This window comes from Pseudomonas koreensis (genome assembly GCF_012986595.1).
Classification (GTDB): Bacteria; Pseudomonadota; Gammaproteobacteria; order Pseudomonadales; family Pseudomonadaceae; genus Aquipseudomonas; species Aquipseudomonas koreensis.
Map to the genome: position 1 here is coordinate 221,685 of NZ_JAAQYM010000007.1, position 55,181 is coordinate 276,865.

54 protein-coding genes and 1 riboswitch (2 of these 55 cut by a window edge) are annotated in these 55,181 nt (G+C 61.1%); of the genes, 23 read left to right on the forward strand and 31 right to left on the reverse strand.

The window, feature by feature from the left end; translation table 11 throughout:
* Both HBN98_RS22165 and HBN98_RS22170 read left to right on the forward strand, forming a co-directional pair.
* Positions 1-216 carry the 3' end of an HhH-GDP family DNA glycosylase gene (locus tag HBN98_RS22165; RefSeq protein WP_083368835.1) on the forward strand. The gene continues 216 nt to the left of window position 1, outside the view, so 216 of the gene's 432 nt are visible here — the last part of the coding sequence; its start codon lies beyond the left edge, outside the window; it ends in the stop codon at positions 214-216.
* A complete protein-coding gene (locus HBN98_RS22170; RefSeq protein WP_169844074.1) occupies positions 216-929 on the forward strand; it encodes a DUF72 domain-containing protein in 714 nt (237 codons plus the stop codon). Before HBN98_RS22165 ends, HBN98_RS22170 begins: the two co-directional genes overlap by 1 nt.
* 1 nt (position 930) lies before the next feature.
* Here the strand turns inward: HBN98_RS22170 and mntP are convergent, their stop codons facing one another.
* The 3 genes from mntP to HBN98_RS22185 form a co-directional block, all read right to left on the reverse strand.
* A complete protein-coding gene (mntP, locus tag HBN98_RS22175) occupies positions 931-1,494 on the reverse strand; it encodes a manganese efflux pump MntP (RefSeq protein WP_083368837.1) in 564 nt (187 codons plus the stop codon).
* Positions 1,495-1,502: 8 nt separating this feature from the next.
* A riboswitch (yybP-ykoY riboswitch) is annotated at positions 1,503-1,674 on the reverse strand.
* A gap of 215 nt (positions 1,675-1,889) precedes the next feature.
* On the reverse strand, positions 1,890-3,266 hold the full coding sequence (locus HBN98_RS22180) for an ATP-binding protein (RefSeq protein WP_083368838.1): 1,377 nt from the start codon (positions 3,264-3,266) through the stop codon (positions 1,890-1,892).
* Positions 3,263-3,925 carry a response regulator gene (locus HBN98_RS22185; protein WP_064587910.1) on the reverse strand — a complete coding sequence of 221 codons (663 nt, stop codon included), beginning with the start codon at positions 3,923-3,925 and terminating at the stop codon, positions 3,263-3,265. The genes HBN98_RS22180 and HBN98_RS22185 overlap by 4 nt, the downstream gene beginning before the upstream one ends.
* Positions 3,926-4,096: 171 nt before the next feature.
* Between HBN98_RS22185 and HBN98_RS22190 the strand changes: the two genes are divergently transcribed.
* Genes HBN98_RS22190 through HBN98_RS22210 form a run of 5 tightly spaced genes read left to right on the forward strand, consistent with a single transcriptional unit; the run spans position 4,097 to position 8,916 of the window.
* The gene (locus tag HBN98_RS22190) at positions 4,097-4,363 is read left to right on the forward strand and encodes a PepSY domain-containing protein (RefSeq protein WP_007960465.1); all 267 of its coding nucleotides are present in this window, start codon (positions 4,097-4,099) and stop codon (positions 4,361-4,363) included.
* Positions 4,363-4,908: a cytochrome b/b6 domain-containing protein gene (locus tag HBN98_RS22195; RefSeq protein ID WP_083368839.1), complete on the forward strand. Its 546-nt coding sequence runs from the start codon at positions 4,363-4,365 to the stop codon at positions 4,906-4,908. Before HBN98_RS22190 ends, HBN98_RS22195 begins: the two co-directional genes overlap by 1 nt.
* A gap of 51 nt (positions 4,909-4,959) precedes the next feature.
* The gene (locus HBN98_RS22200; RefSeq protein ID WP_083368840.1) at positions 4,960-6,255 is read left to right on the forward strand and encodes a sialidase family protein; all 1,296 of its coding nucleotides are present in this window, start codon (positions 4,960-4,962) and stop codon (positions 6,253-6,255) included.
* Complete coding sequence (locus HBN98_RS22205; protein WP_083368841.1) at positions 6,255-6,866, forward strand: hypothetical protein; 612 nt, start codon at positions 6,255-6,257, stop codon at positions 6,864-6,866. Before HBN98_RS22200 ends, HBN98_RS22205 begins: the two co-directional genes overlap by 1 nt.
* Before the next feature lie 22 nt (positions 6,867-6,888).
* Entirely contained in the window at positions 6,889-8,916 is a 2,028-nt protein-coding gene (locus tag HBN98_RS22210; RefSeq protein ID WP_083368842.1) for an LTA synthase family protein, read from the forward strand.
* A gap of 30 nt (positions 8,917-8,946) precedes the next feature.
* Here HBN98_RS22210 and HBN98_RS22215 read toward each other — a convergent pair whose 3' ends face one another.
* Complete coding sequence (locus tag HBN98_RS22215) at positions 8,947-9,765, reverse strand: alpha/beta fold hydrolase (protein WP_083368843.1); 819 nt, start codon at positions 9,763-9,765, stop codon at positions 8,947-8,949.
* Between the two features lie 228 nt (positions 9,766-9,993).
* On the opposite strand from HBN98_RS22215, the gene HBN98_RS22220 reads away from it, so the two are divergent.
* The 4 genes from HBN98_RS22220 (at position 9,994) to HBN98_RS22235 (ending at position 12,330) form a co-directional block, all read left to right on the forward strand.
* The gene (locus tag HBN98_RS22220) at positions 9,994-10,476 is read left to right on the forward strand and encodes a hypothetical protein (protein WP_083368844.1); all 483 of its coding nucleotides are present in this window, start codon (positions 9,994-9,996) and stop codon (positions 10,474-10,476) included.
* An 85-nt stretch (positions 10,477-10,561) separates the two neighbouring features.
* Complete coding sequence (locus tag HBN98_RS22225) at positions 10,562-10,957, forward strand: hypothetical protein (protein ID WP_151101588.1); 396 nt, start codon at positions 10,562-10,564, stop codon at positions 10,955-10,957.
* 474 nt (positions 10,958-11,431) lie between these two features.
* Complete coding sequence (locus HBN98_RS22230; RefSeq protein ID WP_151101586.1) at positions 11,432-11,800, forward strand: hypothetical protein; 369 nt, start codon at positions 11,432-11,434, stop codon at positions 11,798-11,800.
* Between the two features lie 38 nt (positions 11,801-11,838).
* The gene (locus HBN98_RS22235) at positions 11,839-12,330 is read left to right on the forward strand and encodes a hypothetical protein (protein WP_064587903.1); all 492 of its coding nucleotides are present in this window, start codon (positions 11,839-11,841) and stop codon (positions 12,328-12,330) included.
* Between the two features lie 113 nt (positions 12,331-12,443).
* Here the strand turns inward: HBN98_RS22235 and HBN98_RS22240 are convergent, their stop codons facing one another.
* Both HBN98_RS22240 and HBN98_RS22245 read right to left on the reverse strand, forming a co-directional pair.
* On the reverse strand, positions 12,444-13,487 hold the full coding sequence (locus HBN98_RS22240; protein WP_083368846.1) for an LLM class flavin-dependent oxidoreductase: 1,044 nt from the start codon (positions 13,485-13,487) through the stop codon (positions 12,444-12,446).
* Between the two features lie 139 nt (positions 13,488-13,626).
* Positions 13,627-14,112: a flavin reductase family protein gene (locus HBN98_RS22245; RefSeq protein WP_083368847.1), complete on the reverse strand. Its 486-nt coding sequence runs from the start codon at positions 14,110-14,112 to the stop codon at positions 13,627-13,629.
* 324 nt (positions 14,113-14,436) lie between these two features.
* On the opposite strand from HBN98_RS22245, the gene HBN98_RS22250 reads away from it, so the two are divergent.
* Together HBN98_RS22250 and HBN98_RS22255 are read left to right on the forward strand one after the other, a co-directional pair.
* Positions 14,437-15,843 (forward strand): purine-cytosine permease family protein, encoded by a 1,407-nt coding sequence (locus HBN98_RS22250; RefSeq protein ID WP_083368848.1) that lies wholly within the window; start codon positions 14,437-14,439, stop codon positions 15,841-15,843.
* Positions 15,844-16,190: 347 nt separating this feature from the next.
* Positions 16,191-17,291, forward strand: coding sequence for a polyamine ABC transporter substrate-binding protein (locus HBN98_RS22255; protein WP_083368849.1), 1,101 nt, complete (start codon positions 16,191-16,193; stop codon positions 17,289-17,291).
* A 97-nt stretch (positions 17,292-17,388) separates the two neighbouring features.
* Here HBN98_RS22255 and HBN98_RS22260 read toward each other — a convergent pair whose 3' ends face one another.
* The 3 genes from HBN98_RS22260 to HBN98_RS22270 form a co-directional block, all read right to left on the reverse strand.
* Positions 17,389-18,366 (reverse strand): TerC family protein, encoded by a 978-nt coding sequence (locus tag HBN98_RS22260; protein WP_083368850.1) that lies wholly within the window; start codon positions 18,364-18,366, stop codon positions 17,389-17,391.
* Between the two features lie 194 nt (positions 18,367-18,560).
* Positions 18,561-20,273 carry an amidase gene (locus tag HBN98_RS22265; protein ID WP_162276312.1) on the reverse strand — a complete coding sequence of 571 codons (1,713 nt, stop codon included), beginning with the start codon at positions 20,271-20,273 and terminating at the stop codon, positions 18,561-18,563.
* Between the two features lie 139 nt (positions 20,274-20,412).
* Positions 20,413-21,201: an AraC family transcriptional regulator gene (locus tag HBN98_RS22270; RefSeq protein WP_064587898.1), complete on the reverse strand. Its 789-nt coding sequence runs from the start codon at positions 21,199-21,201 to the stop codon at positions 20,413-20,415.
* Between the two features lie 85 nt (positions 21,202-21,286).
* Between HBN98_RS22270 and HBN98_RS22275 the strand changes: the two genes are divergently transcribed.
* Positions 21,287-22,285, forward strand: a complete 999-nt coding sequence (locus HBN98_RS22275; RefSeq protein ID WP_064587897.1) for a bile acid:sodium symporter family protein — start codon at positions 21,287-21,289, stop codon at positions 22,283-22,285.
* 88 nt (positions 22,286-22,373) lie between these two features.
* Here the strand turns inward: HBN98_RS22275 and HBN98_RS22280 are convergent, their stop codons facing one another.
* Together HBN98_RS22280 and HBN98_RS22285 are read right to left on the reverse strand one after the other, a co-directional pair.
* Positions 22,374-22,568 (reverse strand): PLDc N-terminal domain-containing protein, encoded by a 195-nt coding sequence (locus tag HBN98_RS22280; protein WP_041062599.1) that lies wholly within the window; start codon positions 22,566-22,568, stop codon positions 22,374-22,376.
* Between the two features lie 54 nt (positions 22,569-22,622).
* Positions 22,623-23,237, reverse strand: a complete 615-nt coding sequence (locus HBN98_RS22285; RefSeq protein ID WP_083368852.1) for a LuxR C-terminal-related transcriptional regulator — start codon at positions 23,235-23,237, stop codon at positions 22,623-22,625.
* A 113-nt stretch (positions 23,238-23,350) separates the two neighbouring features.
* On the opposite strand from HBN98_RS22285, the gene HBN98_RS22290 reads away from it, so the two are divergent.
* Positions 23,351-24,976 carry an ATP-binding response regulator gene (locus HBN98_RS22290; protein WP_083368853.1) on the forward strand — a complete coding sequence of 542 codons (1,626 nt, stop codon included), beginning with the start codon at positions 23,351-23,353 and terminating at the stop codon, positions 24,974-24,976.
* A 1-nt stretch (position 24,977) separates the two neighbouring features.
* On the opposite strand, the gene yecR is transcribed toward HBN98_RS22290, so the two are convergent.
* From yecR to HBN98_RS22315, 5 genes are all read right to left on the reverse strand, one after another.
* Positions 24,978-25,286, reverse strand: coding sequence for a YecR family lipoprotein (gene yecR, locus HBN98_RS22295; protein WP_083368854.1), 309 nt, complete (start codon positions 25,284-25,286; stop codon positions 24,978-24,980).
* Between the two features lie 33 nt (positions 25,287-25,319).
* On the reverse strand, positions 25,320-25,634 hold the full coding sequence (locus HBN98_RS22300; protein ID WP_083368855.1) for a hypothetical protein: 315 nt from the start codon (positions 25,632-25,634) through the stop codon (positions 25,320-25,322).
* Between the two features lie 185 nt (positions 25,635-25,819).
* Positions 25,820-26,545, reverse strand: a complete 726-nt coding sequence (locus HBN98_RS27965; protein ID WP_229755014.1) for a hypothetical protein — start codon at positions 26,543-26,545, stop codon at positions 25,820-25,822.
* A 531-nt stretch (positions 26,546-27,076) separates the two neighbouring features.
* A complete protein-coding gene (locus HBN98_RS22310) occupies positions 27,077-28,249 on the reverse strand; it encodes a cystathionine gamma-synthase (RefSeq protein ID WP_083368856.1) in 1,173 nt (390 codons plus the stop codon).
* Positions 28,246-29,622 (reverse strand): pyridoxal-phosphate dependent enzyme, encoded by a 1,377-nt coding sequence (locus tag HBN98_RS22315; RefSeq protein ID WP_083368857.1) that lies wholly within the window; start codon positions 29,620-29,622, stop codon positions 28,246-28,248. The genes HBN98_RS22310 and HBN98_RS22315 overlap by 4 nt, the downstream gene beginning before the upstream one ends.
* A 391-nt stretch (positions 29,623-30,013) precedes the next feature.
* Here HBN98_RS22315 and metE point away from each other — a divergent pair, with 391 nt between their 5' ends.
* A complete protein-coding gene (gene metE / locus HBN98_RS22320; protein ID WP_083369431.1) occupies positions 30,014-32,302 on the forward strand; it encodes a 5-methyltetrahydropteroyltriglutamate--homocysteine S-methyltransferase in 2,289 nt (762 codons plus the stop codon).
* Between the two features lie 122 nt (positions 32,303-32,424).
* Here metE and HBN98_RS22325 read toward each other — a convergent pair whose 3' ends face one another.
* On the reverse strand, positions 32,425-33,360 hold the full coding sequence (locus HBN98_RS22325) for a Ppx/GppA family phosphatase (protein ID WP_083368858.1): 936 nt from the start codon (positions 33,358-33,360) through the stop codon (positions 32,425-32,427).
* A 295-nt stretch (positions 33,361-33,655) separates the two neighbouring features.
* Between HBN98_RS22325 and HBN98_RS22330 the strand changes: the two genes are divergently transcribed.
* A complete protein-coding gene (locus HBN98_RS22330; RefSeq protein WP_003225727.1) occupies positions 33,656-33,883 on the forward strand; it encodes a ParD-like family protein in 228 nt (75 codons plus the stop codon).
* Positions 33,880-34,671 carry a type I methionyl aminopeptidase gene (gene map, locus HBN98_RS22335; RefSeq protein WP_083368859.1) on the forward strand — a complete coding sequence of 264 codons (792 nt, stop codon included), beginning with the start codon at positions 33,880-33,882 and terminating at the stop codon, positions 34,669-34,671. The genes HBN98_RS22330 and map overlap by 4 nt, the downstream gene beginning before the upstream one ends.
* Positions 34,672-34,835: 164 nt before the next feature.
* Here the strand turns inward: map and HBN98_RS22340 are convergent, their stop codons facing one another.
* The 5 genes from HBN98_RS22340 to ribBA form a co-directional block, all read right to left on the reverse strand.
* Positions 34,836-35,990, reverse strand: coding sequence for an ABC transporter ATP-binding protein (locus HBN98_RS22340; protein WP_064587884.1), 1,155 nt, complete (start codon positions 35,988-35,990; stop codon positions 34,836-34,838).
* 17 nt (positions 35,991-36,007) lie between these two features.
* The gene (locus HBN98_RS22345; RefSeq protein WP_007918021.1) at positions 36,008-36,817 is read right to left on the reverse strand and encodes an ABC transporter permease; all 810 of its coding nucleotides are present in this window, start codon (positions 36,815-36,817) and stop codon (positions 36,008-36,010) included.
* Positions 36,818-36,823: 6 nt separating this feature from the next.
* Complete coding sequence (locus HBN98_RS22350) at positions 36,824-37,768, reverse strand: ABC transporter permease (protein WP_064587883.1); 945 nt, start codon at positions 37,766-37,768, stop codon at positions 36,824-36,826.
* Complete coding sequence (locus tag HBN98_RS22355; protein WP_083368860.1) at positions 37,765-38,790, reverse strand: ABC transporter substrate-binding protein; 1,026 nt, start codon at positions 38,788-38,790, stop codon at positions 37,765-37,767. Before HBN98_RS22355 ends, HBN98_RS22350 begins: the two co-directional genes overlap by 4 nt.
* 330 nt (positions 38,791-39,120) lie before the next feature.
* On the reverse strand, positions 39,121-40,230 hold the full coding sequence (gene ribBA, locus HBN98_RS22360) for a bifunctional 3,4-dihydroxy-2-butanone-4-phosphate synthase/GTP cyclohydrolase II (protein ID WP_083368861.1): 1,110 nt from the start codon (positions 40,228-40,230) through the stop codon (positions 39,121-39,123).
* Positions 40,231-40,299: 69 nt separating this feature from the next.
* Here ribBA and HBN98_RS22365 point away from each other — a divergent pair, with 69 nt between their 5' ends.
* Entirely contained in the window at positions 40,300-40,596 is a 297-nt protein-coding gene (locus tag HBN98_RS22365) for a DUF1330 domain-containing protein (RefSeq protein ID WP_083368862.1), read from the forward strand.
* Positions 40,597-40,728: 132 nt separating this feature from the next.
* On the opposite strand, the gene HBN98_RS22370 is transcribed toward HBN98_RS22365, so the two are convergent.
* The 7 genes from HBN98_RS22370 to HBN98_RS22400 form a co-directional block, all read right to left on the reverse strand.
* Positions 40,729-41,292: an NUDIX hydrolase gene (locus HBN98_RS22370; RefSeq protein ID WP_041062549.1), complete on the reverse strand. Its 564-nt coding sequence runs from the start codon at positions 41,290-41,292 to the stop codon at positions 40,729-40,731.
* A 1-nt stretch (position 41,293) separates the two neighbouring features.
* Positions 41,294-42,046, reverse strand: a complete 753-nt coding sequence (locus tag HBN98_RS22375; protein ID WP_007968636.1) for a GntR family transcriptional regulator — start codon at positions 42,044-42,046, stop codon at positions 41,294-41,296.
* Between the two features lie 58 nt (positions 42,047-42,104).
* Positions 42,105-42,494, reverse strand: a complete 390-nt coding sequence (locus HBN98_RS22380) for a carboxymuconolactone decarboxylase family protein (protein WP_083368863.1) — start codon at positions 42,492-42,494, stop codon at positions 42,105-42,107.
* A gap of 132 nt (positions 42,495-42,626) precedes the next feature.
* On the reverse strand, positions 42,627-43,112 hold the full coding sequence (locus HBN98_RS22385; RefSeq protein WP_064587879.1) for a flavin reductase family protein: 486 nt from the start codon (positions 43,110-43,112) through the stop codon (positions 42,627-42,629).
* A 12-nt stretch (positions 43,113-43,124) separates the two neighbouring features.
* Positions 43,125-44,606, reverse strand: coding sequence for an aldehyde dehydrogenase (locus HBN98_RS22390; RefSeq protein ID WP_083368864.1), 1,482 nt, complete (start codon positions 44,604-44,606; stop codon positions 43,125-43,127).
* Positions 44,603-45,436, reverse strand: coding sequence for an alpha/beta fold hydrolase (locus HBN98_RS22395; protein WP_064587877.1), 834 nt, complete (start codon positions 45,434-45,436; stop codon positions 44,603-44,605). The genes HBN98_RS22390 and HBN98_RS22395 overlap by 4 nt, the downstream gene beginning before the upstream one ends.
* Positions 45,437-45,467: 31 nt before the next feature.
* Positions 45,468-46,058 carry an amino acid synthesis family protein gene (locus HBN98_RS22400; RefSeq protein ID WP_083368865.1) on the reverse strand — a complete coding sequence of 197 codons (591 nt, stop codon included), beginning with the start codon at positions 46,056-46,058 and terminating at the stop codon, positions 45,468-45,470.
* Positions 46,059-46,506: 448 nt separating this feature from the next.
* Here HBN98_RS22400 and HBN98_RS22405 point away from each other — a divergent pair, with 448 nt between their 5' ends.
* Entirely contained in the window at positions 46,507-47,550 is a 1,044-nt protein-coding gene (locus HBN98_RS22405; RefSeq protein WP_083368866.1) for a WD40/YVTN/BNR-like repeat-containing protein, read from the forward strand.
* On the forward strand, positions 47,547-49,931 hold the full coding sequence (locus HBN98_RS22410) for an efflux RND transporter permease subunit (RefSeq protein ID WP_083368867.1): 2,385 nt from the start codon (positions 47,547-47,549) through the stop codon (positions 49,929-49,931). Before HBN98_RS22405 ends, HBN98_RS22410 begins: the two co-directional genes overlap by 4 nt.
* Before the next feature lie 174 nt (positions 49,932-50,105).
* Here HBN98_RS22410 and HBN98_RS22415 read toward each other — a convergent pair whose 3' ends face one another.
* Positions 50,106-50,825, reverse strand: coding sequence for a FadR/GntR family transcriptional regulator (locus HBN98_RS22415; RefSeq protein ID WP_083368868.1), 720 nt, complete (start codon positions 50,823-50,825; stop codon positions 50,106-50,108).
* Between the two features lie 252 nt (positions 50,826-51,077).
* Entirely contained in the window at positions 51,078-52,814 is a 1,737-nt protein-coding gene (locus tag HBN98_RS22420; protein ID WP_083368869.1) for an IlvD/Edd family dehydratase, read from the reverse strand.
* A 194-nt stretch (positions 52,815-53,008) separates the two neighbouring features.
* On the opposite strand from HBN98_RS22420, the gene HBN98_RS22425 reads away from it, so the two are divergent.
* Positions 53,009-54,331, forward strand: a complete 1,323-nt coding sequence (locus tag HBN98_RS22425) for an MFS transporter (RefSeq protein WP_083368870.1) — start codon at positions 53,009-53,011, stop codon at positions 54,329-54,331.
* Positions 54,332-54,477: 146 nt separating this feature from the next.
* A protein-coding gene (araD1, locus tag HBN98_RS22430; protein WP_083368871.1) for an AraD1 family protein crosses the window boundary here: on the forward strand, positions 54,478-55,181 show its 5' portion. Its footprint extends 289 nt past the window's final position; only the first 704 of its 993 coding nucleotides appear in the window; it begins with the start codon at positions 54,478-54,480; its stop codon lies beyond the right edge, outside the window.

The window sequence follows — 55,181 nt, forward strand, 5'->3', positions numbered from 1 at the left end:
GGCGAGGCGCATTACGTGCGTTACGACGAAACCACGGCCACGCGTCTGTTGGCGCTGGCGGCGCGGCTCAATGACGAATACGCCAGCAAGGTCGGCAACATCGTCAAGGCCAGCGCCGATCGTGGCGAGTTCGAACAGCGCCTGAAGGCTTTCGACGGGATTGGTCCGAAGACCGTGGAGATTTTCATGCGTGAAGCGGCGAAGGTGCTTTTTTGATGTTCATTGGTTGCGCAGGCTGGAGTCTGGGGCGTGAGTATTGGCCGCAGTTTCCGGCCGAGGGCACGCATCTGCAGCGTTATGCGGCGCAATTCAATGGTGTGGAAATCAACAGCTCGTTCTATCGCCCGCATCGTCGTCAGACTTATGCGCGCTGGGCGGAATCGGTGCCGCCAGGCTTTCGTTTTTCGGTGAAGGTGCCGAAGCGGATCACCCATGAATTGCGTCTGCAAAACTGTGATCAGGTGCTTGATGAGTTTCTGGAGCAGTGCGGCGGCCTGGGTGATCGACTGGGGTGTTTGCTGGTGCAACTTGCGCCGTCGCTGGCATTTGAGCCGATAAGCGCTGAAGCGTTTTTCGTCGCGTTGCGCCAGCGATTCGACGGTGACGTGGTGGTTGAGCCACGGCATGCATCGTGGGTTATCGCGCAGCCCCTGTTGCAGGCGTATCGGGTTGCCCAGGCGGTGGTCGATCCATCGCGGATCAGCACCGATGGCTCGGCGCAGGGCTGGGCGGGGCTGGGTTATTGGCGACTGCACGGCTCGCCGCGCATCTACCACAGCGCCTACGATGAGCGTTATCTGCAAGCGCTGGCACAGCAGCTGAAAGTCGCGGCAGCAGACGGTGCCGCCACCTGGTGCATCTTCGACAACACTGCCAGTGGTGCCGCGCTGGGGAACGCGTTGGCACTGACAGCGTTGATTGCAGGTTGAATCAGACCGACAAGTGCTCGTAGAGGATGGTCGCGCCGACGATCATCAACACCACGCCACCGACAATTTCCGCGCGCTTGCCGACGACCGCGCCGAGCACCCGGCCAAGCATCACGCCGAGGGTCACCATGGTCATGGTCGCCAGGCCGATGGCCGCTGCCGCCACCCAGATATTGACGTCGACAAACGCCAGGCCAACGCCGACCGCGAGTGCGTCGATGCTGGTGGCAAACGCGGTGACCGCGAGAATCAGGAACGAATGTTGACCGGGTTTTTCCTCTTCCTCGTCTTCGTGTTTGAGGCCGTTGTAGATCATGTGCAGGCCGAGGATGACCAGCAGGGTGAAGGCGATCCAGTGGTCCCATTCGGCGACCCAGCGGGTGGCGGCCTGGCCGATCAGCCAGCCGATGATCGGGGTGATGGCTTCGATCACGCCGAAAATCAGACCGGTGCGCAGGGCTTCGGTCAGACGCGGTTTGTGCAGGCTGGAGCCTTTGCCGATGGCCGCGGCGAACGCGTCCGTGGACATGGCCAGGGCGAGGAATATGAGGGAAACAGGATTCACGGGGGCACACTTCCAGTCGGGCTATGAGTCAACGACACAACCACACGCCCGACTTTAGGCATGGATGTGTCGTCGGTCTCACCAACCAAAAGGTGTTCGCACCACGGCATGTTGCCGAGAATGTTGATACGAACGCTTCCGAGGAACTCGGAAACAGGCTACTCCCCAACGAGGCTGCGGATCTTATTGGGGCCAACATGAAAATTTTGTCAAAAGCACCGAGGCCATCGAAAAACAGCAGATATCTGTGGCGAGGGAGCTTGCTCCCGCCGGGTCGCGCAGCGGCCCTTTCTTTGCCGAACAGCAGTAGGCCTGCTGCGCAGTCCAGCGGCAGCAAGCTCCCTCGCCACAGCGAATCTTCACGCAGCGTTTCAATCTGACCTGAGAGAGCAGCGCTAAGCCAAGGGGGCCTCGTTGATCCGCAACTGCGCGCACAATCCACCCTGCGGCCGGTTGTACAGCTGCAGCGTGCTGTCGATCTTGCTGACGATCATCTGCACGATCGCCAGCCCCAGCCCGGCGCCATTGCCGTGGCCGTGGCTGTAGAAACGCTCGAACAACCGCGCGTACTCCAATTCGTTGATCCCGGGGCCGGCGTCTTCGACGCTGATGTACACCGCGCCGCCGGCCTGCGGTTGCACCTGAACCCGCACCTCGCTGCCGGGCGGGGCGAAGTTCAGCGCATTGGTCACCAGGTTTTGCAGGGCGATGGCGAGGGCCACCGGGTCGGTTTCGACTGGGCAGTGGTGGTCGCTGTCGAGGATCAGTTCGACGTCTTTTTCCAGGGCCAGCGGCGCCAGTTCGGCGAGTTCTTCGCGGACCAGTTCGGTCAGGTCCACGGCGCTGGTTTCGGGATGCGCCAGGCGCGGTTCGATACGCGCCATGGTCAGCAACTGACTGGCGATGCGCGTCGCCCGATCCACTGCGCTGACCAGAAACTCCAGGGCTTCTTCGCGCTGTTGCGGGGTCGCGGCCAGTTGCGCGTTTTGCGCGTGGATCCGCAGGATCGCCAGCGGCGTGCGCAGTTCATGGGCCGCATCGGCGATGAAGCGGCGTTCCCGGGCCAGCAGGTTGTCGATCTGCCGCAACAGACGATTGAGCGCGGTTTGCATCGGCTCCAGATCATGCGGCAGTGGGCTGAGGTGCAGCGGTTTCAGGGTTTCGGTGTCACGTCCGCGAATGCTCCGCGCCATCGCGCGCAACGGCTGCAGGCCCCAGCCGATGGTCAGCCAGATCAGCGCGGCCAGCAGCGGTACGCCGATCAGGCTCGGCCACAGGGTGTGGCCGACGATGCGCTCGATCAGGTCCTGGCGGATATCGTCGCGTTCGCCGACCCAGATCAACAACCCCTGTTGCGGGTCCTTGAGCAGGAACGCGCACCAGTCGCGGCCATTTTCCATCAGGTCATGCGAGCCGAGAGTGGTCGGCGGTGCGGCGAGCTCCGGTGCTTCGGCCGAGCGCACCAGCAACTGGCCGTCGCTGCGCCAGACCTGAAAGGTCAGGCGGGTTTCGTAAGGGTGCGCGGCCTCGCCGTCGCCGACCCGGCTCATGGCTGCATCGAACGCCTGATAGAGCCGGGTCCAGTCGTTGTCGCCCGGCGCGCGCTGGGCCAGCACGCCTTGCAGCAGACGGGCGCTTTGCGCCAGTTGGGCATCGTAGACTTCTTCGATTTCGTGGTGGCTGTCGCGCAGCACCAGCCAACTGATCAGGACGTCGCCGATCAATACCAGGATCAGCACCGGCACAAGAATTCGCGCACGAATGGAAATCATGGCTTGAGCTCCAGCACATAACCGACACCGCGCACGGTGCGGATCAACTCGGTCGAAAGCTTCTTGCGCAGGTTGTGGATCAGCACTTCGAGGGTGTTGCTCTCGACCCGTTCCTGCCAGCCATACAGCGCCCGGGACAGGCGCTCGCGGGTGACGACCTTGCCGGGACGGGCCAGCAGTTGGTGCAGCAGTTGATATTCCATGGGGGTGACCACCACGTCGTTGCCGTGCCAGCTGACTTGTTGCGTGACCGGGTCGAGACACACCCCGGCATGCTCCAGCACCGGTTGCGCACGGCCCTGGCTGCGGCGCAGCAAGGCGCGGATGCGGGCTTTCAATTCATCGACGTCGAACGGTTTGATCAGGTAGTCGTCGGCCCCCGCGTCCAGCCCGGCGATGCGTTCGGCGGTGCCGTCGCGTGCGGTGAGGATCAGCACCGGCAGATCCTGTTGTTCGCCGCGCAGGCGTTGCAGCAGGGCCAGGCCATCGAGGCGCGGCAGGCCGAGGTCGAGCAGCAGCAGATCGAAGCTTTCGCTGCGCAGGGCATGCAAGGCGCTGACCCCGTCCTGCAACCAGTCGAGGGTGTAGCCTTCGCTGCCGAGGGCAACACGAATGCCTTGACCGAGGGCGCGATCATCTTCGACCAGCAATAGGCGCATAACGGAGTCTCTTGAGGAAACAGGGCGGGTGACCGGCGGCATCATGCCGCTGTGCGAGGGGCTGTGGCAGTTCACCCGACGGGAAAGATGTAACGACTCGTTGCCAACTAAGCTTTCACTAAGGTTGCTTTTGCACAGTGAGGCCTTCCTCATCGAGCGAGAGTGTTTTCCATGCGCAAACTTCTGCTGTTGTCCCTGATCGTTGCCAGCCCGTTGGCCGTCGCCGGCCCGCAATGCACCACCGCCGAACGTTCGCAATGGCAAGACCAGAAAGCCTTTCAGGAGCAGCTCAAGGCCCAGGGCTACGAGATCAGCAAGTTCAAGGTTACCGACGGCAACTGCTACGAGATCTACGGCTTCGACAAAGACAAGCGCAAGGTCGAGATCTACCACGACCCGGTCAGCGGCAAAGCGGTGAAAACCGAGATCAAGGGCTGATGCCGAGCGCGTCCCTGCGCCTGTGGGACCCCGTGGTGCGGCTGTTTCATCTGTCCATCGCGGGCGTCTTCGTCGCCAACTACTTCTTCAATGAAGCCGGTGACGACTGGCATGTCTGGCTCGGCTATTACGCCATGGCCTGGCTGCTGGTGCGCGTGGTGTGGGGATTCGTCGGGCCGCGCAGTGCGCGCTGGGCGGATTTCTGGCCGACACCGACGCGGCTGATCGCCCATGCGCGATCACTGATTGCCGGACGGCCCGAGCATCGCCTCGGGCATTCGCCGATTGGCGCGCTAGTGATGCTTCTGATGTTGCTGGCGATGTTGATTGCCGGTTTGAGCGGCTGGGCCATGGAAGAGGTCGACGCCTTGTGGGGTGCCGACTGGCCGTTGCAGGTGCACGAAACGGCTACCGACGCCTTGTTGGTGCTGGTGGGTCTGCACATCGCCGCTGCGTTGTTCGAGAGTTTTCTGGTTCGCGACAACTTGCCGTTGTCGATGCTCACCGGACGCCGTCGCCGCTTGCCGGACGACCCGACGCGCTGACAGGGATGTGTTGCCGATTGCCCTCCCTCCTGTTCTTGCCGTGAGTCCACTATGCGTGCGTTGTCCTATCGCTTGAAACTGACCCTTGGCGGACTGGCCGTGTGCCTGATTTTCTGGAGCGCCTGGCGCAGTCATCCGGCCCATGTGCTGGCGCCGTTTGCCGTGGCGACGCCGCCGGTTGATGCGTCGTTGCAGGCTCCGGAACCGGTGTACAGCAGCCGCTTCGTCTCATCAAAACTGAATGATTTCGTGCACTCGTCGTCGGTCACCGCGCTGCCGGGCGGCGACCTGATGGCGGTGTGGTTTGCCGGTTCCCGCGAGGGCGCGGCCGACGTGCAGATTCGCACTGCGCGCTACGACGCCGACACTGCGGAGTGGGGCGCCGAGCAGGTGCTCGCCACCCGCGAATCGACCCGCGATGGCACCCGCCGCTACATCCGCAAACTGGGCAACCCGGTGATCGCCCTCGCGCCGGATCAGCGCCTGTGGATGTTCTATGTCTCGGTGTCCGTGGGCGGCTGGGCCACCAGCGCGATCAACGTGATGGTCTCGGATGATTTCGGACGCAACTGGACGGCGCCACGGCAGTTGGTCACTTCGCCGTTTTTCAACATCAGCACGCTGGTGCGCGCGGCGCCGGTGTTCCATGCCGATGGCTCGATCGGCCTGCCGGTGTACCACGAGTTCATGGGCAAATTCGCCGAGTATCTATACCTGAGCGCGGACGGGGCGGTGATCGACAAATTCCGCATCAGCCGTGGCAAGCATTCGTTGCAGCCGACCATTGTGCCACTGGACGGGCGACGTGCCGTGGCCATGCTGCGTTATGCCGGCGAGACCCATCATCGGGTGCTGGCCAGCCGCACCGAGGACGCCGGGCAGACCTGGAGCGAGCCGTATCCGCTGGAACCGGCCAACCCCAATTCGTCGCTGGCGGCAGTCGGCACCGACGACAACGGCTTGCTGGTGGCACTGAACGATCTGCAGGACGGGCGCTTCAAGCTCAGCCTGTATGGCACCGATGCCAACCTGAACAACTGGCGCAACGTGATCGAACTCGATCAGTCGCCCGATCCGCTCGGCCAACCATTCGCCCCCGACGCCTACAAGGCGATCATCGGCGAAGGCTTTCGCGCCTCCAGCGGTGCCCGGCGCCTGCCGCTGGAGCAGCGCTTCCTGAGTAATCTGGACTACCGGGTGTGCAAGCCGCAGGGCTGTGATTTCGAGTATGAATACCCGTACTTCAGTCGCGGCAGCGACGGCCTATATCACCTGGTCTATTCGTGGAATAACACCTTCATCAAACATGTCAGCTTCAATGAAGCGTGGCTGGCGGAGCGTCTGTGATGCTGTTTCTCTGGCAAGCCCATTTGACCTTCATCCTGCTCGGTTTTGTCCTGCTGGGTTCGCTGCACTGCACGCAACGCTGGCGTCCATGGCTGCTGCCGGTGCTGGCGGCGGTGAGTTTCATTCCGCTCAACGATCTGCCTTTGGCGGCCTACGTGCGCAGTTTCACCGACGATCTGGCGATCACCACGCTGGTGTTGCTTGGCTGGGCCAGCCTGGTCCGGCTCGGCGTGGTCAGGAAGCAAACGCTGTCGGCGCGGGTTCAAGTGTGGGTGCTGTTCATCGCACTGGCCGCGCTGTTGTACCCGGCGACGATGGGCCTGACGTATGTCGATCCCTACCGTTGGGGCTTCAACCCCCGGCCGCTGATCCTCTGTATGGGGCTGCTGACCCTGGGGCTGTTGTGGCTGCGCAACACGCTGGCGGTGTCGATGCTCGCGCTGGGTACGCTGGCCTTTGCGCTGCGGCTCAAGGCCTCGGAAAACTACTGGGATTACCTGATCGACCCGCTGCTGGTGGGTTACTGCCTGGTGGCGGGGGCGACGCTGTGCCTGCGCGAGGTCTGCCGTCTGCTGCGACCGGCCCCGGCGGTCCCGACATCTTCTATCTGAACCAACGACACAGAGGTCAATGATGGGCTGGTTGCAATCGCGACGCCTGCGCTACGGCGTGGGTGCGGCAGGTTTGGCGTTCTTGTTGTTTGCCGTGCTCAGGCTGGTGTTTGTGCTGGGGTTTTCCGGGATCGCGCCCAGCGAGTTCATCGATAACCCGGCGCTGCGTGAAACCCTGAGCATCGGCTTGCGCTTCGATCTGCGCCTCGCGGTGTTGCTGATATTGCCGCTGGCGCTGCTGGCCTGGCTGCCGCGCTGGAACCTCACGCGGCTGCCCGGGTTGCGCGTGCTGGTGCGGGTTTACTGGTTGCTGGCGCTCGGTGCGGTGGGCCTGCTGTACATCATCGATTTTGGCCACTACGCCTACCTCGGTGTGCGGATCAACGCCACGGTGCTGCGTTATCTGGAGGATGCGCAGATCTCGCAGCAGATGGTCTGGGAAACCTATCCGGTGCTGTGGATCGGCCTCGGCTGGTTGGCGACGCTGGGCCTGTGGTTCTACGGATTTGTAACACTGGAACGTCTGACCCTGGCCCGTGAGCCCAAGGTCATCCGGCGTACCTCGCTGGCACTGGGTACAGGTTTCGGCGTGGTCGCGGTGCTGCTGGCGTTGCTCGGCCGGGTGGAAAATCTCAACCTGGAAAACCCGGTGCCGCTGCGCTGGAGCGATGCGTTTTTTTCCGGCAACGGGCAGATCGCCGCCGTGGGCCTGAACCCGGTGCTGTTCCTCTATGACACGCTCAAGGCCGGGCAGGCGCAGTTCGATGAGGCGCAGGTGCGCGAGCATTACCCGGTGGTGGCGCGGTATCTGGGCGTGGACCAGCCGAATGCGCAAAGCCTGACGTTCGAACGCCAGCAAGGCGTGCAGCCGTATCAGGTGAAGGGCACGCCGAACGTGATGTTCGTCATGCTCGAATCACTGGGCACCAGCGCCGTCGGCGCCTACGGCAATCCGCTGAACCCGACGCCGAACCTCGACCAACTGGCGGCCCGCAGCTGGTTCTTCAAGCACTTCTATGTGCCGGTCACCGGTACCGCGAAAACCGTGTGGGCGAGCATCACCGGCGTTCCCGACGTGACGCGCCGCGAGACCGCCACCCGTCATCCGCTGATCACCCGTCAGCACACGTTGATCAATGCCTTCACCGATTACCAGAAGCTCTACATGATCGGCGGCAATGCCGGCTGGGCCAATATCAATGCGCTCATTCAACAGAGCATCGACGGCGTGCGCCTGTATCAGGAAAGTGACTGGCGTTCGCCGCTGGTGGACGTGTGGGGGATTTCCGATCTGGATCTGTTCAAGGAGAGCGACCGCATCCTGCGCGACTTGCCGAAGGACCGACCGTTCTTCGCCTACGTGCAAACCTCGGGCAACCATCGGCCGTTCACCATCCCCAAGGACAATGACGGCTTTCAGATCAGCAACCTGTCACTGGAACAGGTGCAGGCCGCCGGTTCGCGCAGCGTCGAGCAGTACAACGCGGTGCGCTTGCTGGATTTCAACATCGGCAAGTTGATGGAACTGGCCAAGGCCGGCGGCTATTACGACAACACGATTTTTGTGTTCTTCGGCGACCACAACACACGCATCAGCCAGATCCCGCACATGCCGCCGGCGTTCGAACAACTGGGCCTGGAAAGCAATCACGTGCCGATGCTGATTTACGCGCCGGGGCTGCTCGCACCCAAGGTCATCGACGAAGCGGTGGGGCTGGCGGACCTGTTGCCGACGGTGGCGGGGATGGCCGGCGTGCCGTTCCGTAACGGTGCGATGGGCCGCGATGTCCAGCAACCGGCGCCGGAAGGTGAGCGTGTGGTGCCGCTGGTGTTGCGCGAAGGGACGTTCCCGTTGATTGGCGGGGTGACGCAGGATTTCCTGCTGCAGATGCAGCATGACGGCAGTTCACCGACGCTGCATGACCTCGCATCGAAGACGCCGCTGGATAACGTCGCCGAGCAAAATCCGCAGGAGTTCCAGCGTCTGGTTGAGTTGACGCGGGGGCTGCACGAGAGTGCGCGGCTGATGCTGTATCGCAACGTGCGCTGACCGGGATTGCGCCCGGTCAGCGCAGCGTTTTCAGCGGTTGAGGAAGGCCAGCAGGTCTTCGTTCAGCGCTTCGGTGTGCGTCACCGCAAAACCGTGCGGTGCGCCGGCGTAGACTTTCAGCTCGGCGCCCTTGATCAGCGCGGCGGCCTGCTTGCCGGTGGTTTCGAACGGCACGATCTGATCGCCGTCGCCGTGGATCACCAGGGTCGGCACATCGATCTTCGCCATGTCCGGGCGGAAGTCGGTTTCGGAGAACGCAGTGACGCAATCCACGGTGCCTTTCAGCGAAGCCAGCAGGGCGACGTTGAGGGTTTGCGTGAGCACGCCGTCGGAGACTTTCTGGCCCTGATTGGTGCCGTAGAACGGCGCGGCGAAATCAGCGATGAACTGCGCACGATCCTTGAGCAGGCCGGTCTTGATCCCGTCGAACACCGAGGTGTCGACGCCTTGCGGGTAGTCGGCCTTCTTGCCGAACAGCGGTGTCACCGCGCCCAGCAGCACCAGACCGGCAACCTGTTCGGTGCCATGACGCGCGATGTAGCGGCTGACGTCGCCGCCACCCATGGAGAAGCCGACCAGCGTCACGTCGCGCAGGTCGAGGTGCTGGATCAGTTGCGCGATGTCATCGGCGAAGGTGTCGTAGTCGTAACCGTTCCACGGTTGATCGGAGCGGCCGAAACCACGGCGGTCAAAGGCAATCGTGCGGTAGCCGCGACTGCTCAGATACTCCATCTGGTATTCCCACATGTCGGCATCCAGCGGCCAGCCATGGCTGAACAGCACGGGCTTGCCGCTGCCCCAGTCCTTGAAATAGATCGCGGTGCCGTCATCGGTAGTGAATGTGCTCATGGAAACTCCTTGCTTGAGTGGACGTTCGGGAGGGACTTTGAAAGCAGGATTCACTATCCGCGCAATCGAACGCGGCCACTTGCATGCAGGTGCTGCGCTGTCGGCGAGGTTCTGTTTTCGGCAGGGTTGAATGCTTGGGCGCTGTTCTGCTCATCTATCAGGAAAAGCGAAAGGTAGGCATGATCAAGTGACCCGCGCCCCGCGTGTCCATGGACGGAGGTTTTTCCTGTGAATAAATCGCGTTACCCGCGCCTGAAAGTGTTCTGGGCGTTTCTTTTGTGCCCAATGGTCCCAGGCTTTATCGCCGGGATCGTCAAGACGATTGCAGCGATTGCGCATCTGGCCATGAATCCACGGCTGATCGGCGAGGTCGGGCCGGAGTTGATGGTGATGCCGCTCCTCGCTCCATTTTTGGCGCTATTGGTGTATCTCGTGCCGTTTCTGCTTTTTGCGACGCTGATTGCATGGATGAAAATCGAAAGAACACGGCGCAACTGCACGATGATTTCTCTCGCAGGTGCAGGCATTGCCACGCTTTGGGTGGCGCCGTTTATTGTTGCTGTCGTGCGAGATGTCGACGGGGCCAGTTATCCTGATTATGCCTTGGGGCTGATCGTGCTTTTCGCTGCCGCCATGACGACTTGCTGGTTGACCGCGTATTTTTTCTTACCCCACACAATCTGTCTTGATACAGACGTAAATCGTGGATAACACAGTCAGGAGGTGGGATGGATCAGGCATTGTTAGCAAGAAGGATAGAAAGTGGGACTGATTTGTTTTTTGGGAGGGAGTAATCATGTCCTTGTCGGCAACGATTTTTTCATCAGCGCAATTGACCGTAGAAGACTTTAAACAAGTCATTTTGTCCAGTGGTGGGTATGTAAGTTCTGGCATACCTCATCGGGGCAGCATCAGTGAGGGTGATTCAGATATTTGGTTGGCTCTGCATTCAAAGGATGTAATTGAAGAATTTTCTGATGCCGACGATCGTCAAGAATGGCAGGATGTCTTGGGGGACGTGCCGCAGGTAATGGTGGAGATTAATCTTGATCATACTGAGCATGCCAAATTAATGTACTTGAAGGTTTTTTTGAGATTTGCCAAAGCTTGGCCTTGTGTTTTACATGACGTAGACGACTCTGTTCTTTCCTGTCGTTCGGTTTTGCTGAAATATAAAGCTTGTTTGGGATAGAGTTAAGTGGGGGTGTTAATTTTGTTTTGGGCCTATTTATTTTTCAGGTGTTAAGGCGAGTAATCGATATGGCATTTTATATAGAGATGGATAGAACTGCAGAGACTGAGGAGTATGTTGAGTATACATTTGGCCGGGGGTGGAGGTGGGTTTGATAAGGCTGGATAAAATAAAGGGAACTATTGCTGTTCTAAAGGAGTGTCCATTGGATGCGAAAGGTCAATGGTCAGATAGAGTCGGCATGAAATTGGCTCGTTTTTTCGTGAGTGGCGAGTTTCCTGAAAAAACCCAGTGGGCGTCTTGATAGAAAAAGCGACGTGTGCAACGTTTTGGTGGAGTTGATTTGCAGGAAGCCGATCAGTAAAGACTGACGCAAAACACACGCCATTGATGACTTCAAGCCGATGAGCGGTGCATAGCCGCCGCGGATCTGCAGAAGGCGAATCTTCGGATTATTGACTGTGGTAACCCCTAATGAATGAATCCTATGGAGTGAAGTGCGAGCAGTGTGGAGGCAATTTGATCGCCTTCAAAGAAGGTAGCACCCAGGGAACACGATGCGATCGTTGTGACTGGTCGGTAGTGACAACGAATATGCCCGGCATCCAGCTGGATAGGTGCAGGTATGAGGTTCGCTGTCGCGGCGACTATCGGAATCAGGCCGAGGTAAAGGCTGTCTCCGAGGTGACAGGTCAAAATTATTTGATTTCCAGGCTTACACTCCAGCAAGGCGACGCTCTGGTATTCAGCGGTCAGGCGCAGGAGGCCTTACAGGCTAGAAATATTCTTGTGTCAGCGGGTGTTGTTTGTGAAATCACCCCTGATTTTCCTGAATATGAATAGAAATCTGGCGATCAGAGCAGTTTTTTCGGAGGCGGGCTATGAATCAACAACAGCAGGACTTGATGATTGATCTGGTGTCGCATCGGATCTCAAAAGATTGTTTTCTTGAGTCTCTATTTAAGGGTGGGGATATTCCCGAAGATTACCTGCGTGCTGAACTGGAAACCGCGCTTGAGATGAAAGACGCTGACAGTGTGGAATGCTTGCTGATATTCGGTGCGGTGTTCGGTTTCACTCAGGATTGTGCGGATGTGTTATGCCGTTTACTCGTTGAAGACTGGCACATCAGTCACGAGAATATTGCAAGGGAATTGAAGGTTTTCAGATACCCTGGGGCGGTCGACTATTTATTCAAGACGGCGCTGACCTGCTATCCGTATATCGCTTCCGAGCATGCTCTGGGTGTGAAATGCATTTATGCTTTACACGAGATTGGTACCGATAAGGCTAGAGAAAAATTGCAATTGCTGGCCAAGGTTGATAACGCTGAAATGTCCGAGCGTGCACGCCGTTTATTGGCGCGAGTGTGATGTTGCTTTAAAAGTGGTTGCGTTCGCAGGCAGGAATATGCATTTTCCCCATTTAAAATAAAAAGCCCCGAATTGCTCGGGGCTTTTTATTTGCGCTGGCGGTCGGCAATGACTTAACGAAACGCCGGCACCACATGCTTGATAAACAACGCCAACGACTTCTTCTTCTCCGCATGCGGCAAGCTGTTGTCACACCAGAAACTGAACTCATCCACCCCCAGTTCCTGGTAATACTTGATGCGTGGGATAATTTCTTCCGGCGTGCCGATCATCGCCGTCTTGTGCAGGCTCTCCAGTTCAAACTCCGGACGCCCGGCAAACTTCTCTTCAGGGCTTGGCGCGAGGAAGCCGTTGACTGGCACCTCCTTGTTGCCGAACCACGCATCGAAGGTGCGATAGAACCGTGAGATCGCTTTGGCGCCGACTTTCCAGCCTTCTGGGTCGTCAGCCGAGTGCACGTGGGTGTGACGCAGCACCATCAATTGCGGACGCGGGACGTCGGGGTTGTTATCCAGGGCGGTCTGGAATTTGTTCTTCAGGTCGACGACTTCTTCGTCGCCTTTCATCAGTGGCGTGACCATCACGTTGCAGCCGTTGGCCACGGCGAAGTTGTGCGAATCCGGGTCGCGAGCGGCGATCCACATTGGCGGGTTGGGCTTCTGAATCGGTTTCGGCACGCTGGTGGAGGTCGGGAATTTCCAGATGTCGCCGTCGTGGGCGTAGTCGCCTTGCCACAGGGCGCGGACCACCGGGACCATTTCGCGCAGGGCCTGGCCGCCGCTGGAAGCGGGCATGCCGCCGGCCATGCGATCAAATTCGACCTGGTAAGCGCCGCGTGCCAGGCCGACTTCCATACGACCGTTGCTGATGACGTCGAGCAGCGCGCATTCACCGGCCACCCGCAGCGGGTGCCAGAACGGCGCGATGATGGTGCCGGCGCCGAGGTGAATGGTGGTGGTTTTGGCGGCGAGGTAGGCCAGCAGCGGCATCGGGCTTGGCGAGATGGTGTATTCCATCGCGTGGTGTTCGCCGATCCACACGGTGCTGAAACCACCGGCCTCGGCCATCAGGGTCAGTTCGGTCAGGTCTTCGAACAGTTGGCGGTGGCTGACGCTTTCGTCCCAGCGTTCCATGTGGATGAACAGGGAAAATTTCATGACGCTTCCTCGGATCTTTTATTGTTGAGGCTACAAAACTTGTAGGCGTGGGCCTGCTCGCGATAGCGGTTGATCAGATGTCGATGTGTTTTCTGACACACCGCTATCGCGAGCAGGCTCACTCCTACAGGTATTCCATTCAGGCCAGAACGGGCAGGGCGCCCATCTTGCCGTGGCAATACACCAGCGGCCCGGCGTGCTGCTCCGGAACGATCAGATTCTTCACCGCGCCGACCATGATCGCGTGGTCGCCGCCTTCGTATTCGCGCCACAACTCACACTCGATGATAGCCGTCGCGTTGGCCAGGATCGGGTTGCCCAGCTCGCTCAACGTCCACTCGATGCCTTGCGCCTTGTCCTTGCCTTTACGGGCGAAAGCGTAGGCTTCGCTTTGCTGGCCGCCGGACAGGACGTGGATCGCGAAGCGTTTGTTCTTGATCAGCACAGGGTAGGAATCAGAACTGTAGTTGGGGCAGAACAGCACCAGGGCCGGGTCCATCGACAGTGAGCTGAAGGCGCTGGCGGTGAGGCCGACGACCTGGCCGTCATCGTCCAGTGTGGTGATGACAGTGACGCCGGACGGAAACGAGCCCATGACTTGTTTGTAGATGGCAGCATCGATCATTGGACAGTCCTCGGGTGTTGTGACGCGATTTTTATGTATTTGTTGGTCTGATGGTATACCAGTATTTTTTCTTTGCAAGGGCTTTTCGGCTGAACCGATAAACGTGGTGATTTCGTCGGAAACTCAGCGTTTATTGGGCTTTCAGCTGGCCTGCAGGCCACGGTATCAGTGAGGATGGCGTATCAGATGGCGCCGTAAACTACGGGTCAGTCTTGTGAAAAGTTTGGAATACCATAATATGGTCTGCATCTGAGGGGCGGCCGCAGAGTCCCCCCGGTTTGGCTTCATACAAAGATAAGAACAGACAAACTCGAGTTCATGCATATGTCCCAGATGTCCCGGCAAGATCCGTTGATCGAGAATCACACGGTCGACTATGTCCCACTCGCGGAACGCCACGGGAAGGCCCGCGACCTTTTCACCTTATGGTTCAGCACCAACATCGCGCCACTGCCCATCGTCACCGGCGCCATGGTGGTTCAGGTGTTTCATCTTGATTTGCTCTGGGGGTTGCTGGCGATTGCGCTGGGGCATCTGATCGGCGGCGTGGTGATTGCTCTGGCATCGGCGCAAGGTCCGCGCATGGGCATTCCGCAAATGGTCCAGAGTCGTGGTCAGTTTGGTCGATACGGCGCGCTGCTGATCGTGTTTTTTGCCGCGCTGATCTACATCGGTTTCTTCATTTCCAACATCGTGCTTGCCGGTAAGTCGATTGTCGGTATTGCGCCGTCGGTGCCGGCACCGCTGAGCATTCTGATCGGCGCACTGGCGGCCACGGCGATTGGCGTGATCGGCTACAACTTCATTCACACGCTCAACCGCATTGGCACCTGGGTGATGGGCAGCGCGCTGTTCGCCGGTTTCATCTACATCTTCGCCCACGACTTGCCGGCGGACTTCCTGACGCGCGGCAGCTTCAACCTGTCCGGTTGGCTGGCAACGGTGTCGCTGGGGATCATCTGGCAGATCAGCTTCTCGCCGTACGTGTCCGACTATTCGCGTTACCTGCCGGCGGATATCGGCATCGCCAAACCATTCTGGGCCACTTATCTGGGCGCGACGCTGGGCACGATTCTGTCGTTCAGCTTCGGCGCCGTGGCGGTGTTGGCGACGCCGGAAGGCACCGAAGCGATGGCTGCGGTCAAGCAATCCACCGGTTGGCTCGGGCCGATTCTGATGGTGTTGTTTCTGCTCAACATCATCAGCCACAACGCGCTGAATCTGTACGGCGCGGTGCTGTCGATCATCACCTCGATCCAGACGTTTGCCAGTCAGTGGACGCCGAGCATCAAGGTGCGCGTGGTGTTGTCGAGCGTGGTGCTGGCGGGGTGCTGCGTGGTGGCGCTGGGTGCCTCGGCGGATTTCATTTCGCAGTTCATCGGGCTGATTCTGGCGTTGTTGCTGGTGCTGGTGCCGTGGGCGTCGATCAACCTGATCGACTTCTACCTGATCAAGCGCGGCAGCTATGACATCACCTCGATCTTCCGTGCGGACGGTGGCATTTACGGGCGCTTCAATCTGCACGCGATCATTGCCTATTTCATCGGGATCATCGTCCAGTTGCCGTTCGCCAACACCTCGCTGTACGTCGGGCCTTACGCGAATCTGGTGGACGGTGCGGACCTGTCGTGGCTGTTCGGCCTGGTGGTGACGGTGCCGTTGTATTACTGCCTCGCCACACGTGGTCAGACCCGGCAGAGCAGGGCGGCGCGCTTGAGTTATACCGACTGACCCGATCATCAATAAAACTGTGGCGAGGGAGCTTGCTCCCGCTGGACTGCGCAGCAGGCCTTTGCTTTTCTGAATCGAAGAGCGAGGTCCGCTGCGCGGCCCGACGGGAGCAAGCTCCCTCGCCACAAATGATGTTTTCTAAGCCCTGGTGCATTCCAGCGGTCATTCAAATTGGCCATTTCGATCCCCTTTTGGCCCATCCCCCACTGTGCCGCGACCCCGCGCTCGGCAAGAATCAAAGCCACAACGAAAGGCTGGACTTTGCTTGCCCTTGGCTACCTTTAAGCCGCTGCCGTGTACAGAACATAAAAACCATCGATCTCACGTCGCATTCCGGGGAAACAACCATGGTCACGATGAAACGCATTCTGGGTGCCACCGTGTGTGGGCTGACGCTGCTGGCCAGCGCGGTGCACGCCGAACAGCGCGAACTGCGGGTGTACAACTGGGCGGATTACATCCTGCCGTCGGTGCCCAAGGATTTCGCCGCGAAAAGCGGCATCAAAGTGACCTGGGATACCTTCGACACCAACGAATCGCTGGAAGCCAAGTTGCTCACCGGCAACTCCGGTTACGACCTGGTGGTGCCGTCGAACCAGTTCATCGACACCCAGATCAAGGCCGGCGTGTTCCAGAAACTCGACAAGTCGAAACTGCCGAACTGGAGCCATCAGGATCCGGAATTGCTCAAGCTGCTGGACAAGAACGATCCCGGCAACCAGTACGGCGTGCCCTACATGTACGGCACGGTGCTGATCGGTTTCAACCCGGCCAAGGTCAAGGCCGCGTTGGGCGACAACGCGCCGGTGGACAGCTGGGACCTGGTGTTCAAACCGCAGAACATGGAAAAGCTCAAATCCTGCGGCGTGGCGATGCTCGACTCGCCGTCGGAAATCCTGCCGCTGGCCCTGCATTACCTCGGCCTCGACCCGAACAGCCAGAACCCCGCCGACTATGAAAAAGCCAAGGACCTGATGCTGAAGATTCGCCCGTACGTGACCTACTTCAACTCGGCCAAGTACATGACCGACATCGCCAATGGCGACATCTGCGTGGCCATCGGTTACTCCGGCAGCTTCTATCAGTTCGGCAACCGCGCCAAAGAAGCGGGCAACGGCGTTGTGGTCGACTGGCGTCTGCCGAAGGAGGGCGCGCCGATCTGGTTCGATACCTTCGCGATTCCGAAAAGCGCGAAGAACGTCGAAGAAGCCCACGAATTCCTCAACACCTTGCTCGATCCAAAAGTCATTGCGCCGATCAGCGACTTCCTTGGCTATCCGAACGTCAACAAGGATTCGATGCCGCTGGTGAACAAGGACATTACCGGCAACCCGAACCTGACGCCGACCAGCGAAGCGCTGAAAACCCTGTACGTGGTGCAGCCGCTGCCGCAAAAACTCGAACGCGTGCGCACCCGCGTGTGGACCAGCATCAAATCCGACAAGTAACCGCACCCCCCCCCCTGTAGGAGCTGCCGCAGGCTGCGATCTTTTGATCTTGTTTTCAGGAACAAAAAAATCAAAAGATCGCAGCCTGCGGCAGCTCCTACAGGGATTGGGTTGGGTCTTCCTTGCGGGTGACGATCAGACTCAACACCACCGACCCCGCAATCACCCCACCCACCACCGCCAGCGACCATTCCACCGGCATGTGAAACCACGGCATCAGCGTCATCTTGCCGCCGATGAACACCAGCACGATCGCCAGTCCGTACTTGAGCAGATGAAAGCGGTCGGCCATGTCCGCCAGCAGAAAGTACAGCGCACGCAGACCCATGATCGCGAAGATGTTCGAGGTGAAGACAATGAACGGGTCGGTGGTGACGGCGAAGATCGCCGGGATGCTGTCGACCGCGAACATCAGGTCGCTGGCCTCGATCAGCACCAGCACCAGAAACATCGGTGTCGCCCAGCGCACGCCATTCTGCCGCACGAAAAAGCGTTCGCCATGGAAGCCCTGGGTAATCCGCAGATGCCCGCGTACCCAGCGCAGCAACGGGTTGTTGTCGAGGTCCGGTTGTTGCTCAGCAAACATCAACATCTTAATCCCGGTGATGATCAGGAACACCCCGAAGGCATACAACAGCCATTCGAACTGCGACACCAGCCACACGCCGGCGAAGATCATCGCCGCGCGCATCACGATCGCCCCGAGCACGCCATACAGCAGCACCCTACGTTGCAGTTCCGGCGGCACGGCGAAGTAGCTGAAGATCATCACGAAGACGAACATGTTGTCGATCGACAGCGACTGCTCGATCAGGTAACCGGTGAGGAATTCCAGGGTCTTGCGCTGGGCGATCTCGGCGCCGAATTCGCCGTTCAGGTACCACCAGAGCAGTCCGGCGAATGCCATCGCCAACGCGCACCAGGCAATCACCCAGCACGCCGCTTCGCGCACCGACACCCGATGTGCCTTGCGCCCGCCGAAGACAAACAGGTCGAGTGCGAGCATGGCGAGGACGAAGACGATAAAGGCGCCCCACATCCACGGTTCGCCGATACTGATGTTGGTGGTTGGCATGGCTGGCTCCCTGGCTTTTATTGAATTAGGGTCAGGCAGGGCCATGCTAGCGGTGAGTTTGTGCGGAAGAAAAATCGATTATTCCTGAGCAACAGTTCGGGAATAACGAAGTGTCGGAGGTGAGCGCAGGGGAGGAATGTTACAGGCCAGAAGGGGATTGAGACCGTTGCCGGCCTCAATCCCGCCCTGCGTTGTTACTTGTCGGTAGCCAGCGGCGGAGTGCGTGGCGGCACCATACGCTTCGATCCAGTGGCTTCAAACGCCGAGGCCAGACGCAACAGATTCGAGTCATCGTAGGCGCGACCGGCGAAGGTCAGGCCGACTGGCATGCCGATGTCCGCCATCACGCCCATGGGCACGGTGACGGTCGGAACGCCGAGGTGACGGATCGCCAGGTTACCGTTGGCAACCCAGATGCCGTTGCTCCAGGCAATGTCCGCCGATTCCGGATTGATATCGGCATCTGCCGGGCCAACGTCAGCGTTGGTCGGGAACAGCACGGCGTCGAGTTTCAGCGTGTCCATCCAGTCTTCCAGATCGAGCTTGCGGGTCTTTTCCAGGCCGCGCAGGCCATCCGGCAGGGTTGGAATCTGGTCCCACGGGGTGATGCCGCGCTCGGCCATGCGCACGTATTCGTCCATGCCGGCAGCCAGATCGCCTTCACGGTTGGGCAGGGTGCCCGGGTCGTGCGGGAAGATTTTCGGCCCGTCGACATCGGCCAGACGATTGAGCTTCGGATCGCCGTTGGCGCGCAGGAAATCATCAAAGGCCCAGGCCGACAGATCCCACAGTTCGTGGTGCAGAAACTCCTTGGAGACGATGCCGCGATTGAACACGGTCGGTGCGCCCGGACGATCGCCTTCGCAGTTGGAGACCAGCGGGAAATCCACTTCGATCACCTCGGCGCCGGCCGCTTCCAGAGCGGCGCGGGCCTGCTTCCACAGGTCGATCACCGAGGGGCGGGTGTTGATGCGTTGCCCGGTCGGGCCGCCGATCCCCGGGGCTTCGCTGGTCCCGGCTTCAGGGTCGGCGTTGATGTACATCTTCGGCACGCCGAGGCGCTTGCCAGCCAGTGCATCGGGTTTGACTGCCAGTTCGGCGTAGGAGGCCGGGCGCACCGTGTCGACGCTCGGGATCGGCACCCACGGCTGCAGGCGCCACAGATCGCCACGGGTGTCGGGGTCTTCAGCGACGACCACGTCAAGCACTTCAAGCAGGTCGGCCATGGTCCGGGCGTAGGGCACCACCACGTCCATGGTCGGCGTCAGCGGCCAGTTGCCGCGCACCGAAATCACCCCACGCGACGGCGTGTAGGCGCACAAACCGTTGTTCGACGCCGGGCCGCGACCGCTCGACCAGGTTTCTTCTGCCAGACCGAAGGCCGAGAAGCTCGCGGCGGTGGCGGTGCCGGCACCGTTGGACGAGCCAGAGGCGAACGGCGCGGTCAGATAGGCGGCGTTGTACGGGCTCTCGGCCCGGCCATACACGCCACGCTGCATGCCGCCATTGGCCATCGGCGGCATGTTGGTCTTGCCCAGGCAGATCGCCCCGGCGGCGCGCAGGCGTTCGATGGTGAACGCGTCGCGATGCGCCACCAGATCGGCAAACGCCGGGCTGCCGGAAGCAGCGGTCAGCCCCTTGACCAGATAGCTGTCCTTGGCGGTGTAGGGGATGCCGTCGAGCGGGCCGAGGGTTTCGCCTTTGGCCCGGCGTGCATCGGAGGCCTGGGCTTCGGCCAGTGCTTCGGGATTGCGCACCACCACGGCATTCAGTGCGGTGGCGGTGTTCGGGCCGTCGTAGGCGTCGATCCGGGCCAGATAGGCCTGCACCAGTTCAACCGCGGTGGTCTGGCCGGCTTCGAGCGCCGCGCGTAATTGAGCAATGGAGACTTCAGTGACTTCGATCATGCTGTTACCGCCGACAGGTTCGCTAAAGGGGTGGGTCATCAGGGTTAGGGTCGTAACGCGTAAAGAATTCCGTATGGGCGAAACTCTACCCTGAACTTTGCCGATTGGCATGTGCTAATTCGATAAATATCGACAAAAGTCAGCGAAAAAATTCCCCCGGCGTCTCGCCGAACTGCTGACGGAACGCGGCGATGAACGCCGACGTCGAGTCATAACCGCAGGCCAGAGCCACGTCGGTGACGCGTTCGCCGCGTTCCAGTGGGGTCAGCGCGCCCAACAGGCGCAGGCGCTGACGCCAGGCGCGGAAGGTCAGACCGGTGTCGCGTAAAAACAGGCGGCTGAGGGTTTTTTCGGTGACGCCGAACTTCTCGCTCCAATGCTGCAGTGTGGTCTGCTGTTCCGGATGTTGCTCCAGACTTTGATAGATCTGCCGCAGACGACTGTCCTGAGGCAGTGGCAGCATCAGGTCGATCTGCGGCGCCTCGGCCAGTTGATCGAGGATCACCTGGGCCAGCCGGCCATGGGCGCCGTTTTCGTCGTATTCCACCGGCACCCGACTGAACGCGCGAATCAGCTCGCGCAACAGGTCGCTGACGCCCAGCACATGACAGCGCTCAAGCGCCCAACCGGCCACGCTGCAATCGATGTACAGGCTGCGCATTTCGGTGTGCGGCGAGCTGAACACGCGATGCGGCACGCCTGCCGGAATCCACACCGCGCGCTCCGGTGGCGCGACGAAGCGTCCGGCACCGGTCTGCACTTCGAGCACGCCCTGAATGGCGTACGACAATTGCACCCACGGGTGACTGTGACGCCGGGTCAATGCGCGATTGGGCAGCGATTCGGTGCGCCCGTACAGCGGACGCGGCAGGCTGGGCAGCCCGGGAATGCTGCGCCGGAAGCTTTTCTCGTGTCCTTTAGGCGGCATCTACTGGCTCTTCGGCGTTAGTCGGTAATTCACAGTCACGTTAGAGTCGCAATCACGTACTGGCAACCCCCGGATGAGCAAACCCATGACCCGCCCAAGATTCTTGCCCGACAACTTCACCCTGACCCTGATCGGCGTCGTGCTGCTGGCCAGTTTCCTGCCGGCCAGCGGACAGGTCGCGGTGGGGTTCGGCTGGCTGACCAACATCGCCATCGCGCTGCTGTTCTTCCTCCACGGCGCGAAACTGTCGCGCGAATCGATCATCGCCGGGGCCGGCCACTGGCGCCTGCACCTGTTGGTATTCGGTCTGACCTTTGTGCTGTTTCCGCTGCTCGGGCTGGCGCTGAAACCGCTGCTGTCACCGCTGATCGGCGACAAGCTGTACATGGGCATGCTCTACCTCTGCGCGTTGCCCGCCACCGTGCAGTCGGCGATCGCCTTCACCTCGCTGGCCCGGGGCAATATCCCGGCGGCGATCTGCAGCGCGGCAGCGTCGAGCCTGTTCGGGATTTTCCTTACGCCATTGCTGGTGACGCTGCTGCTGAACGTGCACGGTGACGGTGGCTCGACCCTGGATGCGATCCTGAAAATCAGCGTGCAACTGCTGCTGCCGTTCATTGCCGGGCAGATCGCTCGCCGCTGGATCGGCGCGTGGGTCGGGCGCAACAAGAACTGGCTGAAATTCGTCGATCAGGGTTCGATTCTGCTGGTGGTCTACGGCGCGTTCAGCGAGGCGGTCAACGAAGGCATCTGGCATCAGATTCCGGTAGTCGATCTGCTGGGACTGGTGGTGGTCTGCTGCATCCTGCTGGCACTGGTGCTGTTGGCGTCGACCCTGCTGGGCAAGGCGTTCGGCTTCAGCCAGGAAGACCGCATTACCATTCTGTTCTGCGGTTCGAAGAAGAGCCTGGCCACCGGCGTGCCGATGGCGCAGGTGCTGTTTGCGGGGAGCACGATTGGCGTGTTGATTCTGCCGCTGATGCTGTTCCATCAGATTCAATTGATGGTCTGCGCGGTGTTGGCGCAACGTTATGCGAAGCGGCCGGAATCGGTGCCGGAGTTGATGGCGCAGGTTGATCCATAACGCTGCGTTCCTGTAGGAGCTGCCGCAGGCTGCGATCTTTTGATCTTAAAAGATCGCAGCCTTCGGCAGCTCCTACAGGGGGTTTTTCTCAATCCTGCGTAACGTGTTTCGGGCCCGCCAGTGCCCAGGCAATCAGCCCAAACAAGGGCAGGAACACGATGGCGATAATCCACACGCCTTTGTTGCTGCCTTTGCCTGCGCTCTTGCGCACCCTGTTGATCGCCCACAATTCAATGATCACAAGAACGACGGCGAGTACGATCCAGACGGGTTCAATTTGCATGGGCTACCTCCTGATGGTCTTTCAGTTAGGTGTGCCTCGACGCGCAGGGTTCATTTAAATTGCGCCACTGCCTCCCGAATACTTCACCGCAGCGGCTGCCCGCGACGGCACATTGAGTGTGCGCAACAACGACGACACATGGATGCGCACGGTGAACGGCGAGATATCCAGTTCCCGGGCGATTTCCTTGTTGGTTTTGCCTTGGGCGATCAGCCGCAACACATCCTGCTGACGCGGGGTGAGGGCGGTGCCGGTTTCCAGCGGCAGCAGCCCGGAAGGCGCGAACCTGACCAGCACTTCGCCCTCACGGATCGCCAGAATCGCCTCGCCGATCTCATCCGGAGCGATGTTCTTGCCGATGAACCCATCGATGCCGGCCGCCATCACTTCGCCGATCACCGCCTCGTCGTCGACCATCGACACCACGATCAGCGTGGTGCGCGGCAGTTTTCGGCGCAGCTCGGCGAGTTGGCTGATGCAGGTCAGGCCGGGGAAGCGCAGGTCGAGAATCAGTGTGTCCGGCTCGCTGCCGCCGGGCAGCAAGGCCAGCACGGCGTCGAGGTCTCCGGCCTCCTCGATCGTCGCTTCGGGCAGCAGGCGCTGCACGGTGCGCAGCATGGCCTCGCGAAACAACGGGTGATCGTCGGCTATGATGATGCGGCGTGTCATGGCGTGACCCTCCCTGGATCAGCGATGTTTACGGCATGCACCTTAGCACCGCAGACGCAGATTGCCTGCCGACCGCTGCTGAATCTGACGACTGTCGCACAAGGACGTTGCCCATGAAGTTCGAGAAAAACACCGAGCTGGATCAGGCCAATCTGCGGATCATCATCGCCAGCATCGCCATGGTTTATATCTGCGTACTCGGTGCCTTGCCGGGGCAGCGTTTCGATACATATCTGCCGGTAGTGGTCTACATCGCGCTGTTTCTGCTGGCGTCGATTGTCTTGCGCCAGGCCATTGCGCGCTGGCCCGGGCATTACCCGGCGCGGCGAATATTCGCGATGATCCACGATTACACCGGCACCTGTTTCGGCCTGGTGCTCGGCGGTGAAGCGGCGTTGCCGCTGTACGCGGTGATCATCTGGGTCAACCTGGGCAACGGCATGCGCTACGGCTCGCGCTATCTGGCGATTGCCACCGGGTTGGCGCTGCTGGCATTGCTGGCGGTTTATCGGTTGACGCCAGTGTGGCAGGCGCAACCGTACATGGTGCTGATGTTGATGCTCACCAGCACGGTGATCCCGTTCTACGCGCACTTGCTGCTGGAGCGCACGCGCAAGGCGTCGGAAGAAGCGGTCGCAGCCAACCTGGAAAAGTCGCGGTTTCTCGCCCAGGCCAGCCATGATCTGCGCCAGCCGATTCACTCCATCGGTCTGTTTACGGCGTGCCTGCGCGAGTCGCGCCTGGGCGAGCAGGAGCGGCAACTGGTCGACAACATCGACCGCTCGCTGCTCAACGTTTCGCAGTTGTTCCGTTCGATTCTCGACCTCTACACCCTCGACAACGGGCGCATTCTGCCGCGATTGCAGGTGTTCCATCTCGGCGAGTGGCTGGCCGACCTGATTCGCCAGAACGCCGAGGCCGCGCGCTGGGCTGGCGTGGAGTTGCGCCTGCGCCCCTGCCAATACTGGGTGCAGAGCGATCCGGCGTTGCTCGCGACCCTGGTGCAGAACGTGCTTTCCAACTGCTTCAAATATGGCGCGCAACGTCCGGTGCTGATTGGCGTGCGCAAACGCGGCGGCGGGCTGGCCATCGTGATTTATGACCGCGGCAACGGCATTGCCGAGGAGCATCTGCCGAAGGTGTTCGAGGAGTTTTATCGGGTGCGCCAAGTGCGTGACAAGGACGTGGAAGGCGTCGGCCTCGGGCTGTCGATCGTCAAGCGTCTGGGGCAGTTGATCGGTGTCGATGTGGCGTTGCGCTCGCAGCTTGGGCGCGGCACGGCGGTCACGCTGTATGGCTTGCCGGTGGCCGTGGCTACGCAGTTGCCGGCTCAGCGTGATGATCTGCGGCAGGCCGGCCTGTTGACCGGGCTGAAGGTGTGTCTGGTGGAGGATGATCGCAACGTCTTGTTGGCAACGTCGGCGCTGCTCGAGCGCTGGGGCTGCGTGGTGCAGGGCGAGTTGAGCGGACAGGGTCTGGTCACCGATTGCGACATCATTGTCGCCGATTACGATCTGGGGACGCATTCCACGGGCCTCGAGTGCATCGACGCCGTGCGGCGCCAGCGTGGTTTTGCGGTGCCGGCAATGATCATCACCGGGCATGACATCGAAAAAATACAGGCGGCCTTGCACGACCGCCAAATTGCCATCCTGTCCAAACCGGTACGCCCGGCCGAGCTGCGCGCGACCTTGCGCAGCCTGCGCGACCGGCAAACCGAGCCGGCCGAGCAGGTTTGATTCAACGCTTGCAGAGGTAATCCTGAGTGATGGTGGTTTGCAGGCAGTTGTACTGGCCCATGGTGCGGCAGATGTTTTTCTCGGAACCGGTCACCTCGGCGTTCTTGTAGCCCCAGGTCTTGCAGCGCTCCGACGCGACGGTCAGGCCTTGCGCGGCGCTGGTCTGGCCGCTTTCAAACTGGCCCAGTTCGTAGGAGACCTGGACGACGCCGTCGTTCTTGCTGCCACCGGTGGCTTCCCATTGTTTGGGCGTGGCGCAGCCCGTCAGGGCGAAGGCGGTGAGGGTGAGAGTTGCGATCAGGCTTTTCATGATGGAACGGAGTCCTTTACCGGGGATGAGGGATCACTGGAACGGAATCGGCGAGGCGCCTTTGGGCAGGCACGACAGCGGCGGGGTCATGATGCCCATGCTTGCCACGGCGATAATCGCGCCGCTGGGCAACTCGCAGTTGTATTCGCCGGCCGGGGTGTAGGCGGTGTAGTAGGTGAGGGTGCTGTCGCTGCGGACGTTGTCGATTTTCGACACCGGTTTACCGATGACGGTCTGGGCGCGTTCTTTCATGCTGGCTTCGGTGGGTTTGGCGGTCTGGCAACCGCTGGCGCCGATCAGAAGGGCGCCGACGAGCGCGATTTTGCAGAGGTTTGCAGGCAGTTTCATGGTGCTTCTTCCTTGGTGTTGTTCTGATTTCCAGGCACAACGATCCCGCGCACTGCACAGCGGCAATGTTGGGGAGCATCGGGGGTTGCGAGGGAATATAACGCCGGGTGGCGGGGCGGTCGATTAGCACAAATGTGCTAGTGCAGCGGTGGGAGGGGCGACCCGAACGGGTCGCCCCGCGCCGATTACTGAGGGGAGTTGAACTGGTCGGAATAGCTGCCGGTCATCAGCGCCGAAGCGACGCGATCAGAGCCGACGCCGACGCGTGAGTAGGCATAACGATTGGCGCCGACCTTGTCGGTGCCGTCGGAGGCGACGGTATTGGCGCCGACATGATCGGAACCATCGGAAGCCACTGCGCCAGCGCCGACATGATCGGAACCATCGGAAGCCACTGCGCCAGCGCCGACATGATCGGAACCATCGGAAGCCACTGCGCCAGCGCCGACATGATCGGAACCATCGGAAGCCACTGCGCCAGCGCCGACGTGATCGGAACCATCGGAAGCCACTGCGCCAGCGCCGACATGATCGGAACCATCGGAGGCCACTGCACCAGCGCCGACGTGATCGGAACCATCGGAAGCTACTGCGCCAGCGCCGACGTGATCGGAACCATCGGAGGCCACTGCGCCAGCGCCGACATGATCGGAACCATCGGAAGCCACTGCACCAGCGCCGACGTGATCGGAACCGTCCGAGGCGACTGCGCCAGCGCCGACGCGGTCGGAACCATCGGAAGCCACTGCGCCAGCGCCGACGTGATCGGAACCGTCCGAGGCGACTGCGCCAGCCCCGACATGATCCGAACCATCAGAGGCCACCGCCTGCGGCTGGGCAGCCCAAACCGTTGGCAGCATCACGGTCGCCGCGACCGCAAGGAGGGCGCCTGACAAAAGCGTGTGTTTCATGATTTTCTCCACGACCCATCAGCCACACAGCATTCCGTTGGCCCGGGGTTGACCAGATTGGCGATTGGCACGGGCGCACGGTTACGTGCACGGGTGTCGACGTATTGCATGAAACCGCGATAGCGAACTGGAAAGTATAGATCGTCAAACACGGGCCACGGCTGGCCGGGGGAGGAAGTGATAGTCGGTTAACTTCCTTGCAAAAGCTCGCTTGAAGGAAATCAGTCTAAAAACACCTGCCCATGACGACCAGGCTTTTGCTAGCCTCAAAGATGTAGGCGAAGACGCAGACTGATGCGCAAGCGGATAGCAAGGGGACGTGGGGCGCGTTCCGAAGGGTACACGGTTAGAAAGATCTCCGCGCTGAGATCCAGCCCTTACGCCGTGTGAGGCAGCAGAGCACCGCTCTTTTTCCATGGTTGCTTTTGTACTGTGAGAGGCCCGATAAACCTTGTAAGCCAGAGACCAGCACTGGCCGCCTACTCGAATACCAAAGCCCGCATTGCTGCGGGCTTTGTCGTTGTTGCAGGGTCAGATTTTCGTCAGCGCGTACGCCAGATCGGCGCGCAGGTCTTCGAGATCTTCGACACCCACCGACAGACGCACCAGGCCATCGCCGATGCCCAGTTTGGCGCGGGTCTCGGGTGGAATGGTCGCGTGGGTCATGATCGCCGGGTGCTCGATCAGGCTTTCGACGCCGCCCAGGCTTTCGGCCAGGGCAAAGATCTTCACGTTTTCCAGAAAGCGCCGTGCGCCATCCAGATCGCTGTTCAAGTCCACGGAAATCATCCCGCCGAAACCGTGCATCTGCCGCTTGGCCAACTCATGCTGCGGGTGCGACGGCAGGCCTGGGTAGTAGACGCGTTTGACCTGCGGCTGTTGCTCCAGCCACTTGGCCAGTTCCAGCGCGTTGCTGCAATGACGCTCCATGCGCAGCGCCAGGGTTTTCACCCCGCGCAGGGTCAGGAACGCATCGAACGGGCCGGAAATCGCGCCGACCGCGTTTTGCAAAAAGCCGAGTTTTTCCGCCAGTTCAGGGTTCTGCCCAACCACCGCGATACCGCCGATCACATCGGAGTGACCGTTGAGATACTTGGTGGTCGAGTGCAGCACGATGTCGAAACCCAGCTCCAGCGGGCGCTGGATATACGGGCTGGCGAAAGTGTTGTCGGCGACGCTGATGATCCCGCGCGCACGGCAGATACGGGCGATGGCAGCCAGATCCGACAGGCTCAGCAGCGGGTTGGTCGGCGACTCGACAATGACTAGGCGTGTGTCGTCCTGCAGCGCCGCTTCGAACGCCGACAAGTCAGTCAGATCGACGTAGCTGAAACGATGCCCGGCACTGCGCTGGCGCACCTTGTCGAACAGGCGGAAGGTGCCGCCGTACAGGTCGTTGCCGGAGATCACGTGCGATCCGGCATCGATCAGTTCGAGCACGGTGGAAATCGTTGCCAGCCCGGAAGCGAAAGCGAACGCCCGGGTGCCACCTTCCAGATCCGCCACGCAGCGCTCCAGAGCGAAGCGCGTCGGGTTGTGCGAACGTCCGTAGTCGAAGCCCTTGTGCACGCCGGGGCTGTCCTGCAGGTACGTCGAGTTGGCGTAGATCGGCGGCATCAGCGCGCCGGTGGTTGGATCAGGCTCCTGCCCGGCGTGGATCACCCGGGTCGCGAAGCCTTGGGAATGCTTGTCGTGCTGACTCATGCGAGGGATCTCCGTAATTGGTTGAGCATGTCGGTGCGGGTGATCAGGCCATGGAAGCCCGAGGCGTCGGCGATGATCGCCACGAGGCCGCGACTGAGCACCGATTCCAGCTCGGCGAGGTTGGCGCCGGGCGCGAGGGTTTGCAGTTTGTCGGTCATCACGCTGGAAACCGATTGACTGAAGCGTGCGGCGTCTTCGTGCACCGCCAGCAGAATGTCGGATTCGTCGATGACGCCAACCAGTTGCTTGCCTTCAACCAGCACCGGCAGCTGCGAAACGTCCGCCAGGCGCATGCGCTGGAACGCGGTCAGCAGGGTGTCGTCGGGGCCAACGCTGATCACGCGGCCGTCTTCGAAACGCCGGGCGATCAGGTCACGCAGGTCGCCGTAGCCCTTGCGCTGCAACAGGCCTTGATCGGTCATCCATTGGTCGTTGTAGACCTTCGACAGATAGCGCGTGCCGGTGTCGCAGACAAAACTCACCACGCGTTTCGGCTCGGTCTGTTCACGGCAATAACGCAGCGCGGCAGCGAGCAGGGTGCCGGTCGACGAGCCACCGAGAATGCCTTCGGCGCGCAGCAACTGGCGCGCGTGGTCGAAGCTTTCTTCATCGCTGATCGAGTAGGCGTGGCGCACGCTGGTGAGGTCGGTGATCGACGGAATGAAATCTTCGCCGATGCCTTCCACCGCCCACGAACCGGGCGTCGGCATCGTGCCGTCGCGGCTGTACTGAGCCATCACCGAACCCACCGGGTCGGCGAGGACCATTTCCAGATCCGGTTGTACGCGTTTGAAGAAACGGCTGAGGCCGGTCAGGGTGCCGGAGGAACCGACACCGACCACGATCGCGTCCAGATCATGTTCGGTCTGCGCCCAGATCTCCGGCGCGGTGCTGCACTCGTGTGCCAGCGGGTTGGCGGGGTTGTTGAACTGGTCGGCGAAGAACGCGCCGGGAATGTCTTTTGCCAGTCGTGCAGCCACGTCCTGGTAATACTCGGGGTGGCCCTTGCCGACATCCGAGCGGGTGATGTGCACTTCGGCGCCCATGGCTTTCAAGTGCAGGACTTTCTCGGTGGACATTTTGTCCGGGACTACCAGCACCACGCGGTAGCCTTTGGCACGGCCAACCAGGGCCAGACCGAGGCCGGTGTTGCCGGCAGTGGCTTCGACGATGGTGCCACCCGGTTGCAGGCGCCCATCGCGTTCAGCGGCATCAATCATCGCCAGACCGACGCGGTCCTTGATCGAACCGCCAGGGTTTTGTGATTCCAGTTTGAGAAACAGTGTGCAGAGGCCGGTATCGAAGCGGGTAACTTGTACCAGCGGCGTATTGCCGATCAGCCCAAGTACGGCAGGGCGTGAATCCTTTGACATTTCTTCACCTCTTGTAGTGGTGTTGATCGCGTTCCATTCGCGGGGAAAAGCTCGCGTGCAACATAGGCTCAGACATGATCTGTCGCAACCTTTAGTCGGCCGCTGATACAGCGATTTCGATCTAACCATAGAACAGAATCAAAGCCTGCAAAGGCTTGGTTTCAGGGGGTTTACATCAAGGCGCCATTGAGTATTCAAAGGGCGTCGTAACCTTCACCGATAGCTTGATCTACGGATGAATATCCTGCAGGGCAAACCGCGTTTTAACGCTACATGCAGTGAACACCTGATCATGAGGGAAACTCGTGATCATCAAGATTAAAATGAGTTTGTCTCACTGATGCTTGATCTCGACAATGGCCGCCATCAACAAGACATTGGAGTGTTTGTCATGGCACTGGCCCATTCCCTCGGATTTCCGCGCATCGGTCGCGACCGCGAACTGAAAAAAGCGCAAGAGGCGTTCTGGAAAGGAGAACTGAACGAGGCCGGCCTGCGTGAGGTGGGTCGTGAGCTGCGCAAGGCCCACTGGGCGTTGCAGAAGAATGCCGGGATCGAGCTGCTGCCGGTGGGGGACTTTGCCTGGTACGACCAGGTGCTGACCCACTCGCTGATGTTCGGGGTGATCCCCGAGCGCTTCCGTCCGCACGACGGCAAAGCCACCCTGCAGACCCTGTTCGGCATGGCCCGGGGTGTCAGCGACAGCTGCTGCGGCGGTGCCCACGCTCAGGAAATGACCAAATGGTTCGACACCAACTACCACTATCTGGTCCCGGAATTCAGCGTTGATCAACAGTTTCAGCTCGGCTGGGAACAGCTCTTCGAAGAAGTCGAAGAGGCCCGCGCCCTGGGGCACACCGTCAAACCGGTGGTGCTCGGCCCGCTGACGTACCTGTGGCTGGGCAAAGCCAAAGGCGCCGAGTTCGACAAGCTGGAATTGCTCGATCGCCTGTTGCCGCTGTACGGGCAAATCTTCGCGCGGCTTGCCGCCCTTGGTGTGGAGTGGGTGCAGATCGACGAGCCGATTCTGGTGCTGGATCTGCCACAGGACTGGAAGAACGCTTTCGAGCGTGCCTACAACCAGATCCAGCGCGACCCGCTGAAAAAACTGCTCGCCACTTACTTCGGTGGTCTGGAAGAAAACCTCGGTCTGGCCGCCAATCTGCCGGTCGACGGATTGCACATCGATCTGGTGCGCGCAGCGGAACAGTACCCGACCATCCTTGATCGCTTGCCGGCCTACAAAGTGCTGTCGCTGGGTGTGGTCAACGGCCGCAACGTCTGGCGCTGCGATCTGGAAAACGCGCTGGCGACGTTGCAGCATGCGCATGAACGCCTGGGTGATCGGCTGTGGGTCGCGCCTTCGTGCTCGCTGCTGCACAGCCCGGTGGATCTGAGCCGCGAAGACCAGCTCGATGCCGAGCTGAAAAGCTGGCTGGCCTTCGCTGTGCAGAAGTGCGAGGAAGTGGCGCTGCTGGCCCAGGCCGTGAATCAACCGGAAGCGCCGAAAGTGCTGCGGGCCTTGGCTCAGAGTCGTTCGGTGCAGACCAGTCGCGCCGCCTCGCCACGCATCCACAAACCGGCGGTTCAGGCCCGTGTGGCGGCCATTACAGCGCAGGACAGTCAGCGCCAATCGCCATTCAGCCAACGCATCGGCAAACAGCGCGCCGGCCTCGATCTGCCGCTGTTTCCGACCACCACCATCGGTTCGTTTCCGCAGACCGCGTCGATTCGTCTGGCGCGCCAGTCATTCAAGCAAGGCAGGCTGAGCGAGGCCGAATACACCGAAGCGATGTACAGCGAGATCCGTCACGCCGTGGAAATCCAGGAGCAACTGGGCCTCGATGTGCTGGTGCACGGGGAAGCCGAGCGCAACGACATGGTCGAGTACTTTGCCGAGCAACTGGATGGCTACGTGTTCACCCGTTTCGGCTGGGTGCAGAGCTACGGTTCGCGCTGCGTGAAGCCAGCGGTGATCTTCGGCGACCTGAGCCGGCCGAGAGCCATGACCGTGGACTGGATTCGCTATGCTCAGGGCCTGACCGACAAGGTCATCAAAGGCATGCTGACGGGACCGGTGACCATGCTGATGTGGTCGTTCCCCCGCGAAGACGTGTCCCGTGAAGTGCAGGCGCGACAGCTGGCGCTGGCGATTCGCGATGAAGTGGTGGATCTGGAAGCTGCCGGGATCAAGATCGTGCAGATCGATGAAGCGGCGTTCCGCGAAGGCCTGCCGTTGCGCCGGGCGCAGTGGCAGCACTATCTGGACTGGGCCACCGAAGTGTTTCGCCTGTGCGCGTCGGGTGTGCGTGACGAAACGCAGATCCACACCCACATGTGCTACAGCGAGTTCAACGATGTGATCGAATCCATCGCGGCGATGGATGCCGACGTGATCACCATCGAAACCTCGCGCTCGGACATGGAACTGCTCGACGCCTTCGAAGCCTTCGCCTACCCGAACGAGATCGGCCCGGGCGTCTACGACATCCACTCGCCGCGAGTGCCGGAGACTTCGGAGATGGCCAACCTGTTGCGCAAGGCCGCCCAGCGGATTCCGCCGGAGCGGTTGTGGGTCAACCCGGATTGCGGTTTGAAAACCCGTGGCTGGCCGGAGACCGAGGCGGCGCTGGTGCACATGGTCAACGCTGCCCGGCAGTTGCGCAAAGAACTGGCGTAACGCGCTAAACACCCCCATGGGAGCGAGCCTGCTCGCGAAGGCAGAGTGTCAGTCGAATGATATTTTTCTGATTCACCGCTTTCGCGAACAGGCTCGCGCCCACGACAGGGTTTTGCAGGGGCTCAGTGACGGCTCATCAAACCGTGCAACACACCCAGGCGCAGCCCCGGTTCCGACGGCGCCATCTGCGAAATGCCGAACACCTTGAACGCCGCCAGCATCAGCACCAGCCCGCCCGGGAGGATGCTCTGGCGATGCGGCTGCAAGCCGGCCAGCTTCAACTGCTGAACGTTCTTCACTTTCAGCAGCAGGAGCGACAGGCGCAACAGTCCGCCATAGGTAATGCCGTCCTGGCCGAAGTCGTTCAAACGATTGGCCTTGAGCACTTTCGCCAGCATCCGCGCGGTGCCTGACGAGCCAATGGTCTGCTGCCAGCCCTGCGCGCGGTAGCGGCGGGCGACTTTTTCGAATTGCAGGATGGTGACACGCTCGGCTTCCTGCAGCGCACCGGGAGCGATGCGCCCGTCGGGGAAATAGCGTGCGCCCAGGGTGCCGCTGCCGATGGCGATGCTTTCGGTGAGCAGCGGTTGCGCGCCCTGGCCGAGAATCAGCTCGGTGGAGCCGCCGCCGATGTCGACCACCAGTCGCAGGTCTTCGGCGCTTGGCAGGGTGTGGGCGACGCCGGCGTACACCAGGCGCGCCTCTTCATGGCCGCAAATGACGTCAATCGGAAAGCCCAGATGCCGCTCCGCCCCAGCGAGAAACAACTGCGCATTGTCGGCCTCGCGCACGGCGCTGGTCGCCACCGCACGAACCCGACCGGCTTCAAACCCGCGCAGTTTTTTGCCGAAGCGTGCCAGCGCCTGCCAGCCGCGATCCAGGGCCATCGTATCCAGCGCGCCACCGTCCAAGCCCTCGGCCAGCCGCACCGGTTCACGCAGGGTTTTGACCTCCTGAATCATGAAGCCCTTTCGGCTGCGAACCGACTGGCCGATCATCATGCGAAACGCATTCGAACCCAGATCGATGGCGGCAAACAGCGAGGCGTCTTCTTTCATGGCAATCCTTAACGCATCCGTCGAAGGCTCAAGACGGTTTGCGAGGATTCTGCCGCTGACTTGATGACATCCTGATGACGGGGCAGGGGCGGTTCAATGAATGTGCGGCTGTCATGACACTGTCATTATCCGGCGCCTATGCTGAGCCCAATACATCGCGTGTTCTTAAAGTTTTTGCTGCCTCTTTTGGCAGCTTTTTTTTGCCTGCGATTTGGCAATTCGTGCGCAAGGTTTGCAATCGTGGGCGTCGCTTGGCTAATATACGGTACATATACACTTCGTATCGGATTCGCATATGGGCATCGTAAAGATTTCAGAGGACATGCACGAGAACCTGCGCATCTCCAGCAATGCACTCAGCCGCTCGATCAACGCGCAGGCCGAGCACTGGATGCGCATCGGCATGCTCGCCGAACTGCACCCCAACCTCGACCACAGCGCCATTTGCCGCTTGCTGATCCGCGCCGAACAGAACGGCGGGCTGGATCTGCATCAACTGACTCAGGAAGCCGTCAGCGCATGAGAAACCAGATCAAGATCAACACCCCCGCCGAGATCGCCCAGTCGCGCGCTGCCGGCAAACTCGCCGCTGAAGTGCTGGCGATGCTGGTGCCGCACGTCAAGGCTGGGGTGACCACCGATGAGCTGGATCGGTTGTGCAACGACTACATCGTCAACGTGCAGAAAGCTATTCCGGCCAACGTCGGTTACCACGGCTTCCCGAAAACCGTCTGCGCCTCGGTCAACGATGTGGTGTGCCACGGCATTCCCTCGGGCACACCACTGAAAGACGGCGACATCCTCAACCTCGACATCGCGGTGATCAAGGACGGCTGGTTCGGCGACACCAGCCGCATGTACGTGGTCGGTGAGGCAACGCCTGAGGCGCAGCATCTGATCAAGACCACTTACGAGGCGATGTGCGCCGGCATTCGCGTGGTGCGCCCGGGCGCGACCTTGGGCGATATCGGCCATGCGATCCAGAGTCTGGCGGAGAAGGAAGGCTTCAGCGTGGTGCGCGAGTACTGCGGGCATGGCATCGGCAAGGTCTACCACGATGAACCGCAGATTTTGCACTACGGTTTTCCGAATCAGGGCATGAAGCTCAAGGCGGGGATGATCTTCACCGTTGAACCGATGCTCAATGCCGGCAAGCGCCATGTGAAGAACATGCCTGACGGCTGGACCGTGCTGACCAAGGATGGCTCGTTGTCGGCGCAGTGGGAGCACATGGTGGCGGTGACGGAGACGGGGTTTGAGATTCTGACGGCGTGGCCGGATGAAGTTGAAGGGTTCGCGGCCATCGTCTGAGCACCACCACAGTCCGACGCTGGAGTGACCTGAGGGTAATACGCGATCCAATTGTAGGAGTGAGCCTGCTCGCGATAGCGGTGCGCCAGACAACATGGCGTTGACTGTGAAAACGCTATCGCGAGCAGGCTCACTCCTACAGGGGACGTGTTGCCTGGGATATATCAGTGGGCGCCGGCCGCTTTGTTGAGGTCGCTGTCGGTCCACTCGGTATACACGCAAGCATCCGCCGTGGCCCAGCGCACGCGCACCGAATCCCCGGCCTTGAGCGGCATGCCCGCCGCCGACAGCGCCTTCACCGTCATCGACGTCCCCCCCGAGGTAACCACGCTGCAAGTCTGGCTCTCACCGAGAAACAGCACTTCCACGACCTGCGCCGACACCTCATTCCAACCGGCCGCCAACGGCTCATCGGTCGCCTGCTGCACGCTGAGCGCCAACGCTTTCTCCGGGCGCACCATCAGCAGCAGATCCTGATCGGTGTGCAACCCGGCGGTCAGTCGAATCGACAGCGACTGCCCCTCGAAACTCGCCGCCGCGTTGCCCTGGACCTTGAGCTTGAGGAAGTTCGAGTTGCCGAGGAACGACGCGACAAACGCATTCGGCGGGTTCTGGTACAGGTCATATCCGCTGCCCAGGCCGACAATCTTGCCGTGACTGAAAATCGCGATGCGTTGTGACAAACGCATGGCTTCTTCCTGATCGTGGGTCACGTAGACGATGGTGATGCCCAGGCGCCGATGCAGCTGGCGCAGTTCGTCCTGCAAGTCTTCACGCAGTTTTTTATCCAGCGCACCCAGCGGTTCGTCCATCAGCAGAATGCGCGGCTCGTAGACCAGCGCCCGGGCAATGGCGACCCGTTGCTGTTGGCCACCAGAGAGTTGCGAAGGGCGGCGATGGGCGAACTGTTCGAGCTGCACCAGTTTCAGCATCGCGTCGACACGCTTGTCACGTTCGGCGGCGGCGAGTTTGCGGATCGCCAGCGGGAAGGCGATGTTGTCGCGCACCGACAGATGCGGGAACAGCGAGTAGCGCTGGAACACCATGCCGATGTCGCGCTTGTGCGGCGGCACGTTGACCAGTGACTGGCCGTTGACCAGGATCTCGCCGCTGCTCGGCGTTTCGAACCCGGCGAGCATCGACAGCGTGGTGCTTTTGCCCGAGCCGCTGGAGCCGAGGAAGGTCAGGAACTCGCCGTCCTTGATATCCAGCGAGATGTTGTCGACGGCGGCAAAGTCGCCGTAATGCTTGTTCAGGTTGCGCAGGCTGACCAGGGGTTTGTCGTTCTGCTGGGATGCGTCTTTGATCACGGCACTCATGTCGTACTCCTGGGCGCTCAGGCGCTGATTTCGTTGCGCCGGCGCAGTGCGGCGGCGATCACCATGACCAACACCGACAGGCCGATCAGCAGCGTCGAAGCGACGGCGATCACCGGGGTCAGGTCCTGGCGCAGGGTGGTCCACATTTTTACGGGAAGGGTTTGCAGGGTCGGGCTGGCCATCATCACGCTGAGCACCACTTCGTCCCACGAAACCAGAAAGGCGAAGAGGGCGCCGGCGACCATGCCCGGACGGATCGCCGGGAAGGTCACCTTGAACACCGCTTGCAGGCGCGAGGCGCCGCAGATCACCGCCGCGTCTTCAATCGACTGATCGAACAGCTTCAGCGAGTTGATGATCGAGATAATGGTGAATGGCAGTGCGACGATCACATGGCTGACCACGAACGCAAACATCGTCCCGGTGTAGCCGAGCTTGAGAAACAGCGCGTACACCGCCACGGCGATGATCACCAACGGCACGATCATCGGCAGGGTGAACAGGCCGTAGAGCATTTCCCGCCCGGGAAAACGTCCGCGCACCAGCGCGAACGCGGTCGGCAGACCCAGGGCCACGGCGCAGATCGTGGTCAGCACGGCAACCTTGAGGCTGGCCGCTGCAGCGTTCATCCAGTCGGGATTGGAGAAAAACTGGCCGTACCATTTCAGCGTCCAGCCCGGCGGTGGGAACACCAGCCATTGCGACGAACCGAACGACAGCAGGACGATGAACACGATCGGCAACAGCAGGAACAGACCGATCAGCCCGGTGGTGGCGTAGAGGCCGAAGCGCATCCGCCGGCTCATGGCATTGGGAGTCAGGAGCATCTCGGCTTACCTCGCGTTGCTGGCGCCAACCGGGGAGTCCGGTTGAAGCTTCAGGTAGAAGTAGAACAGCACCAGGGTGATCGCGATCAGCAACGCGGCGCCGGCACTGGCCAGGCCCCAGTTGAGGAACGATTGCACCTGCTGAATGATGAACTCCGGCAGCATCATGTTCTGCGCCCCGCCGAGCAGCGCCGGGGTGACGTAGTAACCGAGCGACATCACGAACACCATCAACCCGCCGGATGCCAGACCCGGCCGGCACAGCGGCAGGAACACCCGGAAGAAGTTGGTCCACGGGCTGGCGCCGCAAATCGAGCCGGCCTGCAGGATCATCGGGTCGATGGCCTGCATGGTCGCCTGCAACGGCAGCACGATGAACGGGATCATGATGTAGCTCATGCCAATCACCACGCCGGTCAGGTTGTGCACCATTTCCAGCGGCTGATCGATGATGCCCAGCGCCATCAAGGCCTTGTTGATCACCCCCGAGGCTTGCAGCAGCACCAGCCACGAATAGGTGCGGGCGAGCAGGCTGGTCCACATCGACAGCAAGACGATGTTGAGGATCCAGCGCCCCCAGCCACGCGGCACCAAGGTGATCGCCCAGGCCAGCGGAAAGCCCAGCAACAGGCTGAAAACAGTCACCAGCCCGGCCACCGAAAAGGTGTTGAGCAGCACTCGCGCATACGCCGAGTTGGCGAACAGTTGTTCATAGTTGCCAAGGCCAGGCACAGGTTCCAGCACGCCGCGCAACAGCAGGCCAATCAACGGCGCCAGAAAGAACAGGCCGAGGAACAGCAGCGCCGGCAGCAGGTTGCCGGCGCCACGCCAGCGTTGTTTGAAGGACGGGGCTTGCGCCATTGCACTGGCCTTGCCGAGAGCCGGGCCGGCAGCGCTCGCGGCGCTCCCGGTGGCAGTGGAGGGACGGGACGCAGTGGCCGCCATTTTCATTTGACCAGCCATTCGTTCCACCGTGTCGCGATGGCTTGACCGTTCTTGGCCCAGTACGCGAAATCAAGAGTGATCTGATCCTTAGCGTAGGCAGTCGGCAGGTTCGGGGCCAGCACCGAGTCCAGGCGCGCCACGCTGTCGACGTTGACCGGGGCGTAGGCGGTCAGATTGGAGAAGTCGGCCTGGCCTTTGGCACTGCTGGCGTTGGCCAGAAACTTCATCGCCGCGTCCTTGTTTTTCGAACCTTTCGGGATCACCAGAATGTCGGCCATGACCAGGTTCTGCTTCCAGCTCACGCCCACCGGCGCGCCGTCTTCCTGCAGGGCGTGAATGCGGCCGTTCCAGAACTGGCCCATGCTCGCTTCACCAGAGGCCAGCAGTTGCTGCGACTGAGCACCGCCGCCCCACCAGACGATGTCTTTCTTGATGGTGTCGAGTTTCTTGAAGGCGCGATCGAGGTCCAGCGGATAGAGCTTGTCGGCCGCTACGCCGTCGGCCAGCAGCGCCAGTTCGAGCACGCCGGGACTTGGCCATTTGTACAGGGCGCGTTTGCCGGGGTAGGTCTTGGTGTCGAACAGTGCCGTCCAGTCTTGCGGCTTAGCAGCGCCGAGCTTGCCCTCGTTGTAGCCAAGGACGAAGGAGAAGAAGAACGAGCCGACGCCGTAGTCGCTGACGAAGCGCGGGTCGATCTTGTCGCGCTGGATGACTTTGAAATCGAGGGGTTCGAGCAGGCCTTCAGCCGCGGCGCGCAGGGCGAAGTCGGCTTCGACATCGACCACATCCCACTGCACGTTGCCGCTTTCGACCATGGCTTTGAGTTTGCCGTAGTCGGTCGGACCGTCCTGCACCACGGTGATGCCGCTGGCCTTGCTGAACGGATCGGCCCAGGCCTGTTTCTGCGCATCCTGGGTGCTACCGCCCCAGCTGACGAAGTTCACGCTTTCGGCGGCCATTGCAGCCTGGCCGGTCACGCTCAGCAGTCCCGCAAAAAGGATTGCGGTTGCAGCTTTGTTCAACACCATTTTTACGCCCTCATTGTTGTGTTTTTGAGCGGGCTTGCGTTGTTGCCCGCCTGTCGGGAGCAGTAGCTGGACGGTTTTTCAGGTCGTCCGGTCTATGGAATATCATATTATGGTATTCCAAACTTTGTGCAAGCACTTTGCCTTACCGGTTATCTGGCGAATCTGTTTTTTGACCGCTAAAGGATTTTCGATAGATGAGAAATTGTGGCGAGGGAGCTTGCTCCCGCCTGGTTGCGAAGCGGCCCTCGCTTTTTTTAAAGAGCCTGGGCCTGCTGCGCAGTCCAGCGGGAGCAAGCTCCCTCGCCACAGAGGATCAGCAATGTCCGTGGGTTATTCGGTGAAGGGGATGCTCTCGACCACTTCCAGGTCATACCCGGTCAACCCCGCATACTTCAGCGGCGGCCCAAGATGGCGCAGCTTGCCCACCCCCAGGTTCTGCAGAATCTGCGCCCCGGTGCCCACCTCCGAATAGATCCGCGATTGCGAGCGACTGAACTGCCGCGGCGGCTGGGTCAGTTGCGGCACGCGCTCCAGCAACGCCTGCGATGACTCGTGATTAGCCAGCACCACCACCACCCCATGACCCTCAGCCGCGACCCGCTGCAGTGCTGCCCACAGCGTCCAGTTGCTTGGCCCGCTGTACTCGGCGCCGACCAGATCGCGCAGCGGATCGATCACATGCACGCGCACCAGTGTCGGTGCTTCGCGGCGCAGATCGCCCATGACCATCGCCATGTGCACACCGCCCTCGATGCGGTCCTCAAAGGTGATCAAGCGGAACGTGCCGTGCACCGTCGGCAGTTCACGTTCGCCAATGCGTTCGATGGTGTGCTCGGTGCTCAGGCGATAGTGGATCAGGTCGGCGATGGTGCCGATCTTGATCCCGTGCTTGCGCGCGAAGACTTCCAGGTCCGGGCGGCGGGCCATGGTGCCGTTGTCGTTCATCACCTCGACGATCACCGAGGCCGGGGTGAAACCGGCGAGGCGTGCCAGGTCGCAACCGGCTTCGGTGTGGCCGGCGCGGGTCAGCACGCCGCCTTCCTTGGCGCGCAGCGGGAAGATATGGCCGGGCTGCACCAGGTCTTCGGCGCGGGCGTCTTTGGCCACGGCGGCCGCGACCGTACGCGCGCGGTCAGCGGCAGAGATGCCGGTGGTCACGCCGACGGCCGCTTCGATCGATACGGTGAACGCGGTGCTGAACACGCTGCCATTGCTCGGCACCATCTGCTCCAGGCCCAGGCGTTGGCAGTGTTCATCGGTCAGCGTCAGGCAGATCAGCCCGCGCGCCTCACGGGCCATGAAGCTGATCGCCTCGGGCGTGCAGCAGTCGGCGGCCAGCAGCAGGTCGCCTTCGTTTTCCCGATCTTCGTCATCGACCAGCAGGACCATTTTGCCGAGGCGATAATCTTCGATGATTTCTTCGATGCTGTTGAAGGCCATGCTGGACTCTCAGGGTTTGTTGGAAATAATATTGGTATACCATAATACAAATTCAACAAAGAGGTCACTATGAAGGCGTACTGGATTGCCCACGTGGATGTCGCGGATGCCGAGCACTACAGCCAATACACCCAGCGCGCGCCGAAGGCGTTCGCCGAGTTTGGCGCGAAGTTTCTGGCCAGAGGCGGGCGCAGCGAGGCGCTGGAGGGCAGGGCTACACCTCAGCGTAGCGTGGTGATCGAGTTCGAGAGCTACGAGCAGGCACTGGCGTGCTACCACTCGGCGGCGTATCAGGAAGCGAAACGGTATCGCGAGGAATGGGCGAGGGCGGAGATCATCATCGTCGAGGGCATCGCCCCAATCTAGGCAACACCACCACACCCCTGTAGGAGCTGCCGCAGGCTGCGATCTTTTGATCCTGTTTTTTAAAATCAAGATGAAAAGATCGCAGCCTGCGGCAGCTCCTACAGGGCGAGTGTCAGGCAATGTCAGGGGGATTCAGCGGATAAAGTGGATCTTGCCGCTATCGTCATTGCCCATGTAAATCCCATACACCCCGGCCTGGCGCTCCTCGATATAACGCTCGAGGATCTGCCGGATCGCCGGGTAATAGATCTGCTCCCACGGGATGTCTTCAGGGGCGAAGAACTTGTAGTCCAGGGTCTCGGGGCCATATTGCCCGGTGATCTCCAGCGCGATGGCGCGGAAGATGATGTACACCTCGCTGATCTTCGGCACGCTGAAAATCGAGTACGGCGAGACGATTTCCGCACGCACGCCGCTTTCTTCCCAGACTTCGCGCAGCGCCGCCTGCTCGGTGGTCTCGCCGCTTTCCATGAAGCCGGCCGGCAGCGTCCAGGTGCCCGGGCGCGGTGGGATCGCCCGTTGGCACAAGAGGTATTTGCCATCCTGCTCGATGATGCAGCCGGCGATGATCTTCGGATTGACGTAGTGGATGTAGCCGCAGCCGCGGCACATCAGGCGCTCGTGCGTATCGCCCGGCGGCACCTGCTGACCGAGGTCAGGGCCGCCGCATTTCGGGCAAAAGCTCGGGCTGAACATCTCAGTGACCTATACGCGGTTCTTTCAGCGCGATGGGCAGGGTGATGTTCGGCGTGGCGCCGGTCTCTTCCTGTTTGCGCTTGAGGTAATCGAGGGCCACGGCGGCTGCGGCGCGCACGTGGTCGACACAGGCCTGATGCGCCGCCAGCGGATCACCGCTCTTGATCGCCTCGACCATTTTTTCCATTTCGTGGTTACTCGCGCCGCGACGGTTTTCCTGGGACACCGAGGTCGCGCGCAGATAGCTGATGCGCGCCTGCAGTTGGCGCAGTTGTGTGGCCGCCACATGGTTGCCCGAGCCTTCAAGCAACACGTCGTAGAAGCCCTGCACCGAGTCGATCACCTGTTGCAGTTCGCCGTCCTTGAGCGCCTTGCGGTTCTCGTCGAGGGCTTTTTCCAGGGCCTTGATGTCCTTGGCTTTGGCGCGCAGGGTGAACAACTGGACGATCAGGCCTTCGAGCACGCAACGCAGCTCATAGATGTCGACCGCGTCGGCGAGGGTGATGATCGCCACGCGCGGGCCCTTGGCGTCAGCGAACTCGACCAGGCCTTCGGATTCGAGGTGACGCAAGGCTTCGCGCACCGACGTGCGGCTGACACCCAGGCGATCGCACAGATCGCGCTCGACCAGACGATCCCCTGGCATGAGCTGGAAATTCATGATCGCGCTACGCAGTTTATCCAGCACGATTTCGCGCAGGGTAACGGGGTTGCGATTGACCTTGAAGCTGTCGTCGAGTGGCTGGCGTTTCATGGGGTCCGCTCTTTACTGTGGCTGTCCATGCCAGACGGGCATCAAAACAGCCGAGGGGTTAACTGGAGGCCTCGGCGTCGGCTTCGGCGAAGGCTTCACGGGCGAGCCGGAAACTGTCCACGGCTGCCGGGACGCCGCAATAAATACCGACCTGAAGCAGAATTTCGCGTATTTGCTCACGACTCAGGCCGTTACGCAAGGCGCCGCGCACATGCAGCTTGAGTTCATGCGGACGGTTGAGCGCCGAGATCATTGCCAGGTTGATCATGCTGCGCTCTTTGAGCGACAAACCCTCACGCCCCCAGACATGGCCCCAGCAGTATTCAGTGACCATTTCCTGCAGCGGACGGGTGAAGTCGTCGGCGTTCTCTATCGAACGTTGCACGTAGCCTTCGCCCAGCACCTGGGTGCGGATCTTCAGGCCTTTTTCGTACTTTTCGTTACTCATGGTTCCTCCTGCCACTACAGATCTCTTGTGTAGGAGCTGCCGAAGGCTGCGATCTTTTGATCTTGCTCTTGAAAATCAAAGTCAAAAAGATCGTAGCCTGCGGCAGCTCCTACAGGGGATTGTGTGTATCCATCAGGTCAATGTCGGCAACGGCCCCAACTTGCCCTTGTGATAAATCATCGGCGTCACTGGCTGTTCGGGCAGGATCAGGTGCTTCACCGCGCCAACAATGATCGCGTGATCACCACCGTCGTATTCCCGCCACAACTCACACTCGATGATCGCCGTGGCCTTGGCGAGGATCGGGTTGCCGAGTTCGCTTAAATGCCATTCGATGTCTTTGGCCTTGTCCTTGCCTTTACCGGCGAAGGCGTAGGCCTCAGCCGTCTGGTCGGCGGACAGCAAGTGGATCGCGAACTTCTTGCTGTCGCGCAGCACCGGGTAGGTGTCCGAGGCGTAGTTGGGGCAGAACAGCACCAGTGCCGGGTCAATCGACAGCGCGCTGAAAGCGCTGGCGGTGATGCCGACGATGCCGCCGTCCGGGTCGAGGGTGGTGACCACCGTGACGCCAGACGGAAACGAGCTCATCACATCTTTGTAAATGCCGGGTTCGATCATGTCGCAGGACTCCTAGCGCATCACAAACGGATCAGGCATGGGGGCCTGAGAGAGATTGATCCACACCGTTTTCAGTTCGGTGTAGGCCAGCACCGAATCGATGCCGCTTTCGCGTCCATAGCCACTGTTCTTGAAGCCGCCGATCGGCGCCATCGCCGACACTGCGCGGTAGGTGTTGACCCAGATGATCCCCGAGCGCACATCGCGCGCCAGGCGATGGGCGCGGCCCAGATCGCGGGTCCAGATGCCGGCGGCGAGGCCGAACTGCGAGTCGTTGGCAATCGCCAGCGCCTCGGCTTCATCTTTAAAGCGAATCACTGAAGCCACCGGGCCGAAGACTTCTTCCTGCATGATCTTCATCGAGTTGCGGTCGCACTCGAACAGCGTCGGCTCGTAGAACCAGCCGTCGCCAAGATCCGCCGGGCGCTTGCCGCCAGTACGCAACCGCGCGCCTTCAGCGATGGCGTCGGCGACCAGCCCTTCGACCACTGCCAGTTGCTGCGCGGTGGCCATCGGGCCCATTTCGCTGTGGTCTTCCTGCGGGTTGCCGATGCGGATGCGCTGGGCGCGCTCGACCAGTCGATTGACGAACTCGTCGTAGATTTCGTCCTGCACCAACAGGCGCGAACCCGACACGCAACTCTGACCGGAAGCCGCGTAGATCCCGGCAATCGCGCCGTTGATCGCGCTGTCCAGATCGGCGTCGGCGAAGATGATGTTCGGCGACTTGCCGCCCAATTCCAGCGACAGCTTGGCGAAGTTCTCGGCACTGCTGCGCACCACATGCCGCGCCGTGGCCGCGCCGCCGGTGAAGGCGATCTTGCGGATCAGTGGATGGCGGGTGAGGGCGGCGCCGGTGCTCGGGCCGTAACCGGTGACGACGTTGACCACACCCGGCGGAATCCCGGCTTCAAGGGCCAGACGTGCCAGCTCAAGGATGGTCGCCGAAGCGTGCTCGGACGGCTTGATCACAATGGTGTTGCCGGCGGCGAGGGCCGGCGCCAGTTTGATCGCGGTCAGATAAAGCGGGCTGTTCCAAGGAATGATCGCGGCGACCACACCCATCGCTTCGTGCACGGTGTAGGCAAACAGGTCGGGCTTGTCCAGCGGCAGGGTGCCGCCTTCGAGCTTGTCGGCCAGGCCTGCGGTGTAGTGGAAGAACTCCGGCAGATAACCGACCTGACCCCGTGTTTCACGGATCAGCTTGCCGTTATCGCGGCTTTCCAGCTGCGCCAGTTGTTCCTTGTTTTCCGCGATCAGGTCACCGAGACGGCGCAGCAGTTTGCCGCGTGCGGTGGCGGTCAGGCCGCGCCAGGCCGGGCTGTCGAAAGCTGTCTGCGCCGCTTGCACCGCGCGTTCGACGTCGGCTTCATCGGCGTCAGGCAGTTCGGCCCAGGCCTGCGCGCAAGCCGGGTTGAGGCTTTCGAAGGTCTTGCCGGAGAGGGCGTCGACCCATTCTCCGCCGATGCACATCTGGAAGCGTGCGAGTGTCATGCAACGATCCCCTTTATATGGTTTTGTCGGGAGTGTGCGTATTCGAGAAATTCCAGCAGCGTCTGGTTGACCAGGCGCGGTGACTCTACCGGCATCATATGCCGTTGCTCGGGCAGCACCGCAACCTTCGCCCCCGGGATGCGCCGGGCCAGTTGCTCGGCCATTTCCGGGGTTGAACCGGGGTCTAGTTCGCCGGTGGCGATCAGCGTCGGCGCCTGAATGCTGCCGAGGTCGTCGGCGCGGTACATGTCCTGGGTGGCAAACAATTCGTAGGTGGTCAGATAACCCTGCGGGTCATTGCCGGCCAGGGTCTGGCGAATCGCAGCGATCTGCGCCGGGTTGGCCGCCTGATATTCACGGCTGAACCAGCGTGACAGCGCCGCTTCGGCGTTGGCATCCGGGCCGTGTTCGGCCGCCTGCGCGGTGCGGGCGATGACGCCGGCACGCTGTTCTTCGCTGCGGTTGAATACGCTATTGAGCACCACCAGACTTTGCAGGCGCTCGGGGTAGTGCAGGGCAAACGCCCGCGCCACCAGCCCGCCCATGGAGAAGCCGATCACCGCGGCCTGGGGCAGGTTCAGGTGGTCGAGCAGCTCCAGCAACTGATCGGCGTACCCGAGCAGCGCGGTGCCGCTGGCCGGGCGCGGGCTGGCGCCGTGGCCGAGCATGTCGTAGGCGATCACCCGATACTGGCCGGCGAGGCCAACGATCTGGCCACCCCACATTTCTTTGTTCAGGCCCACGCCGTGGATCAAGACCACGGGCTGGCCTTGGCCGGTCGCCAGGTAACTGGTGCCAGCCGGGGTGAGTTCAGCGGTGAGCCGAATCATGGAGCGCTCCTGCAATGCCTTTTTATTGTGATTACTGGGCTTTTTCGGCGGCCAGTTCTTCCAGATCGATGTAGCGGTTGCCGATGCGCGGATGCAGGCGACCACCGTCGGCGCAACCGAGCACCACAACGATTTCGTCGGCACGCGGCGCGTCTTCGATCTGCATTTCCAGGGTGATGTAGTGCGAACGCTGGCCTTCGTCGTCCTTGTGCATCATCGGAATCTGGATCGATGTGCCCGGGCCGCCGCGCTTGTTGGTGAAGCTCAGGTAGCTCTTGGCCTTGACCGCTTCGCGGTAGTGATTGCCGAAGCGCAGGGTGTGGATCACCGCCGAGGCGTGTTCGATCTCGCCGTCGGCACCGACCACTGCAGCCTTGCCGTAGGCCTCGATCTTCTCGGCGCCGCCGATGATGCCCACCAGACGGTCGACCATCAGTGCGCCGAGGTCGGAGCAATTGGCGCGGATCTGCGGTTTCAGATCCTCAACGAAGCCGTTGCCCACCCAAGGGTTCTTCATCACCACGGCCAGACCGACCATGGTCACCGGCTTGTCAGTGGCCTTGCCGCCTTCGATGAAGGTTTCTTCGACATAACTGACGATCTTGCGAATTTCGAAACTCATGAGCTGCTCCGTAGGGGGATTGAGAGTGTCTGTGCGTCTGATGGTATACCATAATACCGATCGTGCAAGGCCCCTACGCAAGATTTGCCCATCGACCCGGCGAATGGCGGTGTATTCACCTGCCATCCTCATCAATCCGCCACATCGCGATATCGATGTAGGAGCTGCGGCACGCTGCGATCTTTTGATCTTGTTTTTAAAGACCCGGATCAAGAGATCGCAGCGTGCCGCAGCTCCTACAGGGTTTTTTGTCGGGGGCATTTGGTTAACAAAAGATAACGTGGCGCCGATTGTCAGACGTTTCCAAAGCCCGATAGGATGAGCCAGCTTCCCAAGGCGCTCTGGACTGCGGGTTTCACGGCTATGCTTGTGACCCATCAGTCACCACGAGCACCCTTGCGGCGCCCTAAGGCCGAATGGCCTAACAATAATAAATAGGGGAAGGTCTATGAGTCGTTGCCGCCCGCCGGCGTTACGCAACACCGCGTTGCTGGCCACAGCACTCACTTTGCTGGGCTGTGTTGCCTTGTCGGCACCCGCGCTGGCCGCCGAAGCGCCAGCCGCCGGGGTGTATTCCACCGAATCGGCCAAAGCCGCAAAAAGCCTGATACTCGATGTCGTCCACGCCGGCACCCGGTTGGTGGCGGTCGGTGATCGCGGGCACATTCTCTATTCCGACGACCAGGGCAAGACCTGGACCCAGGCCAAGGTGCCGACCCGGCAACTGCTGACGGCGGTGTACTTTGTCGATGACAAGCACGGCTGGGCCGTAGGCCACGACGCACAGATCCTCGCCAGCGAAGACGGCGGCCTGACCTGGAGCAAACAATTCGAAGACCTCAAACGCGAAGCGCCGCTGCTCGACGTCTGGTTCAAGGACGTCAATCACGGCATCGCCGTGGGTGCTTACGGGGCTCTGCTGGAAACCACCGATGGCGGCAAGAACTGGCAGGACGTCAGCGACCGCCTCGACAACCAGGACCAGTTCCACCTCAACGCCATCGCGGCGGTCAAGGACGCCGGGCTGTTCATCGTCGGCGAGCAGGGCAGCATGTTCCGCTCTCCCGACTGGGGCCTGACCTGGGAAAAACTCCAGGGCCCGTATCAAGGCTCGCTGTTCGGCGTGATCGGCACCGCCCAGGCGCAAACCCTGTTGGCCTACGGCCTGCGCGGCAACCTCTATCGCTCCACCGACTTCGGCAGCACCTGGCAACAGGTCGAACTCAAAGCGGCGCGCGGTGCGCTGGAGTTCGGTCTGTCCGGCGCCACGCTGCTCGCGGACGGCTCGATCGTGATCGTCGGCAACGGCGGCTCGGTGATCAGCAGCAGCGACAACGGCGAAACCTTCAGCGTCTTCAACCGCCCGGACCGCATTTCGCTGTCCTCGGTGACGGCGGCGGGCGACGGCAACCTGATTCTGACCGGGCAGGGTGGCGTTCACACCACGCAGCCCAACGGCGCCGAAATCAATAACAAGAAGGCGGGGCTATGACTTCCTTGATCACTCCTCAGCAGGAAAAAGCGACGCTTCTCGAACGTCTGATTTTCAACAACCGCCCGGCCGTGATCCTGATCTGCCTGGTGGTGAGCATTTTTCTGTTCTGGCAGGCGACGCTGATCCGGCCGTCCACCAGTTTCGAAAAAATGATCCCGCTCAAGCATCCGTTCATCGAGAAGATGATGGAGCACCGCAACGATCTGGCGAACCTTGGCAACACCGTACGGATATCGGTGGAAGCCAAAGACGGCGACATCTTCTCCAAGGAATACATGGAGACCCTGCGCCAGATCAACGACGAGGTGTTCTACATCTCCGGCGTCGACCGCTCGGGCCTGAAATCGCTGTGGAGTCCAAGCGTGCGCTGGACCGAAGTGACCGAAGAAGGCTTTGCCGGCGGTGAAGTGATTCCGCAGAGCTACGACGGTTCGCCGGACAGCCTCGACATGCTGCGCAATAACGTCCTCAAGTCGGGGCAGGTCGGGCGGCTGGTGTCCAACGACTTCAAGTCGAGCATCGTCGACATTCCGCTGCTGGAGTCTTACCCGGACCCGCAGGACCAAGGCAAGCTGCTGGCGCTGGACTATCGCCAGTTCTCCCATGAGCTGGAAGACAAGATCCGCAACAAGTTCGAAGCGCAGAACCCCAACGTCAAGATCCACATCGTCGGCTTCGCCAAGAAGGTCGGTGACCTGATCGACGGTCTGGTGATGGTGGTGATGTTCTTCGGCATCGCGTTCGTCATCACCCTGATCCTGTTGCTGTGGTTCACCAACTGCCTGCGCAGCACCATCGCGGTGTTGAGCACCACGCTGGTGGCAGTGGTCTGGCAACTGGGGCTGATGCACTTCTTCGGTTTCGGGCTGGATCCGTACTCGATGCTGGTGCCGTTCCTGATCTTCGCCATCGGCATTTCCCACGGCGTGCAGAAGATCAACGGCATCGCCCTGCAGTCGAGTGAGGCGGACAACGCCCTGACCGCCGCGCGGCGCACGTTCCGGCAACTGTTCCTGCCGGGGATGATCGCGATTCTCGCGGATGCGGTGGGCTTCATCACCCTGCTCATCATCGACATCGGAGTGATCCGCGAGTTGGCGATCGGCGCGTCCATCGGCGTGGCGGTGATCGTGTTCACCAACCTGATTTTGCTGCCGGTGGCGATTTCCTATGTCGGCATCAGCAAGCGTGCGATTGCCAAGAGCAAGAAGGACGCGAATCGCGAACATCCGTTCTGGCGCCTGCTGTCGAACTTCGCCAGCCCGAAAGTCGCGCCGATTTCCATCGTTCTGGCGCTGCTCGCCTTCGGTGGCGGCCTCTGGTACAGCCAGAACCTGAAGATCGGCGACCTCGACCAGGGCGCGCCAGAGCTGCGTCCGGACTCGCGCTACAACAAGGACAACAATTTCATCATCAACAACTATTCCACCAGTTCCGACGTGCTGGTGGTGATGGTCAAGACCGCCACCGAAGGCTGCTCGCGCTACGAAGCGATGGCGCCCATCGATGAGCTGATGTGGAAGATGCAGAACACCGAGGGCGTGCAGTCGGCGATCTCGCTGGTGACCGTGTCCAAGCAGATGATCAAGGGCATGAACGAGGGCAACCTGAAATGGGAAACCCTGTCGCGCAACCCGGACGTGCTGAACAACTCGATCGCCCGCGCCGACGGCCTGTACAACAACAGCTGCTCGCTGGCGCCGGTGCTGATCTTCCTCAATGATCACAAGGCCGAAACCCTCGACCGTGCGGTGCACGCGGTGCAGGAATTCGCCAAGGCCAACAACAAGGACGGTCTGGAATTCATCCTCGCTGCCGGCAACGCCGGGATCGAGGCGGCCACCAACGAGGTGATCAAACAGGCCGAACTGACCATTCTGATCCTGGTGTACATCTGCGTGGCGGTGATGTGCATGATCACCTTCCGCTCGTGGGCGGCTACCCTGTGCATCGTCCTGCCGCTGGTGCTGACTTCGGTGCTGGGCAACGCACTGATGGCGTTCATGGGCATCGGCGTCAAGGTCGCGACCCTGCCGGTGGTGGCGCTGGGCGTGGGGATTGGCGTGGACTACGGCATCTACATCTACAGCCGCCTGGAAAGTTTCCTGCGGGCCGGGCTGCCGTTGCAGGAAGCCTATTACCAGACCCTGAAATCCACCGGTAAAGCGGTGCTGTTCACCGGTCTGTGCCTTGCGATTGGGGTGTGCACCTGGATCTTCTCGGCGATCAAGTTCCAGGCCGACATGGGCCTGATGCTGACCTTCATGCTGCTGTGGAACATGTTCGGTGCGCTGTGGCTGCTGCCGGCCCTGGCGAAGTTCCTGATCAAGCCGGAGAAAATGGCAGGGCAGAAGGGCAATTCGCTGTTCTCCCACTGATCCGGACGCCTGAAACGACAAAGCCGCAACCTCAGGGTTGCGGCTTTTTTGTAGGTCAAGATCAAGAGATCGCAGCCTTCGGCAGCTCCTACAGGAGGCCAGGTAAATCAGTATTCTACGGGTGCACCCGATCCCTGTAGGAGCTGCCGAAGGCTGCGATCTTTTGACTTTGCTTCAGGAGCGTTCGGTGCCAAGCACAGCACTCAACGCACTGCGCGCATCATCCAGCTGCACCAACGTTGCATGCCGAGCGCCGAGCGCATCACGATTCTCGATTGCGGTGAGAATCGCCTTATGCCGTGGCAGCGCCAGCTCATGCAGGTTCGGCCGCTGATTCGAATGCTTCAGCGCCTCGGCTATCGCCACCGAGAGCATGTTGCACAGGTTCGCCAGCAGATCGTTATGGGTCGCGTCGGCGATGCGGCTGTGGAAGTCCAGGTCCGGTTGCAGCAAGGCTTCCGGCGTCGGTGCCGCTTCCATGCGTTGATAAGCTTCGCCGATGGCGGCGATGTCGGCCTCGGTCGCGTGTTGGGCGGCGAGGGCGGCAGCGGCCGGTTCGATGATGCTGCGCACGCTGGTCAGCACATTGAAAAATTCATTCTGCGGGCTGCTTTGCATCAGCCAGTGCAACACGTCCGGATCGAGCATGTGCCATTCACGGCGCGCCTTGACCACCGTGCCGACCCGCGGTCTGGAATACACCAGCCCCTTGGCCACCAGCACCCGCGTGGCTTCGCGCAACACCGGCCGGCTGACCGCGTATTCCTCGCACAACAGCGCTTCGGCGGGCAGCTTGTCGTCGGGCAAAAAGCGTCCGGAGACGATCTGCATGCCCAGTTCCTGGACAATGCGCGAGTGCATGCTTTTGCGGTCGGAAGGTTTGCGGTAATCCATGGGGAACGGCGCGATCCTGAGCGATGGAGATGCCGCGCATCATAGCAGGCGTGGCACGCCTTCATCAGACCTGAAATCTGCGAACACCCTGTGGCGAGGGAGCTTGCTCCCGCTGGGCTGCGGAGCGGCCCCCAAACCGGTGAATGCGCTTGTCCAGTGATACCGCTCATGCTGATTTGCGACTGCTGCGCAGCCGAGCGGGAGCAAGCTCCCTCGCCACAGTGGTTGATTCAGACCTGAAAGATGTTGGTGTTAATGGGAATGGCGCGGGACTTCCGCACCTCGGCAACCGATCAGGAAGTCAAAGTCACAACCCTGATCCGCCTGCAGCACATGGTCGATGTACAGCTGACGATAACCACCCACCAGCAACTGCTGCGGCGGTTGCAGATCGGCCATGCGCGCGGCCAGTTCCGCATCGGGAATGTCCAGGTGCAAGCGCCCGCTGGCGCAGTCGAGTTCGATCCAGTCACCTTCCTGCACCACCGCCAACGGCCCGCCGGCTGCCGCTTCGGGGGCAACGTGCAAAACCACGGTGCCATACGCGGTGCCACTCATTCGCGCGTCAGAAATGCGCACCATGTCGGTCACCCCCTGCGCCAACAGCTTGGCCGGCAGCCCCATGTTGCCCACCTCGGCCATGCCTGGATAACCCTTCGGCCCGCAGTTTTTCATCACCAGAATCGAATCTTTATCGACATCCAGTTCCGGATCATTGATCCGCGCCTTGTACATGTCGAAGTTCTCGAACACCACCGCACGGCCACGATGCTGCATCAGTTCCGGGGTCGCGGCGGACGGCTTGAGCACCGCACCGAGTGGCGCCAGGTTGCCGCGCAATACGCAGATGCCACCGTCAGCGCGGATCGGATTGTCGAGGGTGCGGATTACCTCATCTTCGCCATAAATCGGCGCGTCTTGGGTGTTCTCGCGCAGGGTTTTGCCGTTGACGGTCAGCGCATTCGGATTAGGGATAAGATTGGCCTCGCCGAGGCGGCGCAGCACCGCCGGCAGACCGCCGGCGTAGTAAAACTCTTCCATCAGGAAACGCCCGGACGGTTGCAGGTCGACGATGGTCGGCATGCCGCGCCCGATGCGCGTCCAGTCGTCCAGATCCAGTTCGACGCCGATGCGTCCGGCGATGGCTTTCAGGTGAATCACCGCGTTGGTGGAACCACCGATGGCGGCGTTGACCCGAATGGCGTTTTCAAAGGCTTCCTTGGTCAGGATCTTCGACAGACGCAAGTCTTCGCGCACCATCTCCACCGCGCGCATGCCGGACATGTGCGCCAACACATAACGCCGTGCATCCACCGCTGGAATCGCCGCGTTGTGTGGCAAGGAGGTGCCCAGTGCTTCGGCCATGCAGGCCATGGTCGACGCCGTGCCCATGGTGTTGCAGGTGCCCGCCGAGCGCGACATGCCGCCTTCGGCCGCAAGGAAGTCGTCAATGGTGATGGTGCCGGCCTTGACCTGTTCGCTGAGCTGCCAGACCACGGTGCCGGAGCCGATATCCTTGCCCTTGTGCTTGCCGTTGAGCATTGGCCCGCCGGTGACGACGATGGCCGGCACGTCGCAACTGGCCGCGCCCATCAGCAGCGCCGGGGTGGTTTTGTCGCAGCCGGTCAGCAGCACCACGCCGTCAATCGGGTTACCGCGAATCGCCTCTTCGACGTCCATGCTCGCCAGGTTGCGGGTGAGCATGGCGGTGGGGCGCAGGTTCGATTCGCCGTTGGAGAACACCGGGAATTCCACCGGAAACCCGCCAGCCTCGATCACCCCGCGTTTGACGTGCTCCGCGATCTGGCGGAAGTGCGCGTTGCACGGGGTCAGTTCCGACCAGGTGTTGCAGATGCCGATGATCGGCTTGCCGTGAAACTGGTGGTCGGCGATGCCCTGATTCTTCATCCAGCTGCGGTACATGAAGCCGTTCTTGTCGGCAGTGCCAAACCATTGGGCCGAGCGCAGGGTGGGTTTCTTCTCAGACATGATCGATTCTCTTATTGTAAGACTATTGTTTGCGAGTTACGGCTAAACATAAGCTCAAAATCGACGGTTTGGAAGTGTTGTTGGGTAATTAGTATTACTATATAGTCGTTTTCGACGGAGGGATTGGCCCTGGCGGTGTTCCGCGAGAGGCGTCCCCCGAGGTTCTATAAAAACAACAATCGGAGACCGACCCCATGAGCCAGGAATTGCGGCTAATCCGCCGCATCACACTGAAACTGATTCCCTTCCTGATCCTGCTGTACCTGATCGCCTATGTGGATCGCTCCGCCGTCGGCTTCGCCAAACTGCACATGGGCGCCGACATCGGCATCGGTGATGCGGCCTATGGCCTGGGCGCCGGGCTGTTTTTCATTGGCTACTTCCTGCTGGAAATCCCCAGCAACCTGATGCTCGAACGCTTTGGCGCACGGCGCTGGTTCGCGCGGATCATGATCACCTGGGGCGCGATCACCATCGGCATGGCATTCGTCCAGGGCCCGCACAGTTTCTACGTGATGCGCTTTCTGCTCGGCGCGGCGGAGGCGGGGTTCTTTCCCGGCGTTCTGTACTACATCACCCAATGGTTCCCGGTGCGCCATCGCGGCAAGATCCTCGGCCTGTTCATCCTCTCCCAACCGATCGCAATGATGATCACCGGCCCGGTGTCCGGCGGCCTGCTGGGCATGGACGGCATCCTCGGCCTGCACGGCTGGCAGTGGCTGTTCATCGTCATCGGCACCCCGGCGATCCTCCTGACCTGGCCGGTGCTGCGCTGGCTCCCGGACGGCCCGCAGCAGGTGCAATGGATGGATCAGGCGGAGAAAGACTGGCTGACCGGCGAACTGAAAAAAGACCTGCAGGCGTACGGTCAGACCCGGCACGGCAACCCGCTGCATGCGCTCAAGGACAAACGCGTGCTGCTGCTGGCGCTGTTTTATCTGCCGGTGACCCTGAGCATCTATGGCCTCGGCTTGTGGCTGCCGACGCTGATCAAACAGTTCGGCGGCAGCGATCTGGTCACCGGTTTCGTCTCGTCGGTGCCGTACATCTTCGGGATCATCGGTTTGCTGATCGTGCCGCGCAGTTCCGACCGCCTGAACGATCGCTACGGCCATCTGGCGGTGCTGTATGTGCTGGGCGCGATCGGCCTGTTCCTGAGTGCCTGGCTGTCGCTGCCGGTGACGCAACTGGCGGCGCTGTGCCTGGTGGCGTTTGCGCTGTTTTCCTGCACGGCGGTGTTCTGGACGTTACCGGGGCGATTCTTCGCCGGTGCTAGTGCAGCGGCGGGAATTGCGCTGATCAACTCGGTGGGCAATCTGGGTGGCTACATCGGGCCGTTCGTGATTGGTGCGCTGAAGGAATACACCGGGAATCTGGGGTCGGGGTTGTACTTCCTCTCCGGGGTGATGGTGTTTGGCCTGATTCTCACGGGAATCGTCTACCGCGTGCTTGAGCGCAAACACGTGCTCCCGGTCGAGCAGTTCGCCGCCAGTGCACGCGGTGCCACCCGAACCTGACTAGACAGCACTGGCCCCTGTGGGAGCGAGCCTGCTCGCGAAGAGGCCATCACATTCAACATTGTGGGTGACTGACACACCGCTTTCGCGAGCAGGCTCGCTCCCACAGGGGAACGGCGGTGTTTTTGAGGGAATAGGAGAAATTTATGCATCTGGTGCAATTCGAATTAACCAACGGCGAACGCCGCGTCGGCGTGGTCGACAACGGTCTGATCCGCGAAGTGCAGGACGCTCGCAGCGTGCGCGACCTGGCGCTGGCCGCCATCGATGCCGGCGGCACGCTGGCGCAGCACGTACAAAGTCTCGGCCTCGGCATCAGCCATGACTACGCCGAGCTGCTGAGCACTCGGCGCATCCTGCCGCCACTGGACCATCCCGATCCTGCGCACCTGCTGGTCAGCGGCACCGGCCTCACACACCTGGGCAGCGCCTCGGCCCGGGACAAGATGCACCAGCAGGCTGGTGACGAAGCGGCGATGACTGACACCATGCGCATTTTCAAATGGGGCGTGGAGGGCGGCAAACCGCCGGCGGGGCAGGCCGGTGTGCAACCCGAATGGTTCTACAAAGGCGACGGCAGCATCGTCGTGCGCCCCGGCGAAGCGTTCCCGCTGCCGCCGTTCGCCGAGGACGCCGGCGAGGAACCGGAAATGGCCGGCCTCTACGTCATCGGCCATGACAGCAAACCGTATCGCCTCGGTTTCGCGGTGGGCAACGAGTTCTCCGACCACGTCATGGAGCGCAAGAATTACCTTTATCTGGCCCACTCGAAACTGCGCAGTTGCAGCTATGGCCCGGAGCTGCGCACCGGTGAGCTGCCGCAACATCTGGCCGGCAGCAGCCGCATCCT

Excerpts from the sequence above, each read along its gene's own strand:
- HBN98_RS22170 (WP_169844074.1), top strand. The coding sequence starts at position 216 with ATGTTCATTGGTTGCGCAGGCTGGAGTCTGGGGCGTGAGTATTGGCCG.
- HBN98_RS22180 (WP_083368838.1), bottom strand. The coding sequence starts at position 3,266 with ATGATTTCCATTCGTGCGCGAATTCTTGTGCCGGTGCTGATCCTGGTA.
- HBN98_RS22185 (WP_064587910.1), bottom strand. The coding sequence starts at position 3,925 with ATGCGCCTATTGCTGGTCGAAGATGATCGCGCCCTCGGTCAAGGCATT.
- HBN98_RS22190 (WP_007960465.1), top strand. The coding sequence starts at position 4,097 with ATGCGCAAACTTCTGCTGTTGTCCCTGATCGTTGCCAGCCCGTTGGCC.
- HBN98_RS22195 (WP_083368839.1), top strand. The coding sequence starts at position 4,363 with ATGCCGAGCGCGTCCCTGCGCCTGTGGGACCCCGTGGTGCGGCTGTTT.
- HBN98_RS22200 (WP_083368840.1), top strand. The coding sequence starts at position 4,960 with ATGCGTGCGTTGTCCTATCGCTTGAAACTGACCCTTGGCGGACTGGCC.
- HBN98_RS22205 (WP_083368841.1), top strand. The coding sequence starts at position 6,255 with ATGCTGTTTCTCTGGCAAGCCCATTTGACCTTCATCCTGCTCGGTTTT.
- HBN98_RS22210 (WP_083368842.1), top strand. The coding sequence starts at position 6,889 with ATGGGCTGGTTGCAATCGCGACGCCTGCGCTACGGCGTGGGTGCGGCA.
- HBN98_RS22215 (WP_083368843.1), bottom strand. The coding sequence starts at position 9,765 with ATGAGCACATTCACTACCGATGACGGCACCGCGATCTATTTCAAGGAC.
- HBN98_RS22225 (WP_151101588.1), top strand. The coding sequence starts at position 10,562 with ATGTCCTTGTCGGCAACGATTTTTTCATCAGCGCAATTGACCGTAGAA.
- HBN98_RS22230 (WP_151101586.1), top strand. The coding sequence starts at position 11,432 with ATGAATGAATCCTATGGAGTGAAGTGCGAGCAGTGTGGAGGCAATTTG.
- HBN98_RS22235 (WP_064587903.1), top strand. The coding sequence starts at position 11,839 with ATGAATCAACAACAGCAGGACTTGATGATTGATCTGGTGTCGCATCGG.
- HBN98_RS22240 (WP_083368846.1), bottom strand. The coding sequence starts at position 13,487 with ATGAAATTTTCCCTGTTCATCCACATGGAACGCTGGGACGAAAGCGTC.
- HBN98_RS22245 (WP_083368847.1), bottom strand. The coding sequence starts at position 14,112 with ATGATCGATGCTGCCATCTACAAACAAGTCATGGGCTCGTTTCCGTCC.
- HBN98_RS22250 (WP_083368848.1), top strand. The coding sequence starts at position 14,437 with ATGTCCCAGATGTCCCGGCAAGATCCGTTGATCGAGAATCACACGGTC.
- HBN98_RS22255 (WP_083368849.1), top strand. The coding sequence starts at position 16,191 with ATGGTCACGATGAAACGCATTCTGGGTGCCACCGTGTGTGGGCTGACG.
- HBN98_RS22260 (WP_083368850.1), bottom strand. The coding sequence starts at position 18,366 with ATGCCAACCACCAACATCAGTATCGGCGAACCGTGGATGTGGGGCGCC.
- HBN98_RS22265 (WP_162276312.1), bottom strand. The coding sequence starts at position 20,273 with ATGATCGAAGTCACTGAAGTCTCCATTGCTCAATTACGCGCGGCGCTC.
- HBN98_RS22270 (WP_064587898.1), bottom strand. The coding sequence starts at position 21,201 with ATGCCGCCTAAAGGACACGAGAAAAGCTTCCGGCGCAGCATTCCCGGG.
- HBN98_RS22275 (WP_064587897.1), top strand. The coding sequence starts at position 21,287 with ATGACCCGCCCAAGATTCTTGCCCGACAACTTCACCCTGACCCTGATC.
- HBN98_RS22280 (WP_041062599.1), bottom strand. The coding sequence starts at position 22,568 with ATGCAAATTGAACCCGTCTGGATCGTACTCGCCGTCGTTCTTGTGATC.
- HBN98_RS22285 (WP_083368852.1), bottom strand. The coding sequence starts at position 23,237 with ATGACACGCCGCATCATCATAGCCGACGATCACCCGTTGTTTCGCGAG.
- HBN98_RS22290 (WP_083368853.1), top strand. The coding sequence starts at position 23,351 with ATGAAGTTCGAGAAAAACACCGAGCTGGATCAGGCCAATCTGCGGATC.
- yecR (WP_083368854.1), bottom strand. The coding sequence starts at position 25,286 with ATGAAAAGCCTGATCGCAACTCTCACCCTCACCGCCTTCGCCCTGACG.
- HBN98_RS22300 (WP_083368855.1), bottom strand. The coding sequence starts at position 25,634 with ATGAAACTGCCTGCAAACCTCTGCAAAATCGCGCTCGTCGGCGCCCTT.
- HBN98_RS27965 (WP_229755014.1), bottom strand. The coding sequence starts at position 26,545 with ATGAAACACACGCTTTTGTCAGGCGCCCTCCTTGCGGTCGCGGCGACC.
- HBN98_RS22310 (WP_083368856.1), bottom strand. The coding sequence starts at position 28,249 with ATGAGTCAGCACGACAAGCATTCCCAAGGCTTCGCGACCCGGGTGATC.
- HBN98_RS22315 (WP_083368857.1), bottom strand. The coding sequence starts at position 29,622 with ATGTCAAAGGATTCACGCCCTGCCGTACTTGGGCTGATCGGCAATACG.
- metE (WP_083369431.1), top strand. The coding sequence starts at position 30,014 with ATGGCACTGGCCCATTCCCTCGGATTTCCGCGCATCGGTCGCGACCGC.
- HBN98_RS22325 (WP_083368858.1), bottom strand. The coding sequence starts at position 33,360 with ATGAAAGAAGACGCCTCGCTGTTTGCCGCCATCGATCTGGGTTCGAAT.
- HBN98_RS22330 (WP_003225727.1), top strand. The coding sequence starts at position 33,656 with ATGGGCATCGTAAAGATTTCAGAGGACATGCACGAGAACCTGCGCATC.
- map (WP_083368859.1), top strand. The coding sequence starts at position 33,880 with ATGAGAAACCAGATCAAGATCAACACCCCCGCCGAGATCGCCCAGTCG.
- HBN98_RS22340 (WP_064587884.1), bottom strand. The coding sequence starts at position 35,990 with ATGAGTGCCGTGATCAAAGACGCATCCCAGCAGAACGACAAACCCCTG.
- HBN98_RS22345 (WP_007918021.1), bottom strand. The coding sequence starts at position 36,817 with ATGCTCCTGACTCCCAATGCCATGAGCCGGCGGATGCGCTTCGGCCTC.
- HBN98_RS22350 (WP_064587883.1), bottom strand. The coding sequence starts at position 37,768 with ATGAAAATGGCGGCCACTGCGTCCCGTCCCTCCACTGCCACCGGGAGC.
- HBN98_RS22355 (WP_083368860.1), bottom strand. The coding sequence starts at position 38,790 with ATGGTGTTGAACAAAGCTGCAACCGCAATCCTTTTTGCGGGACTGCTG.
- ribBA (WP_083368861.1), bottom strand. The coding sequence starts at position 40,230 with ATGGCCTTCAACAGCATCGAAGAAATCATCGAAGATTATCGCCTCGGC.
- HBN98_RS22365 (WP_083368862.1), top strand. The coding sequence starts at position 40,300 with ATGAAGGCGTACTGGATTGCCCACGTGGATGTCGCGGATGCCGAGCAC.
- HBN98_RS22370 (WP_041062549.1), bottom strand. The coding sequence starts at position 41,292 with ATGTTCAGCCCGAGCTTTTGCCCGAAATGCGGCGGCCCTGACCTCGGT.
- HBN98_RS22375 (WP_007968636.1), bottom strand. The coding sequence starts at position 42,046 with ATGAAACGCCAGCCACTCGACGACAGCTTCAAGGTCAATCGCAACCCC.
- HBN98_RS22380 (WP_083368863.1), bottom strand. The coding sequence starts at position 42,494 with ATGAGTAACGAAAAGTACGAAAAAGGCCTGAAGATCCGCACCCAGGTG.
- HBN98_RS22385 (WP_064587879.1), bottom strand. The coding sequence starts at position 43,112 with ATGATCGAACCCGGCATTTACAAAGATGTGATGAGCTCGTTTCCGTCT.
- HBN98_RS22390 (WP_083368864.1), bottom strand. The coding sequence starts at position 44,606 with ATGACACTCGCACGCTTCCAGATGTGCATCGGCGGAGAATGGGTCGAC.
- HBN98_RS22395 (WP_064587877.1), bottom strand. The coding sequence starts at position 45,436 with ATGATTCGGCTCACCGCTGAACTCACCCCGGCTGGCACCAGTTACCTG.
- HBN98_RS22400 (WP_083368865.1), bottom strand. The coding sequence starts at position 46,058 with ATGAGTTTCGAAATTCGCAAGATCGTCAGTTATGTCGAAGAAACCTTC.
- HBN98_RS22405 (WP_083368866.1), top strand. The coding sequence starts at position 46,507 with ATGAGTCGTTGCCGCCCGCCGGCGTTACGCAACACCGCGTTGCTGGCC.
- HBN98_RS22410 (WP_083368867.1), top strand. The coding sequence starts at position 47,547 with ATGACTTCCTTGATCACTCCTCAGCAGGAAAAAGCGACGCTTCTCGAA.
- HBN98_RS22415 (WP_083368868.1), bottom strand. The coding sequence starts at position 50,825 with ATGGATTACCGCAAACCTTCCGACCGCAAAAGCATGCACTCGCGCATT.
- HBN98_RS22420 (WP_083368869.1), bottom strand. The coding sequence starts at position 52,814 with ATGTCTGAGAAGAAACCCACCCTGCGCTCGGCCCAATGGTTTGGCACT.
- HBN98_RS22425 (WP_083368870.1), top strand. The coding sequence starts at position 53,009 with ATGAGCCAGGAATTGCGGCTAATCCGCCGCATCACACTGAAACTGATT.